A 43,460-nucleotide genomic window follows, 5' to 3' on the forward strand; every position below is an offset into this window, starting at 1 on the left:
TAGCTCCGTTGCTACAGGGACGCATTAATGATGATTTTCAGACTATAAATCCAGTAACTTCAGGTTGAATGGGTATATACTTCAATGTTAGGTATGCCCGTTGTATAAAATGCGGTACTGACATCTCCCCATGGAATGGTAGTGGCTAATTTTTCTCCCTTACCAAAATCAATAAAGCGGGTTTTCCCCATGAGCGCCAAGACGTTTTGTGCACCAGCAGGTGATTTGAAACCAATAAGGCATTTTTCGTTCCTGCATGTAGGCTGATGGGCATTTTCCACCCGATTATTAAATCCTTTATGCGACAGAGCCATCAAGCCACGGTAATCCGAGAGCATCAATTCACTATGCCCGCTATCGATTTAAGTTGCTCTAGCTGAAGCAACTGAATTTTCTTATGTTCAATAGAAATAATTTTATTATTTTTAAATTGAGTAAAAATGCGGCTAATTGTTTCTGCAGTTAATCCCAAGTAATTTCCAATATCTTGACGAGACATTGGAAAAAGAAATTCTATGCGTTGCTCACATACAGCTAATCGTTTAGACAAATCAATGAGAAAAGCGGCTAAACGCTGCTCCGCGGTTACGAAATTTAAATAAGAACCTATAGCTAATTGCTGGCTAATTAAATACAAAATTTGCTTCTGTAAACTGGAATGAGAACACAACAACTCAAGAAAATGAGTATAAGGAATCTCGCAAACCAGCGCATCGGAAAGCGCGACCGCTGAGTAAAGATAGCTTCCATGCGCAATGGCCTCAAAACCCAGGACTTCACCTGCAAAATAAAAGCCACGAAGTAATTCATTCCCTTCTTTATCAACTTCGTAGGTCTTTAAACAGCCTGATTTAATCGCATACAAACTATGGAACGTAGTGTGGGGAAAATACAAAAACTGCTTTTTTTTAAGAACATGCTGTTGGGTTACCGCGGCATTAATTTGATTTACCCATCGCGAATTAGCCTCCTCTTGCGTGCAAAAAGGCGAGAATCCACAGTACGAGCAGGATTGAGTATCTTTTGTGTACATCAGGATGCCGTAAATTTCTAATTTGTATAGTTTAGCTTGTTTTTAAGACTTTTTACATTTTTCCATGATGTATATCAGGGTATTTATAGGAATGCTGCATATAAAATGAAACAAAACTAATAAAGATCACTGAGGTGAGCAAAAGCCAAAACATAACAAAAAAAAAATTCTTTTAGCTTATAAAAATCAGAAGTGAGAACAAAATGAAGAAATTAACCAATACTTTAGTTGCTGGAGCCTTACTCTCAATCGCGATACCAGCAATGGCCGATTCACCCTGGCTCGTTCGAATACGCGGCATTGGCGTATTACCTAGTGAATCAAGCTCTACCATTAGCATCATTGGAGGTAAAGTAACTCGAATTAGTAATGAAATAGTCCCTGAGTTGGATTTTAGTTACTTCGTTACGCCTCATATTGCCGCCGAGCTTATTTTAGCAACTTCACGACATAGTGTTGAAGCGACCAATACGGTTTTAGGTAAGGTTAATTTAGGTAAAGTAAGCGTGTTACCCCCTACCTTAACGGCACAATATCATTTTGAACTTAGCCCTCATATCAAACCCTATGCAGGTGCAGGGATTAACTACACTCATTTCTTTAATGTTAATAGTGGCCCCGTAGCAAACAAAATTCATTATGGTTCGAGTGTTGGTCCAGCATTACAAGTAGGTGCTGATTTTGCAATTACTGAGCATGTGTTCATTAATGCCGATGTAAAAAAAATCTGGATCAACTCCAATGTAAAAGTATACACACCTATTGCTCAGCTGAACACCAAGGTGAACATTAACCCTTGGGTAGTTGGTTTAGGTATGGGTTATCGATTTAGTTAATTGAAGTAGCCTTGTATTTAGTAACTGATAGCCAATATTTCGGAGCACTCGTCATCAAACCGATTACACGCGATATCTCTTTGACATTAGTCATCAAATTACTACTTCTATTTTTGTTGTGGTGGGTTTGTGTTCGAACCATGCATCCTCAACTTGAAAAAGGGAGTAGTTGGTTACTCGGCTCACAAGAAAAGTCCGTTCTTATCAAGAAACAAGAGGTGTTTAAATGATTCCAGCAACAGAGGTAGTTGACCTATCTCGATTACAGTTTGCATTAACTGCATTGTACCATTTCTTATTTGTTCCTCTGACCCTAGGATTTTCGGTTCTTTTAGCAATAATGGAAACCGTTTACGTCATGACCGGTAAAGAGATTTGGCGAATGATGGTTAAATATTGGGGCGTCTTGTTCGGGATTAACTTCGTTCTAGGTGTGGCAACTGGCTTAACGATGGAGTTTGAGTTTGGCACAAACTGGTCCTACTATTCTCGATACGTGGGCGATGTATTTGGTGCTCCATTGGCTATTGAAGGCTTGATGGCGTTCTTTCTAGAAGCGACGTTTGTCGGGTTATTTTTCTTTGGATGGGAACGTTTATCCAAACTGCAACATTTGGTTTGTACTTGGCTACTGGCTTTAGGTACTAATTTATCGGCACTATGGATTTTAATCGCAAATGGCTGGATGCAAAATCCTGTAGGTGCCTATTTTGATTATCAAACAATGCGCATGGAAGTCAGCAGCTTTTTCGATATTTTATTTAATCCAGTGGCTCAAGCAAAATTTGTGCATACCATTAGTGCAGGATACGTTACCGGCTCGATGTTTGTTCTCTCAGTTAGCGCCTATTTTATGCTGAGAAATCGCAACAAAGATTTTGCAAAACGTTCCATGACGGTTGCGACCTCTTTTGGCTTGGCGGCAGCGTTATCCGTCGTTGTTCTTGGCGATGAGAGTGGCTATCTAGCCAATGATGATCAGAAAATGAAAGTTGCGGCTATGGAGTCCATGTGGGAAACGGAGAAGGCACCTGCTAGTTTAACTCTTTTTGGCATTCCTGATGAACAAACACGAACGACAAAATACGCGATTAAAATTCCGTATGCACTAGGCATTATCGCGACCCGTTCCCTCAACACACCTTTACTGGGTATTAATGAATTAATTGAAGATGGCAAAACCAGAATCAAAGATGGCTTGCTCGCCTACAAGGCATTAAACACGTTGCAAAATGATCCTGATAATAAGGATGCGAAAGAGCACTTACAAAGCCATGTTAAAAATTTAGGCTATGCCCTCTTACTTAAAAAATACGCATCCAATATCAATGAAGCAACTGAGGAACAAATAACTCAAGCCGCTAATGACTTAAAACCTAAAGTGGCGCCACTCTTTTTCTCATTCAGAATTATGGTTGCCTGTGGTTTCTATTTTATCCTGCTGTTTGCCTTAGGTTTTTATCTTGCTGCTAAAAACAAACTACACACAACACGCTGGTATCACCGGATGGCATTTTATTCTTTACCACTTCCATGGATTGCAGCGGAACTAGGTTGGGTAGTTGCTGAGTACGGACGACAACCCTGGGTGGTCCAAGGAGTTTTACCGACCTTTATGGGAGCGTCCAGTTTATCAACAGGTCAGGTCCTGACCTCATTAACTGGATTTGTATTGTTTTATACTATCCTGGCCGTAGTGGAGCTGTACCTAATGGTTAAATACATTCGGCTTGGTCCAGACAGAATGATTATTGAGTAGAACCTTACCAAACCTTATTAATGAAGACATTCATTACGGAGTGTAACATGATTTTAGATTATGAAACCTTAAGAATAATCTGGTGGCTATTACTAGGCATTTTATTAATTGGCTTTGCGATTATGGATGGTTTTGACCTAGGTGTTGCCATGTGGTTACCCTGGCTTGCTAAAACGGATATCGAGCGTCGTATTTTAATTAACGCGATAGGTCCTACTTGGGAAGGGAATCAAGTCTGGTTTATTCTAGGTGGTGGAGCAATTTTTGCAGCATGGCCCGATCTTTACGCTTTATCTTTTTCGGGATTTTATTTGGCCATGTTAGTTGTTTTATTATCTTTGATTTTAAGACCTGTTGGATTTAAATATCGCTCTAAACTGGATAATCCTACGTGGAGATCCACTTGGGATTGGCTACTTTTTATTGGCGGATTTGTGCCCGCACTAATTTTCGGAGTAGCCGTAGGCAATGTCCTCCAAGGCGTCCCCTTTAATTATGACGACAGCTTGAGAGCAATGTATACCGGTACCTTTTTACAGTTACTTAACCCTTACGCGCTCTGCTGTGGCGTACTTTCTGTGTTAATGCTTGCAATGCATGGAGCATTTTTTATCCAGATAAAAACCGAAGGAGCTTTGCAACAAAAAGCGAAAAAAAGTGCGCGTTATACCGCCTTATTGATGACTATCTTATTTATCATCATGGGTTTTTGGACTAATGCTCTCGATAGCTATGCCTTGAAAAGTGTAATGCCTCACGATGGTCCATCAAACCCCCTATATAAAGACGTTGGTATCCAAGTTGGCGCTTGGTTCGCTAATTATAAAGCGGCACCGATTACTTTATTAGTGCCTTTTTTGAGTATTGTCTGCGCATGGCTTGCTATTCTATTAACCAATAAAACATTTATCGCGTTTATATTAAGTAGTTTGAGTGTGGGCTCATTAATCGCAACCGTAGGGGTAAGTATGTTTCCATTCATTCTTCCCTCATCTACACACCCCAAACACAGCTTAACGGTGTGGGATAGTTCTTCCAGTCAACTGACTTTATTTATTATGCTGATTGCGACAGTAATTTTTCTGCCTATTATTCTGGCATACACTGCATGGGTTTATCGAGTCCTTCGAGGCAAGGTCACTGAAAAAACCGTTACAGAACAACATGCTTCATATTAACACTAAGGAGAAGATAATGTGGTATTTCTCTTGGATTCTTGGAACGGGACTCGCCTGTTCCTTTGCAATACTAAATGCAATGTGGTTGGAGTTAAGAGATCAAAAGAACTCATGACCTATAAGAATAGATGGATGAATAAATACGAACAAAAGGATTTATCATTCCCGCCTGTGCGGGGATGATAAATTCTGGCTTAACTTAATGGCAGTGCCCTCGGCACCCTTATTTCAAAGGTGATTGCATGTATTCAAATGATGTTTCTGAGCAATTAATACTAAATTATGAAGGTCAGATTCCAAGATACACGAGCTACCCAACAGCCCCTCACTTTTCTCCGGAGATTAACAGTACAATTTATTCACAATGGCTGAGAGCGCTACCATCGCAGGACACCGTGTCTCTTTACATTCATATTCCATTTTGCCGGCAATTATGTTGGTATTGCGGATGCGCTACTAAAGTTACAAATAAAGAAGCCCCTCTTGAGGCATATATTAAACTATTAAAGCAAGAAATAGCTTTAGTTGCGGCACTCTTAACTAGCAATAGAGTAACACATATTCATTTTGGTGGTGGCTCACCGACGATATTACCGCCTCAACTTTTTTTAGATTTGATGCACACCATTCACAATTTATTTAATGTATCTCCTCATGTCGAAATAGCCATGGAAGTCGACCCGCGTACTATCGATGAAGAAAAAATAAAAGCCTATGCTACTGCAAGGGTAACTCGAGTGAGTATTGGCGCACAAGATTTTAATCTTGAGGTTCAGCAAGCAATCAATCGAGTGCAATCGTTCGAATTAGTTCAATCCTGCGTTAATCTTTTTAAACAGTATGAGATTAACAACATAAACCTTGATTTGATTTATGGATTGCCCAAACAAACTATTGAAAGTATTAAAAACAATATAGATGCAGTCTTTCTGTTGAATCCAAATCGAATCGCCCTTTTTGCCTATGCCCATGTCCATTGGATGAAAAAGCACATGCAACTAATTCGAGAGGATGATCTTCCGAATAACGCCACACGAATAGAAATGTTCGTCACCGCATCTGAAAAACTAAAGCAAAGAGGGTATTTACCTATTGGTCTAGATCATTTCGCTAAACCCACTGACACGATGACCCGTGCATTAAATGCAAAAACACTAAAACGAAATTTTCAAGGGTACAGTGTTGAGAATGCCCCGCATCTCATTGGTCTTGGAGTTTCATCAATCAGTCAATTACGCAACGGATATGCACAAAATACTTCCGATCTAAAACAGTATAAAAGTGACCTCCTTAATCATCTATTACCCATTGTGCGCGGCATAGAAGTTTCCATTGAAGATCAATTAAGAAAAAAGATTATTGATGAGATTATGTGTTACTTGAAAGTCGATCTCAAAGAACAGTGTGCGTTGTTTAATTATCCGCTTAATTATTTTAATGATGAGCTTAAATTGTTAGATGGTTTAGTCCAAGATGGCCTTGTAACAGTTAACGAACATGTCATTCAAATCCACCCAAAAGCAAGGCAGATAACTCGTGTGGTAAGCAGCTATTTTGACCGTTTTTTTAAAAAAAACACCCAAAAACACTCAAGAATCGCTTAAAAAACGTCAACTTAATAACTCTATCCTTTCGTTACTCTATATGAATGGCTGAAAACATCTCAGTTGACCAAGATATGCATTGAGCACCGAAGGAGCGAATAAGCTTTGTGAAGGGAGTTGACCAGTTTACTGATTAGCTAACTTCGCTTATCTTGCCCAGCTTTTCGACGCCTATTATTGGAGTACTAACAGGTTCTTTTGGGTTTTTATATGATTTTTGTTGTTCTTTTTTGTACGGCAAATGAAATAAATCCCAATTGCGCAAATAATCAGGGTATAAAAACCTAAAGGGGCAATAAAGTTTATGTGTAGCGTAAACCGTCCTCATAGACTGGAATTCCCTTACCGGATTAATGAGCCGTTTAAGCTTTCCATAATCTGCTTCCAGACGATTATTACGATGGTATTACCCTGTTTCGAGTTTGTTTTTAAAAGAAACAACTATTAGTTAACTTTCTCAGACATTTCTGAGGTTCCTGCTTACAACTCCAACTAAGTTAGTTGAGAAAATGGTTTTATTTTAACCCTACATGTTTTTTATTTATCCAAACGTGATAAAATAAAGCAAAACCATTCCTTTGAGGCAAACTATGAGATTCTTTGAGATACGACAAGAATTAATAACAAATGTAAACGAATTTAACAAGCTTATTCTAACTAATTCTGACCTTATAAACGCGGTAACAAATTACCCGGCATTAGCAAGCGACCTGATTAAACAGGTATTAGATAGCCCAGATGAGTTTGAACGATTGATCACGAGTCATGACGAGCTCGCAAAAACAATCGAACATTTTCCTGAATATAAAGAACAGATTACAGCGTATACACTAAATAGTCCTGCTCGTTTTGAACGACTAATCCAAAAAGAAATGCTAAAATTCTTAGAAGATCCTGAAGAATTCAAGATGTTTATAAAAAACACAGATGAGTTTATATGTACAATAAATGATTATCCAAGCTTAACACAGCCACTCATGCACCTAATTCTATATCAGTTTGATGTGAAAGAATTTGAACGGATTTTTAAGAATACAAAGGATTTGGAAAAAATTAAACCATTTTTCCCCCAATATGCAGAAATATTTGGTTGTTCTAGCAGAGATGAAGCGATTGATGCTGTTAATAAGCTTAAAAAAGCTATTCAACAAGACATTAAAGAAGTTAAGACAAATGCCAGGGTAATGTATGTATTAAGAAACACCAATAACTCATTATTCTCTAGTTTACCACCGGAAATTACAGGAGAAATAATTCGCTTCATCCCAAAATCCACTGGCTTAAGTGACAAAGATATGCATGATATTATTGAAGAAGTAAATAAAACTAACACGCCTTAATAAACATAATTATCCTCCATCTTTCAGTTAGCTATCCATGAAAGATGGGATACAAATATGAAAAAACACCTTTGATAATTTATTCGAGGGCCTGGGGAAGAACTGACAAAAATGTTTGATTCAAAAAAGATAAATATTTTCATTCAGTTACAGTTTGATACTCAAATCAAAAATTAGATACAAAAGTTGCATTAAAAAATTGAATCCAGGAGACTTGCCTTCTGTTTTCGCCAGGTACAGTATAACTATACAGATTTCACAATTAAAAAATTTATAGCATATATGGCTTCGCGCCTTGGAGAGCTGAACCATGTATATCCCTATAAAAAAATATCTCAATTTAAAAAAACATTAATCATATTTTTCAATACTTATTCTCAACAGGAACTTATCTTATAATTTTTGTCCTGTGCAAAGCTCAACCTGAAATCTTTTTCCTGTTAATATTACCTTAATATTTGTTAAATATAATGGCAGAAATTCTTAAAATCAACCAACAGGTGTATATATGACGATTAGAGTCCTTTCTTTTGATTTTGATGGCTGTCTCTTCCATAGAGGATATATTAATTCAGATAATAAAGATGTTGTCAAAAGTAATGAGGCATTTTTAGAAACCATTAGAAAGGAAAATAAAGAGTTTACTACCGTTTATAGTATAGTTGGTTCCAATAGACAATCCTATAACGTTGATGTAGCTAACTCTTGGGGAAAGGGTTCTTGTTTTCCTGCAATAAAAACAGTAAGCGATCATCTCAATACAAAGCTAGATACATTCCTTCTGGCCGATATTTTTGGTGATTTGCCAATAGGAACCTCTTATAGTCGGGCAACAAGTAGCCAAAAGCATGAGATGGAACATCATGATTGGATGTTTGATGAGACTAAAGCAACGCTTATCTATGCACAAATCCATAAAATAGCTAATCAACATCCTAATGAGCCCATTATTCTGGATTTTTATGATGATCGCGGTAATAGAGCAAGAGTAAATCACGATATTCTTGAGCAATTAAGAGACTTTTATACTACGCATCATGGTTTAATACCTGCAAATGTGACCTTACGCCTAAACCACTATGCTGGAGGCGAGATTACATTGATGAACGAGATCAAGGGAACAGGATTTATTGATGAAAACTATCAACAAACTGTAAAAGAGCTATCTCATCAAGCAGCAACAGATTATAAAGATGGACACAATCACTCAATTCACGTGGCTATTGATGCAAAGCCTAAGGAACTAAAGAACCGAAAAGCTCGTTCTACTGATTCGCTTCCTCTTGCACATCAAGATAGTATTATTGAGGGCACTGTAATACCTACTGTGTCTGAGGAAGAACGGTTAGCGAGAGACAAATTTAATTACATGTTGAACGCAATTTCTAATAAAGCTAAAGCATTAGCTCAAACTGCAAATGAGCTTTATCTTTATAACGAATACGATGTATTTACTACGCAAAGCGATTCTTATCACAGTTATTCGAGTGCTGCTATGGCCTCCGGTAAATTACATAATTCTCTTTATAATGCGGCGCAAACTTATTTCCAGGATAATAATAAGGAAGCGTTTAAAGCTGCGGCAGAGAATGCAATCAGGGAAGCAAACGGATCTGAGCTTCAAAATCATCGCGGTTACTTAAAACAAATTTTAAGTTATGCTAGCCTTGCTGTACTGGCAGTACTGAGTATTGCGACAGTTGGTGCTGCTTATGTGGTTGCAGGCTCTATTAATTATGCACTTAACCGTCAATTTTTCTTCTCTACAAAAATTAATACCGACTCCATTAATAAAGTTATTGAGTTACAAGGTTCGGTAGAAGAGTTAATCGGTTCCCCATTAAATATTTAATCTATTTTTGCGAATAAAAAACCATGTCACTGGACATAGTTTTTTATTCGATTATCAAACTATCAATTGCGAAATTTTAGCTTAGCTTGAAGTAATGTACTTATGATTCTATCTTTTGCTTGCGTAAAAGATTAGTCATATTATTTATAATAAATACGGGCATCGTCATGTATGGACCCAGCGCTGGATGCAAGAAGAAATTCAATAAATTGTTAGAAAACGAGATAGAGATGCAGCCATGTATACGGCTTCTTGTTTCAGTGCCTTGTCAGCACATGAGCCCTGATAGTCTCTGCGCTCTTTCTCCTCATCAACTTATCGGTTTCTAGAACCCCTGACGATGTTAGGTTTTGAAAGAGCAGGTCTTACCTGTTTTGCTATCACTTATTGTTTTACCTTAAGCACACTCCAGACGGTAGTAACACAGTTTTTATTCTTGTTGTGTTTTATGCAGCACACGCGAGTTCCGGCTGATAACACGCACCGGTTGTCATGATAGCCCTGATGATTCGTGCATTTTTATTGGCTAAAGCGACCGCTGCTTTATTGGCCCCATGCTGAAGCTTTTTGCGAGCAACCGATTGGCTCTTCGTATCGGTTTTATTATCACAGTAGCGTGTCACAGTGCGTGCCCCATGGATTAGTAACGTTCTGAGGTAACCTAATGCCGCCTAATCGGACTCTATGCCCACTGGAATGTTGTTTTGGAGTTAACCCAAGCCATGCGGATACTTCACGGCCATTTTTAAATACCTTAGGGACGCAATTTTACGAGCTCGCAGCATAGTCTCGTCCGAAATTAGAACACCTTTCAGCCTTTCATAGTATTTTCGACAGAGCCAGCAAATTAGCCATCGTGCTAATTTTATGGATGGTTTCTCTCCTTATCGGGAATGACAGCGTGTTAAAAATTACATACCTAGCGAACGATCCTTTTAATGTCCTAGTAGATTTTTTTTTGCCTACAGGTATAATTCCCATCCTTATTTATGCATCTTATGTTTTTGGGAGAATGATTTATGCACATGACTAGGATGTTATTAATTGCATTAACAATAAACACCTCACTGTATGCTCAAGACGTTAAAATAGTAGGTACCATAGACAAATATATAACCGTAGCTAAAAACACCAAAACACTACAAAATCCTGCTGCAGCAAAGACTTATCGTTCTATCAAATTATTAAAAGTAGAATTAAGCAAGCCCGCAGAACGTGCGCTCGCTAACAGAGCACGCCGTCAGATAACTTCATCTAAAAATCGTTTTTCATCTTCATCCAGTTTACCGAAAAAAATAGAACTAGGCATGAATGATGTACCGGTATTGGATCAAGGCTCTTTTGGGACTTGCGTTACATTTTCCATTACAGCAGCAATAGATGCCGTATTGGGGAAAGGTGATTATATTAGCCAATTATGCCAATTACAATTAGGAAACTACCTTGAGAGCAATGGTTATAATCCAAGTGGTTGGAATGGTTCTAATGGGCGAAATGTATTAAACCAGATGAATGCATTTGGAGTGGTCAGCAAAACCGCTCAGGAAGCATTTGGTTGTGGTGGTTTAAACAATTATCCTAAACAATTTGGAGATGCACCTACTTCATTTATTACCCCTGAAGAATATCACAAACTTAGCGAACCAATTAATCAAGTCGTCGATTGGTTACCAATTTTAGATATAACCACGGCATTCAATAGGGTAGATACCAATATCATTTTAAACGAGGTAAAAAAAGCATTAAAAGAACAGGATAGAGTTATCTTTGGTGTTTTATTAGTGGATTTTGAGCCGAACATTATTGGTGCAGTAGGCTCTCATAATAGCCATTATGATTCATGGATATTAACACCTGAAATAGCACGTGAGCTTTATATTCATCACGAATTTGGTGCCCATGAAATGATTATCACTGGATATGATGATGACGCCGTTGCTCTGGATGATCAAGGCCACGAACATAAAGGATTACTCACATTACGTAATTCATGGGGTACATCAGAAGGTGACAAAGGCGATTTTTATATGTCTTACGATTATTTCAAAGTTTTGGTTATTGAGGCAAGGCGTATTCGTCACTTGGAAGATCAGCCTGATGCTGACGATGTAGATTCGTTCACTAGTTAACGTTATGTAAACGTTCACAGGAGTTCAAATATGTTTGGTTTTAGAGTTTTTTCTTGGAATGTTGGTTATGAAATAGCTATTTCAAATCAATTAATAGAATATTATCCATAGGGCAGCCCCGGGCATGCTGCTGCTGAATTAGTAATTCCTACTACCTAAGCGTGTAGCTACCTCGTATATGGACTCATCCGTTTTTGCAAGTAAACGCTCGTGAAAAGTGAAGTATTTGCATTCGTATATCCGGACTTGAGGCAATCCTTGAGGCAAAAACAGTCCCATTTCACGTAAATATCCCCGTATTCGATTAGATAACGCTGTTCTCTCTTGCTCTAAACTGTCTCTATAACGATGAAGCATTTGAATCTCTTGTTGCTCAACTGGTTTAATGGGCACAGTGCTCATACCATCTTGTTGAGAGGCGATTACAATCGCCCGTGCATCATTTTTATCATTCTTATTCCCTTGGACGAATGGTTTCACATGTTGAGGGCTAATTTGTGATACCTCATGACCATAGGATATAAATTTACGTGACCAGTAATTTGCACTACCACAAGCTTCCATTACAATGTTACAAACAGGTAGATTCATTCGGCACCGAAGTTTTGGATTCAGGTTTTTTATTTTAGTAAAAACGGTGATTTGGATACCGCTAAAGATCTTCGTTTTCTCAATTCTATCAGCGTTATAATGTTTTCAACAAAAAAATCATTGATCCAAATCAAATCAATTTGACCATTTTGGTATTATCCTGTGGACACTTATAACTGTAAATAGCCTTTATAGGGGAACTCAATATGCTTTATTTTAATGCTAGTAGTGGAGAAACCGTCCTCTCTGGATTGACTAATGAAAATAGCGATATGTTAATGCGCTCTATTTTTCAAATAGACAAAAACACAACGCGTCTTGACTTGGGATGGAATAATTTTGATAAAAGACCAAATTGCGAATTACAACGAGCATTGAGTCACTTGAATAACCAAATAAAATTTGTAACTTTACGTGGAAATAGTTTAGGAAAAAAATCAGGGGAAGATGCAGTGCTTGTTTTCTCCTCATTAAAGTATGCTACTCATGTAGACTTAAGTTTTAATGATCTTAATCTGCAAAACAGGCTAGATATTGGATTAAAAAGTTTTGCGTCAACTCAGGTAACTTCATTAGATCTAAGCTCTAACCATTTGGGCTTTAATGATAATAAACAGCTCAACAAAGCAGTTACTGGACTTACAGGTTTAAAATCATTAAAGATGAGTTACAACAAATTGGATAAAAAGAGCGAAGAAGAATTAGAAGCCCTATGTTCGGCTTTCCCAATAAACTTAGAGCATCTTGATATAAGCAACAATAATCTAGGCAGTAAAATTAATGCAATTAGAAAATTACCTAAAACTATTGCCTCTTTAAATATTAGCGATAATGACATCGCGCAATTGGCTATTGAAGATATTCATAATTTGAACGATTCATTAACCCACTTACAAACACTTTATATCAGTATCGATGAATTCCATAAAATGTCCTCAAAACAACAAAAAGCTTGGAAACCTATTCTTTCAGCTATCAATAAAGTGGTTTTTCTTGATTCTGCAGAAAAAGAAGTGATTCCGGAGCTATCTCTATTTTCAATCAATAGATCGGTTTTCTTTAGCCGAAATTGTGAAAAAAAAGAGCATGATATTGTTGAGCCGCTTAAAAATTTTGCAAAATCTATTGCTGATAACTTACGGTAATAAAATCAAAGGGCAGGGGCATAGAGTTTGAAGCAACGGAACCACTTCTTTTGGTACTCCCCCTTCCCTAACCCAGTGTAAATTAATACATTTCTTCTTGTTATAGACTTCATATATTCCGAAGGGAGTGGCTTTCCAAATACGTGGATTTAAGCAAAGGAGTTCCCTGCTACAGTACGTTTCGGCGTCTTTTTTCAACCATTAGTCCATCGGTATGGATTGGTGAAAAAGCAGAATAAACAGATTCGAATTTGACCAATTCAATTACTTCTACTATTCTAGAAGTATGGACATAAAAAATGTACTAAAAATATTTGATACCCTTGCTCAAGAAACACGCTTGCAAGTTTTTAGATTACTTGTTCAAGCGGGACCAGAGGGGTTATCCGCAGGCGCAATTGGCGATGAATTGGGTATCTTACACAATACTCTATCATTTCACTTAAGCCATTTATCTAATGCAGGAATTGTTAGGTCCTATCGCCAAGGGCGTTATGTTTTTTATTCTGCAAATTTTGAGTTGATGCGCGATTTTATCGCCTTTATGGTTCAGGATTGTTGTAGTAAACAACAAGTTAAAATTCTACAACCTAATACAAAAAATTGTCTTGTTATTGAGTTAGCTAATTGTTGTAATTCCAAAGAGGAGTAAATCATGAAACGTTTTCATCTTCATATTGGCGTTGATAATCTTATTGATAGCATCCGTTTCTACAACGCCCTGTTTAATGCCAAGCCGGCAAAAGTTAAATCCGATTATGCCAAGTGGATGCTTGAGGATCCGCGTATTAATTTTGCAATCTCAACTCGCGCGGGGAAACATGGCGTGGAGCACTTGGGCATTCAAGTCGACGATGCCAATGAATTGGAGGCACTGAGACAGCAATTTTCTCAAGCTAATATTTCAACCCATAGCGAGGGTGAAACAACTTGTTGTTATGCTAAATCTGAAAAGTCATGGGTGACCGATCCTAACGGAATTGCATGGGAAGCCTATCATACTATGGAGGATGCTCAGTTTTTTTCAGGAGACAAGGCAACGGAAGGCTCTTGTTCAATGCCTAATAAAAGTACCTCGACTTCTTGTTGTGAGACAAAGTCAAAAACAATAGGTTGTTGTGATTGATGATTACTGAACCACTTAAATTATTGTTTCTTTGCACAGGAAACTCTTGTCGCTCCATTATGGCTGAAGCGATAACCAATTATTACTCCAATGGCCGCTATCTGGCTTTTAGTGCGGGTAGCATCCCGACTGGAAGTGTACATCCCAAGACAATTGAAACACTTGCTTGTCATGGAATCAAATGCAACACACCACGCAGTAAATCCTGGAATGAATTTAAATCACAAGCGATTGATATAGTGATTACCGTGTGTGACCAGGCAGCCCATGAGAGCTGTCCGATTTTCCCAAGCCAACCCAAGAAACTCCATTGGAGCATCCCTGATCCAGCTAAAGTAGAAGGAACCGAAATAGAAATTAATACAGCATTTGAGGCTGTATTCAATCAACTTAAGCTACGAATAGAACAGGAATTGTTATCATGACCACTTGTAGCACACGCCGTCTTTCATTTTTTGATCGATATTTAACCCTATGGATCTTTATGGCTATGGCTTCAGGTGTCATTATTGGCTCACTATTTACCAGCACACCGCCATTTTTAAATGCACTATCAATTGGCTCCACCAATATTCCTATTGCGATTGGTCTGATTTTAATGATGTATCCTCCATTAGCCCGAGTAAAATATGAGGAATTACCACTGATATTCAAAGACTGGCGAATTCTCCTCTTGTCATTAATTCAAAACTGGCTTATCGGGCCTTTTCTCATGTTTGGCCTTGCTGTTTTATTTTTACATGAATATCCCGAATACATGACCGGACTTATTCTTATTGGTTTAGCACGTTGTATTGCCATGGTGATTGTCTGGAATCAACTGGCAGAAGGAGAAAATCAATATGTTGCAGCCTTGGTGGCATTTAACAGTATTTTTCAACTGCTTTTCTTCAGTGTCTATGCCTGGTTTTTTCTGACTGTCTTGCCACCTCTTGTTGGCATGAACGGGCAAATAGTTCACATCAATTTTATAACGATTGCAGAAAGTGTCTTTATCTACCTCGGCATTCCTTTTTTTGCAGGATTCCTGACTCGCTTTGTATTGATAAAGCGAAAAGGGTTAGTCTGGTATGAAACTAATTTTTTACCAAAAATTTCTCCCATTACCCTGATTGCCCTGTTGTTTACAATCCTGGCGATGTTTTCTTTAAAAGGCGTAATGGTGTTACAACTTCCATTAGATGTCATTCGCATTGCGATTCCACTAACTATCTATTTCATTGTTATGTTTTTTGTAAGTTTTGCAATGGGGAAATTCATTGGTGCCAGCTATGAAAAAACAACCGCCGCTTCATTTACCGCAGCCAGTAATAATTTTGAATTGGCAATTGCTGTAGCAATTGCCACCTTTGGACTTAATTCTGCCATTGCCTTTACAACGGTCATTGGACCACTTGTTGAAGTGCCGGTTCTTATTTTACTTGTGAATGTTGCATTTTGGTTGCGCCGGCGCTGGTTTTCCGGAGCAAATCTTAGACAATAGCAATAATCTAATATTGAAATCACTCAGTGATTGGTTATATTAATCGTTGAGTTTCATGGATAATATATGCATTAAAACAATGCTTCTGAAAGGCAGCTTAACTCAGAACGAACACTTTTGGGGTTCTTCCAGTGCGCTGGGAAAATCTGCACTTAGCTTGTGAGTGAAAGTCTCACTGTAGAAGGTTAGCTAGACCACTACATAGCGAGTCTTGCGTCATCTAGGTAACGAAAATGGCGCGCATAGGCGAAGGGTATAGATGGTATGACCAAGCAAGCCTATGGAGAAAAACTAGATGAGAATATTTGTAATCTAACTCACCTTACGCAGAAGCTCTCAGTAACTGTAGCTCATTGAACATGATTTGATTAGCCTTCAGTAATCGTTTTTGTTTGATAGCAAAGTGATTCAAAGAGGTTTTTACTTTCAGCAATTCAAGTTTGCAGTATGCAATGATTGATGCAAACAAATGATTGCGTTGAGTTCTGATGGTCTTGGTTGGCGATTTAGATAAGCTTGCATTTTGCTTAGATGAATCAAGGTCATGTTTGCTTTGGAGCCAAACCAATTATCCGATAGGATGTAATCAAAAAGCACCTGATTGTTAACAGCTTGCTTGAGCCGCGCCCGAAACAGTTCATTCTTGCTGATGGTGGCCTTTCACGTGTCGGCCTTTAGCATGTGAGAAATGCCAACAACGGACAAAAGATACGCATTTTTATAAATTAATCAATAACTGGTGCGTAAGGTGAGTCAGTAATATCTAAATTTAATTTCACGTGCGAGGCCATAGAGATTAATGCGGATATAATCTCTGTCATTTTTTCATCTTGGGCTGGATATGCGAGAGAATACATATATTATAAAAAATTCAGTACAATAAGTCGGAAAATTAAACTATTTCGAATAATTCTATGGACTCGCCGCATTAAATCGCCCAGAATAATCTCGTTTTGTCTTAGAATGATTTGCGACAAAACCTGCTATTTAACTCAAATTATTAGTTTCAATGGATGAATTATGACAAAGTATATAAGAAATATAAGTGTTGTGTTGCTAATGATGGCATGTCAAACCCTATTTGCCGGAAGTGGTCTTCTTTTTAATGTTTCTGCAACAGGTACGCCAGCTGATGTGGAAATTACTCTCTGCTTAAATGGAAAAGGGGCTTTATCCTGTCAAAATTATAATGTCTCTGCCTTAAGCTTAAATATATGCGCGACACCAAAACATTCTTATCCAAATGCTGGAATTAAGGTTAACACACCAGATTACAAAATAGGTAATTTAGGCATGGATTGTGTACCAATGAGTAATGGATATTGTTTATTCCCAGTAAGCAATACAGCATGTAGGAATATTTCGGTAGTTGCCAATACGCCACTGTCGATTTCTCCGACGTCCTTACCAGCGGCCTCACTTAATGTCGTTTATAGCCAAACAATTATCGCAAGCGGTGGTACTGCTCCATATACTTATGCTGTTATTTCTGGCTCCTTACCAACCGGTCTTACTTTAAATACCTCAACCGGACAAATAACCGGAACACCTACTACTGCCGGAACATCCTCTTTCACTATAGGAGCAACCGATGCCAATGCAAATACAGGTTCCAGAGGCTATTCTGTTGCCATTTCAAGCTCATTATGCATAAACAGCACAGCCTCTCTCTCTTTTGATTTAGATAATGATTTTACAGGAACGGGGGCACCAGCTTGTGGAGACGCTGGTGGCAATTCAGGCCGCTATAAACTGTTTCAATACAACAGTATTTCATGCAGCGGAGGGCAGTTAAAAGCAAGCACCTGCGGCCAAACATCTATGGACTCCCAACTTTCAATATTTCAAGCACAAGAACCTCCTTTCGGAGCCTGTATAGCAGGTAATGATGATGGTTGCAGCGGAGGAGGCTCGGAAAGCGAAGTTACCTGGAGTGCCGGAGGGGGATTTTATGATATTGTTATAAATGGGTTCGCTGGTGCTACTGGTAGTGGTTCTATAATTGTAACTTGCACTTGCTAAATTAAGGTTTGTCGCAAGAACTAATCTTTTTGCGACAAACCCAATATTATCGTATTTTCTTACCCTAGACAGATAACTAGCAACGAAAATCACTTGGATTTATTTAATCTTCATATACATCACTATTTTGTTGCCAAGGGTATGCGCAGAGAAAATAGAAGAACTTATCACGCAATTATCGATGCCACGAAACATCGTTGAACCTCCACTAATTTTTCAATAACTGTATTGATAATATCAGCGATGTTATTCATGGAGTGCGCTATCTCATAAGCGGATTGAATAGCAAACTTCATTCCGCGATGTATCAATATATTATGCACTTACTCTGCTTTGCACAGGACAATTTTTTAAATGAGCAAAATAAATAAGAGATAACTCGCCAAGGTACTGATTATGGGGAGCATGAAATGGAGATTCAAGCTAAGAAAAAACAACTAGTGCATAACCTCCAATCAGGTAACGCTGTTATTGTATTTTCTTCCAAAGAAAATTCTTGCGATATTATCACAAAAGAAGATTTTCTAAAGTTTAGTAATTTAAAGAAAGAGTATTAATTTTTTCATTAAGGCCTCATATCCTCAGACCAATCCATAGAACGACCAGCAATTACTGTAGCACATGCAAAGCTAATCGCAACTAGGCTGCCCAAAATACTTGCTTGTATAACTCCTAAACAGGATAGCTTAAGTAAAACCCTCTTTCACTTAAGCTGCTTCTGCTCCATCCAATTCACTGTCATCAGATTCAGTAGTAGACAAACGATTAAAATGCCAAGAGCAATAAAGAGCCCCGATTCCACACGCCATTAAGCCTAAAGGTAATGCATTAAGTGATCGCATGAGAAAATAAGCGCTAACAATGGTTAATAACGAAGAGCCAAACATTCTTATGGTATGAATAAAAGCCAGAGCAATTCCAGTATTTTCTTTAAAATCGGCTAGCATTAAGGACATTACTGCCGGCGCAATAACACTAATCCCTAAATTACAAATTAGAGCAAACGATAAGGCATACAAATTAAACCCATAGATAGTGGCGCTTATCAACATCGCAAAACCACCTAGGAGTATAAACCAGCTTCCGATATAAATAGTGGATGCCATACTAAAATACTTTCGTAAATGAATTCCTAAATAATTACCTACGATAATATTTAATCCATTAAAAATAAAAATAACTCCATAGGCAAAAGGTGAAAAACTAAATTGATCAATAATCAAATAAGATGAGTTAATTACCGAGAGCATTACTGCTGCAAAACTAAACATCATAATCAATGAACCACTCCACAAATAAGAAGAGGGTAAAATTTCTTGATATGATTTTATTACTTTTTTAATTGAAAAAGGTTGTTGAGGTGCGGTCCAAAAAGGCGATTCAAAAAGTCCTTTACGTGTTTGCAGCAGTAATGCTATGCCGATAAAAGCCATCAATGAAAAATTTGCTTGCCAGCCATAATAAGTAAAAATAAGAGATCCCAAAGCGGGAGCAAGAATTGGCGATATTGAGACAATCATGGAAACATAAGACAAGATTTTTGCCCGTTCTACTGCATCTTCAAAATCTCTAGATGTTGAAAAAGCTACTAAATTAGCACAACATAAAGCGAAACCTTGTAAAGCTCGTCCTAAAATCAACACCTCTATGTTAGAGGCGAAAGCACAAATTAAACTCGCAATAACAGCAAGCACTAGACTGCCTGGTAACAAACGCCGACGACCATAGTGATCAATCAATGGCCCCCAAATTAATTGAGCGCACCCAAAAACAAATAAATAAATACTTAAAGTAAGTTGGCTTAAATCATGGGTGGTGCCAAAGTAAGTCGTAATGTATGGCAATGAGGGTTGATACAAATCAAATGTTAATAAAGAAAAAGCAGAGAGTAATCCGATAAGTAAAATAGATGTTTTTGATTGCGGCATAATAATTAATTAAAAAAAGGAGGTATTTTAGTTCAATTTGATTTTATTTTCTATAATTAATTCGCTAGTCATATAATTTTAACTGTATTAGAATTTACTCGTGGGTCCTGCTATTTTTAAATATCATATCCTGATTTGAGATAGATTCAGAAGCAGCCGATAATAATGGCATCTACTTTTTAATCCCTAGTGCTGACATAATGGCTCGCGTCCAATCACGTACTAATTGACGTACCACTTGTCGAAACAACGTACTTTTAGTCACAGCTTTGAGTAGTTCCGTGGCAGATGATTCACTTTCGGTATCGGGTGCTGATGCACTTTGGTCTATCTGAGTTGTTTTTTGCGCAGCCAAAATATCTTTAGCGGAGTTTCTATGTTGCTTTTGATGGTAACGAGTATATAAACCAGAGTTGCCAACAATCTGTTGTAGTTCTTGCTCGGTTATGACCCCCATTCGCGACTCAGGGGCTCTTATCATGCATTGAATTAACGGTGTAGGCTGTCCTTTAGCATCTAATCCGCTGACGAGCGCCTCCCCTATTCCCAGTGCGGTTAATAGCTGCTCGGTTTTATAATACGTTGACAGTGGGAAATTTTGTGCCACCAGTTTCATTGCTGTCCGATCCTTAGCCGTAAATGCACGTAAGGCATGTTGTATTTTTAACCCTAATTGGCTCAAAATATTTTCCGGAATATCATTGGGGCTTTGGGTGCAAAATATAATGCCAATTCCTTTCGAGCGAATTAATTTGACTACGGTGTCCAACAAACTTAATAACGCTTTGTTCGCATTACGAAAAATTAAGTGCGCCTCATCAATAAACAGCACTAATTTGGGTTTTTCAGGGTCACCTAACTCCGGCATTACGCGATAAACATCAGATAATAGCTTCAGCATAAATGTTGAAAATAATTTAGGCTTATCTTGCATATCCAGCAAACGTAAAATAGAAATCACTCCTAAACCCTGCCCATTTATATTTAATAAATCCTGTACATTAAATGCGGGTTCGCCAAAAAAATCTCCGCCACCCTGAGCCTCTAACTCTACAATTTTACGCATAATGGTACTGGTTGATGAGGTAGCTACTGAACCGTAACTGGATTCAATTTTGGCGTTTCCTTCATTTGTTTGTACAAATTGCAATAGGCTTTTAACATCGGCCAAATCAATGAGGGGTAGTTTTTCTTGCTTAGCGTATTGGAATAATATAGCAATAACCCCTTCTTGCGTGTCATTCACATCCAGCATCCGAGAAAAAAGGATAGAACCAAAGCTTTCTACGGTAGCGCGTAATGGAACTCCAGCAGATGACTCATTCAGGGTTAAAAATTCGACCGGATAGCCTCTAGGTGTGTAGGAGAGGTTTAACGACTGACTTCTTGCTTTCAGTGTATCGCTCATTTGGCCTGGCTTTGCTAAGCCGGATACATCTCCTTTAATGTCCATCACCAAACAAGGAACCCCAGCTAAGGACAGTTGTTCACTTAAGACTTGAATGGTTTTCGTTTTTCCACTGCCCGTTGCTCCGGCAATGAGACCGTGTCGATTTAATGATTTTAAAACCAAAAATACAGGGGCATCGGGAGTTAATTTATTATCCACGACAATTCCACCTAATTGCAGTGCCGGTGTATCGGTTACTTTATAGGGAGCACGCAAGTCATCGTACATGATTTTTATCCTTCCATGAGCAATAGCTTAAGTATAATCCTTAATTATTTTTCTTGCCTCATCTGCCTTATTTTAAATAATTAGCGCAAAGGATTTGTATTCCGCAATAAAGAACTATGGCACTGTTAACAAAGTATAATGCCCCCAACAATTTAGACCACCAAAATTTTAAAATTTTGGAGATAATAGCCTCTAATTTGGAGGTTACTATGGCAAAGCACAAAAAGTGGTCATCATTAAAAAATAATTTAACTCGACCTGTTAAATTAGGGCTGACAATTTATGTTCAAGTCAAATTATTTATCCAAAAAAAGGCCGTAATCGTTTTGCGGCAGCACGTTGTTCTAATTGTTCAGAGGTTACTGGGTGATCAAACTGTTTAATAGGGTAATTGAGATGCGAGTTACAGGTACTGGGCATTAAATGCAGTACTTGCTCTGTTTCTTTTAGCAAAGTCTGGAGTTGGTAGTCAAGCAAAGGTTCTTTATTTACTTGGAGGTAAAGCTGCTTTCCCTGTTCAAGACCATGCATGATGGCTTGGTGAAAATGTGAAATGGGCCCCCTTAAGGCAGCAATATAATCAAGAATAGGCTCTCCAGCCTGTAGTTTTATCAGTTGCTCTATTTCTGAGTCAAGCTTATGCAACAGCTCTAAAAACTGATTTTGTTTGCCCAGGAGTCTGGAGAATTTTGTGGTTATAGCATGATGCTTTTGAACGCTTCTATCCCGTAATGCAAAAGAACTATGGGTATTTTTATATCGTGCAACAATTTTAGACAGCGAACCAGTTAATATAGCTAAAATATTTAAAATTTGTTTTAAATCTTCATTTCCTATTACATAGGCTAATCGATCCATATTCATTTTAGCGGACTGCTGCGGTTGAATTCCAAGATAATACAATAAATTATGATCCATTCTTAATAAAAAGCCCAAAGCATCTTCACAGCTTAAACGATATTGCAGCGTTAATTGAATTTTGAGAATTTTATCTTCATCAGAAGAGCCGTCATCGTCAGTATCAGTTGTTACTTGCAGAAGGTTACTTAATAGAGAGTGAGTCTCATTAAGGTATAACTTAGCCTCATTCATTAAATGATCAATTTTGTTCGATATACTATTCATAAAAACCTGGATTTTATAATGTGGTTGTGACCAAATAGATTGGGCCTGTTTTTTTCTCAAAATTACTTATATTTTCCAATGTGGTAGATGCAATATTCTGTATGGCTTCTTGAGTGAAGAAACCCTGATGACCAGTAATAAGTACGTTTGGAAAAGTTTGTAACCTGCAAAATACATCATCATCAATAATTTCAGAGGAATGGTCCTCAAAAAACAACGGTTCTTCTTCTTCATATACATCGATTCCAAGATAGCCTAATTTTTTACTTTTTAGTGCCACTATAACTGCTTTGGTGTCAAGGAGTTTTCCGCGACCCGTGTTAATAAGCATCGCCCCTTGTTTCATTCTTTCTAAAGCAGGGGAATCGATTATATGGAATGTATTGTCGTTTAATGGGCAATGTAGGCTCACTATATCTGAATTTTTTAATAATGAGTCTAAACTGGTATAATCTACTCCAAGTTTGATACAACATTCATTAGGTTTCGGGTCGAAAGCAAGGATTTTACAACCAAAACCATTAAGAATATTTGCTAGGGCCGTGCCTATTTGTCCTGTACCAATAATTCCTACTGTTTTTTGATGTACGTTAAATCCCATTAATCCATTGAGAGAAAAATTCCCCTCTCTCACTCTATTATAGGCTTGGTGAACTTTTCTATTGAGACATAGAATTAATGTTACTGTATGTTCTGCAATTGCTTGTGGTGAATAGGAAGGAACCCTGCATACACTTATCCCTTTCTCCTGTGCATAAGCATAATCAACGTGGTTATATCCTGCAGATCGCAAAGCTATTAGCTGAACGCCACGCTCATAAAGTCCATCAATCACTTTAACATTAATGGAATCATTCACAAAACAGCATACGGCATCTGTTGGAGCTACTGCCCCGATGCTTTCTGAATTCAGATGGAAATCATAATAATTAATTTCATGATGATGTAGTTTATTTACTTCATCGAAGATGGATCGTTCATATTTTTGTGTGCTAAAAAAAGAAATTTTCATAAATAGTTAGTAAATGAGCAATATAGTCTTCATCTTAATTCATAAGACCAATTAAAATCCAATAAGATTTTTCAGTAGTAAAATGTGGCTTCGTTGCAAAAACAGAAATTAGTTTATAATTTAGTCTATTAACTTTTGATAACATAAGAAAGAGCGATATCTCTATATGAGTCGATGATCTTGTTCCATGTCTGTGAACCTGCCCTGAAAAAAACGGGCATTGTTCACTATAAACCGTGGCTTAATGACATGCTGTAGTTTCAACTTCCTGATTAATTTCACTATATTCTTGCTACTCCAACCATCCTCCAGACAACATCAACTAAAGAAAACTTAATATTTTCTCTCTAAAATATTGTAATAACAATTCAGCCTCTGCTTCTGTTGATAAAGATTGATCAAAAACCAATCCCATCATGTGATTCAGATGACTACTACGAACCAATAAATTAAACTGTTCAGGACGATTATAATTCCATAGTCCTACCTTATTTCCGCTGAGCTTAATTAAGTTCTCAATCAAATAATCGGCACAAGAAAGTAAACCGCGTGAGGACTCCAGATTGTATTGATTAAAAATAAATTGCGGTTGTATATACTCCGAATGAGCCGCATCTTCGCTACGTAAAGGATATTGAAAACGCTCAATCAGTTGAAGCACTTGCATCTGAGTATTTTTAAGTGCTTGTGTTGAGGCACATTCCTTTTTGACTTCAAAAAGGAATGGAACACTATCCGCATAATATCCGATCATTTCTGGATCATTTAATCGACCTCGATTTGATTTCACCATACTAATATAAATCTTATTGTGCTTATTTACCTCAGCCAAAGTAAGACAAAAGACATGGAAATAAAAAGTATAAAGGGAAATACTATGTCGTCGACAAAATGCATGTACCCTTTCTGAATCTTCATGAGGTAACAGTTGATAAACTACCCCGCCAACATAATTTACTGTTTGTGGTGGCTTAATGAAATGCAGTGGTTCCATCTGCTGATTAATTTCACTATAGTAACGATGATATTCTGCTTTATTAATCTCATACAGCATCGCTTCTTGATGATAATCATGCAGATAATTGTTTTTCTGGAGATGAAATTCCGAGCTATTGTTTTTCGCAATATATGCCTCTTCCAACCTCTTAAAAAATAATTCTGCACCAACACCATCTGCAATTAGATGATGAAAACGAATTAATAAAATCGATTTCTCATGATCCTCACAATGAACCAAATAACAACGAAATAAAGGGGCCTGTGTTATGTCAATTGGATCGACTAATAATCCTCCTATAGTTTCACAAATATTTTTCGCATTGATCACGAGCACTTCGTTGCTTGCTTTTGGATTAAAATTCCATTTAAGTGCTCCATTATCCTCAATAAAAAAGACTTGTAGTGCGGGAGTATCGCTAATCACTTTATTGATTGCTTGATTAAGGCGATCGATTTCCACCCCCCCATCAACTTCTTTGAATACAGGAACATAATAAGGAGTTCTATCAGGATGCCCTTTAAATAATGACCATAAATTGCTCTGCATTACTGACGCATCATATAAAGCTAAGGGCGTCTCTTTAACAAAATGAGCATTATTTTGTTCCTGGGTTTTTAAGGTATTCACCCAAGCATCTAATAAGGTATTCGCTAATGCATCATCTATCCGATCACGTCGATATTTCAAATTTAACTCTAAGCTTTGGGCTTTTAACAAAACTTTAAATGACAATAAACGGGGTTCATCGCCCCATAAATAATTTTGGATATTGCCATTTTTTAACGCTTTTATTTGTAAGTGAGTATTAATATTTAGATCGCTACTCCGTTGAAAATCAAATGAAATCATAGGGGTAGCCAAGCCCAACTCTTTGAATACAGGAATATGGAAATATTGTTTTTCATGTAAGGAAAATATTTGTTGTTGTAATCGCTCCGCGAGACTAAAGATATTCGCATCGCGAGCACCCACTAACAGAACATCATTCGATGTGTCTCCAAAAACTGTAGCAAAGTCCCCATTTTCTCTGCCTGAGAAAAATACGATGATTCCTTGCTTGTCTTGCTTAAATTTATCGAACAACATAGTAAACAGATTTGCTAAAATGTAGTTACTCAATGAAAGTCTATTCTGTTCAATTAATGCCAAAGATGAATTTATGTCTTTAAGGGTAATATTTGCATGAATCACCCCTGATTCTTGAGGAAGCTTTGTCTCAATCGCTAACGGAACGCCTATAGAAACTCCTTGTAACTGCTGCGACCAAAAAGTTTCAATTTCGCCATCAAAACGATTTAAAACCTGATCCCATTGCCAACTGACATAATCACTGTAGTTAATTACCTCATCCTCAAATTGCTCATCTTCATAATGGGCAATTACTTCTTTGATAAAGGATGTTGCCGTATGACCATCACAAATTAAATGATGGAAAACAAGCAACCAGCGATAGTTGTCCTTTCCATCTCGGATTAAACAGGTTCTGAGCAAGGGGGCTTTATTCAGATTAAACGGCATATTCAAAAAATCAGTAACCTGTTGCTCATCATATTTATCAAATAACTCTAGAGCGAGCGAACAATCATCATGCACATGCTGATTGACCTGATGTAAAATTTCATGAAAACTGCAACGTAAAATATCATGTCGCTTCAACACAAATGACAAGGCATGCTGCAATTTATCTGCTGATAATTTACCTGTAATTGCAAGCTCCATAGGAATCTGGTAGGCCAGACTTTGGGGGGAGTTTTGGATAAAATTCCAAATTTCCTGCTGTTGTAACGATAAAGGAAACGTATGTCTGCTTTGATAAACAGGAGCATGAACTACGCTGTTATCGTACTCGTTATCTCGAGACTGCTCTCGTAATTTTAGCGCCAACTCTTGCGCAGAAGCATAGTTAAACACATCCAGTGCTGAAATATGAGTATTGGGATACCTATGATTGATTTTATAGATAAGTTGAGTCGCCATAATGGAATCCATACCAAACTCAAACCAATTATCGGTGATCGAGAGTTCTCCCGAAGACAACTTTAGAACGTCCTCGGCAATCCTCTGGATTTTTTCTGCAGTACATAACTTATTATCCAGAGCATTCGCAGAATCATCAGGCAAAGAAGCTATGGGTGCAATAATCAGTGAGGGATCCCTTGAGAAATTATTCACAATTAAATTAGGTTCATTAATTTGCTGTTGAAAAATCATTTGTAATTCTGATTTTAACAACGGAGCAATCCCCTTTTCAGCTAAATAAGAAGTTAATTGCTGTTCATTACGTTTAAATAAGCCGGTGTTTTTAACCGGACCCAAAATTAATGATTGTGCAGGTAGGTTTTTTTGGTGGCGATAGGTGCTCAACGCATGTAAAAATGCATTGGCTGTAGCATATGCCGCTTGTCCTTGATTGCCTAATACCGCACTGAGAGATGAAATGGTAATAAATGCTTTCAGTGGATGACTCAGGGTTGCTTGATGCAAATTCCAAGCACCAATGGCTTTGGCGCCCAGTATCTCTTGAATATCCTCTTTTGTAGTTTTCTGCCAAGGTTTGTCATGCGCAACCCCTGCTGCGTGAACAACCATACCTAAAGGAGGAAAATCCTCAGGAAGCGTCTCTATCAATTGCAAAAGAACGTCATAATCTGCAATATTACATGAATAGTACTTAATTTGAGTTCCTTTAATTTGTTGTTGTACTATTGCTTCACTCCAAATGGGTTCCTGCTCTTTGCGTCCAATCGCAACAATATAACGGGCTCCTAATGCAGATAATGATTCAATGAGCGCTTGCCCCACATCACCACCTGCTCCGGTAACCAAACATGAATAATCGTCACTAATTTTTCGTTCACCGTCAATATGATCTGCTTCCACAGGACTAATATCCTGACGATAAAACACTTCCTGTTCCTTACGTAAAGCCCAATAATTTGCGTCCTTACTGCCAATAAATTGCATTGGATTATTATCTACATCATTTAAGTTGAATTCTAAATAATGAACAGACCATAGTGGGTATTCTTGTTTTACTGATTTCAGTAATGCCAATAGAGAAAGAGCAACCAACGAATCATTCTCCGCAAGCAATAGAACTGGTTTTTCCGGGTGGTGCTGCACTAGGTATTGGACAAAATGGGTAAATGAAGTAGTCTCTGAGATAAGCTGTTCCGGTTTAGACTGACAAAAATAAACAATCCAGCCTGCTTGTTGTAAGAAATTCTCATGAGAATAATCCACAACATTCTTCGCAGGAAGAAAATTAATCGACTTAAATAAAAATAGAGCGTTAGGTTCGACTAAGGTCGTACCACTCAAAAGTACATGCTCATCTTTTAGGCTAATCAAAGGCAAATGAGGCTCTACTTGCAGCCATCGTTCATGATATAAATAAGTCTTCCACATCTCATCGTTTTGAGGGCTATTATTTCCATTTTTTGGAAGCCAATATTCTTTACCACCAAAGGGGTATTTAAGTAATTCTTCATGAACAAAAGATACATGCTTATTCAGCTGCTGCCATTTGATATCCACCCCTCTTAAATAGAAGGTTCCTAATGTTTCCATAATACCAGGCCAGGGATTTTCAGGTTCACTCACCGAAGGTAAAATGATAAAATCATTAACCATCTGTGCTTGAGCTACTAAAATAGGTTTGGGTCCTATTTCTTGGCATAACTCCACTTCATGGGCCACCAAAGTATGAATTCCCTGTAAAAACTCCACGGTTTGCAACATGTGCGCACACCAATATTCCGCAGTAACTTGCCCATCCTGCATTAGTTCGCCGGTCACATTAGAAACAACGGCCATTTTTGCTGGGTGATAGGTAACTTCAGCAGCAATTTTGGCGAATTCATCAACAATCGGTTTCATTAATGGTGAATGGAATGCATGGGAAGTCGCCACCTTTTTACATCGAACTCCATGTTCGTCACAATAATTTTGGCAGGCTAAAATTGCAGCGTCTGTTCCTGAAACTACCGTTTGTACTGGGCCATTTTTTAAAGAAATAACCAAATCATCAAAACGAGAAATCAGCTGCTCTACTTCAGGTCCTGAAGCATTAATAGCTAACATTCCTCCTGAAACAGGTAAGGAGGAAATTAATAGCGCACGTTTACACACCAAATATAAGGCGTCATGAAGAGATAATATCCCCGCAATACTGGCGGCAACATATTCTCCCAAACTATGTCCCAACAACAAATTAGGTTTTAACCCTAAATGTAAGTACCATTGAGCTAAACTATATTCATAAACAAACAGGGTTGGTTGAGCATATAAGGTATTATTAATATCTACATCTGACGGTGTATTTAATAACATGGCCCGTAAATCATAAGGAAGCCATTTTTGGGCAATAGCACAACATTGTTCCAAAACCGCAGCAAACTCAGGGATCGTCTGGTATAAAGACGTAGCTACATTTGGCAACAGACAACCTTGCCCAGTAAATAACCAGGCCAACTGGTTACTTTTCGCAATACTCCCCTCATTCCATTGCTCTTGCTGTAAAGCAGACAGCCAACCAGACTGATCTTTGGCACTAATAAAGGCCCGATAAGGAAAATGGGTTCTTTGAGTCAAGGATTGATGACAGAGCGAAGGAAAATGAATTGCAGAATGCTGTTCACCATAGGTACGATAATTTTGTAGATATTGCTGCAAAATTATCGGTTCTTTGGCACTAACAACCCATAAATGTTCAGGTCGATTAATCTGCTCTTTCTTAGGCTCCTCCATTGGTGTGTTACCTAAAATTATATGTGCGTTGGTGCCGCTAAAACCAAAAGCACTAATCCCTGCATAACGCTCTTCATGTCCCCAAGGTATACTATGTATTGGAATCGACATGGCATCGTGTAGATGCAATTTTGGATTCAACTGATGCAGATTTAAATGCGCAGGGATTTGTCCATATTTAATTGCCAATACCGTTTTAATGAACCCTGCCACACCAGCAGCGGCCTCAAGATGGCCAATACGTGTTTTTACCGAGCTAACATACAAAGGATTAGTACGTTCTTGAGCATAGCTGCGGCGAATTCCTTCCCATTCAATCGGATCCCCTAATTCAGTTCCAGTACCATGTGCTTCAACATGAGTGATTTGCTCAGGTTTTAAGTGAGCCAAATTTAATGCGGTATTAATCACATCCACTTGAGCCGCCAAATTAGGAGCGGTCAAACCGTTACTAGCTCCATCCTGATTCACGGCACTACCGTAAATCACTGCATGAATGCGGTTCCCATCGCTCAGTGCATCACTTAGTTTTTTCAGCACTACAATACCACATCCCTCACCCCGTACATAACCATCCGCACTAATATCAAAAGTGCTGCAAAGATTATGAGGTGAAAGCATGCCACTTTTACAAAAAATAATGCTGCTTTCAGGTGACAGAATTAAATTAACCCCACCGGCAATCGCTAATTCACAATCTCCTGCTTGTAGTGCGCGACTTGCCTGATGGATACAGACTAAAGAAGAAGAGCACGCTGTATCAATAGCCATACAAGGGCCATTAGTTCCTAAGAAATAGGCAATGCGCCCTGCAGAGGTAGCAAAACTAGTGCCTGTGGCCTGATAAGTACCTAATTCGGTTATAGGTACTTGTTTTTGAATTAATTGATCGTAATCATGAGTACTAATGCCGAGATAAATGCCGGTATGTGTACCTTTTAATTCGTTTTCGACTAAACCGGCATCTTCTAATGCATGCCAGGTGGTACTTAATGCCAAACGCTGTTGCGGATCAAGGTATTCTGCCTCACGAGGAGAAATGTTGAAAAATTTTGCGTCAAAGCGTTTTACATCATTTAAGAATCCTCCTTTAGCAGAATACATTTTACCTTTAGTATCGGGCTTGGCATCAAAATACAATCGATTATCCCAATGCGATGGAGGAATAGGTTCAATACTGCCTTCCTCTTTTAACAAACTCTGCCAAAACGCATCAATGCCATTAATATCCTGATAATTTTTCCCAGGTAGGCGGCAATCCATTCCGATAATAGCAATAGGTTCGTAGTTTTTGGATTCTAAACCGTGACTATTAGTCGCTTGATGTTGGGTTAAATGCGCACATAAACTATGGATATTGGGAAACTCCCAGGCTAACCAAGGATCAAGAGTTTGCTCAACGGCTTTTTCCAAATCACTCATCATCGTTACTAATTGGATTGACGTAAGCCCATATTCAGAAAAAGCCCCATTCACATCAATTGCCTCAAAAGGAGTATCTGTCTGAGTAGCAATCCACTCCTTCAGCCACAGTATGAGCTTGTTCTCCATTTCATCTGTATGTATTACCGGAGTATGTTCAATTTGCTCTGTATATTGTCTCATCGATGCTAGTTGTTGAAACTCATCATTCAGATAAGCTTGTTTACAGGCACTGCGTTGAATCTTTCCGCTACTGGTTTTTAATATTTTTTGCGGAGGTATTAAGACAATATCAAATAAACCAATATCCGTAGCTTCAAGAACTGCTTTCTTGATTTTTGCAATAATCTCTCGATATTTGATATCACCAAGCGCTGCTTTAGCTTCAGCGACCAATACGCAAGCTTCACCCGAATTTTGAGTTATTGAAAAAGCTGCGGCACAATGCCGCATCAGGGCGCGATCACTTTGATAGCACACAGCCTCTATATCCTGAGGATAAATATTGCGCCCATTAATAATAATTAAATCTTTTACTCGCCCACAAATTGTTAAACGGCCACCATCATCCAGAAAAGCTAAATCCCCTGTTCTTAAAAAGGGGCCCTCATGAGTACCGGCAGTAAACGCTCCGAATATTTCTTTAGTTTTTTCCTGATTTTTGTAATAACCAGAGGCAACTGAATCGCCCTGAACCCACAATTCACCAACCGTATTAGCAGGGAGCGCCTGCAATGTATTAGGATCAACAATTCGAGCCAAATATTCTTCTGGCACAGGCCCACAACTTACTAACTCGACAGAAGTACCAGGCTCACTATTTTTAGTCTGTGTTACAATACCTTTTTCTAAATCATTTTTGTCAATCTGAAATGTGCACTCCTTAGTCATCCCGACAGAAATACAAAGAGTTGTTTCTGCCATACCATAACCAGGTTTCATCGTGCCCTTTTTAAGATTATAAGGCGCAAGTTTTTGTTCAAAGTGTCGTATCGTTTCCGGTTTAATTGGTTCAGCACCATTGACCGCGCAACGCAGGTGTGAGAAATCAAGTTCTACGGATGATTTTTTGGATGTTAATGCTTTAAGAGCCAAGTCATAAGAAAAATTAGGGGCCATTGAATAAGTTCCCCGCTCCTTACTCATTGTCTCTAGCCAAAAAAATGGGCGTTTTAAAAATGTAAACGGCGCCATAAATACACAGGTTCCGCCAGTGTATAAAGGTAATAAAGTATTTCCAATTAATCCCATATCGTGAAATATAGGAAGCCATGAAACACAGATACTTACCGATTCATGTCCTAAATATTTTTCTAAAAGCTCAAGATTAGCACAAATATTTTTATGAGTTACTACCACTCCTTTAGGTGAGCCTGTAGAACCCGAGGTATATTGTAAAAACGCAATATGGTCTGAACAAACCTCTGGCAACGCGATACTTAAGTTAGATGTCCTCTGCTCTAAGCCATCCACACAAATTAATGTAGTTCCTTCGGGAAATTCAAATTGATTTTCGTCACAATAGCTTTTTACTGCACTGGTTGTAAGAATCAATTGAGCGGAAGAATCCGTAATAATTTTGAATAAGCGTTGTAAATGCCGCACTTGGCGTGGAGGATAGGCGGTGACTGCAATATTACCCGAATACAATACTGCAAGAAAGGATACGATATAATTAATACTGGAATCAAACAACAGCAATATTGGTTTTTGCGTTGTTTGATTTTCGTTAGCGCGTAAAGCCGCTAATTTTTGTGCTAAAGATGAAACTTTTTCTCTGAGTTGTTGGTAAGATAACACCTGACAGCGTTGATAATCAGACTCCAAGAATTTTAAAGCCATTTTTTGCGGTTGGGTTTGTGCGAAATGAAAAATCATACTTAGTAAATTATTTTCGGAAGTCATAATACATACTCACTTGGTGAAATATATGGAATAGAATTTGCCAATAAGGTTAATTATATACCATTAAAAATACATTGTTATTCCAGCTATACTTGATATGAGCCAACACGATTTATTTTGGATTTTTATCATGTCAAAAAAAATCATTAATAATCAAACAATTGCATTGTTTGACTTTGACGGTACGATTACTAAAAAAAGTACTACAACTCCTTTTTTAAAATTCATTAGTGGACACACTTTTTTACTAAAATTGCTTACCAAGCTCCCTTCGCTGATTAGTTATCATTGTCATTTTAGTGAGTTGGATCAATTAAATAACGTCATTGCGCACACCTTTTTTAAAGGCGTGCCTCGTGAACATTTATACCAAGCAGGTGAGCATTTTTCTAATCAAATTATTCCTTCTTTGGTCAAAGAAACTGCTTTGGAACGACTGAAATGGCATCAAGAACAAGGTCACTATTGCATCTTGGCAACTGCGGCGTTTAATGTTTATATCGATTATTGGGCTAACGTTAGTGGCTTTGACGCGATAGTCTCCACGCAAATTGATTTTAATTCGCATGATGTTGCAAGTGGTACAATTCATGGGCAAAGTTGTAACGGTGCAGAGAAATTAACTCGTGTTTTAGAGATCATTGGAAATGAACCCCGTTTAATTTATGCCTACGGTGACAGCTCTGGGGATGCAGAAATGTTAGCCTATGCAACGCATGCGCATTACAGAATATTTAAATAAGCTCGTTGGCTGGGCTTAACTATGTCTCCAGGAATGATTGCGCTTTATAATGCGGCGTTGTCGGCTACTCTAGCCTTCGGTGCTTCATGGCTTCCACACCATCGTTCCAAACGCATGCCGATTCACCAAGCTATTATTGGAGCGATGATGGTTACAGCGTTAATTTTTGCGGCCATGATTATTTTTCAACACCCTATAACAATGTTTCTATTCTTCGCCTTCATTGGTTTTAGTATCACCCGTGTTACGACGACCATGACAATCCATATATCAAACATGTCTCATACGGCCATTCAAGGAGAAGTCATGGGTACTCAAGTAAGTTTACGTACGTTAGGTGATGCTATCATCTGCATTGCAGGTAGTTTTTTAATTGTTGCGTCACTCATTTTACCAATCGTTTTTTGCTGCATTATCGCATTGTATGCTGCCATTTTATGTATGGTCTATTTAAAACCTGCGGGTGTAACTAATCATAAATATCTTAGGCTAACTAGAGTTTTACATTATTGAAACATTTCATGTACACCAGACATTAATGTAGCAAAGGAAAACTAGCGTACACCTCCGTTGATTAAAAACACGCATAGGGATATTATATGCGCATATTGTTTCATTTTTTAACCAAAGGTTTTTCATGCCACAAAACACTTTTAATGCGTCATTTATGTCTCCTCCTGGACAAAATAAAATCACTGATTATTCTGTACTTTATGGTGAGGTGCCTCTCTATTTTACCCCCACATCTGCAACAGCACTCAAAGAACAATTAGCATTTTTTCGCAAAACTTCTGATTTTAGTTTTTTTCAACGTCAATACGAGACGTTATTAGATAATCTTAAAACCTGGTGTGACCGGCATGAGTGTGGCATCTTGCTCAATGATGCACTTACAAACAATGGAGAACCATCTCCTGCCTTTGCGCTCCTCAAAAACTATTTATTTGGAGCGAATCATTATTTTGAGGAGAATGAGGCTGCATTCTTTAATGAAGGCAAAAAGAACCTGGAAGAATTATGTTTGTTATTGAAAAACGAGCACATTCCGCTTGATGGAAAACTCAAGGTACTCAGGGAGCTACAAACAGGTTTGAATGTATGTGCCGATGGAATCCAAACCAACATTCGCAATGCAACAAATGAGTTAAAAGCCCATTTGGGTATCAATGAGGCTTTGCAACAAATTAAAACAGAATTCATTCAGCAGCATGCACTTCCAACAATACAATCTCTATTTGGCGACAATCAAGATTATGAGGCTTTTGAGATTCACTATGTCAATGCCTATTACAATCACGTCGCTAAAGACTTTGGATTATCTGAGCAAGATGACAGCTACATTCCTGCCGCAGAGAGAAATATTACTCCTTTTAACCGACTGCATTTCAAAAAGAGATTACAGGAACAATTCACGCCCTATAGAATGCTGGGGCTTTTACTCGTTAAACTTCGAGATGATTGGACTAGGTTGCATGCGGAACTGAGCGACAAACTGAAAGAACTTAGAACCAACTGGAACACGATAACAAATCCTGAACTGCTCCAAATAATGGGCCAAAACGCTTTATTTTCTCAAGAACAAATCCTCTTTACCAATGCACTGGAACAATGGAACCAAAAATATGGGGCATTAATTACACTGAGCTTTTATGATTTGAGTGAAGTTGACGACAATGGTGTGATTGTTCTCCATGATTTACCCACCTTAACCACGCTCCTGGAACCCCAAATCATTAAAAAATTTAGCCAACAGTACCTAGAGGCTGGCAACCAGTTCCGTCTGCAAATTGAACCCAATCTCACCCTCTGTGCTCATCATGGCCTGCTTTGGTGTGAACGCACGCAAATACCGGAAGTCATCACGCTGGAGCACGTCAAAAAGATCAATCCAGAACACTTATCATTGGAAGAACAAGTTCAATATTGCTTTGTATTGAATCAATTATTTGAACAACTTCCAGAGGAACGAGTCGAACTGTCACACAGAGTACATGCTTTAGATAAACCACTTCTTGACCTGATCTGGGAGCAGGAATTAATTGATTGCATCTTGCATTTAGATTTCCGGCAACAAGGACGTCTTCTGAATCGCTACGCCCAGGAAAATCAACCGGGCGCACAGAAACTGATAACTCGTTATCCCGATAAACTATTAAGCTATTTATGTGCGCTACATGTATATCCAGAGCACGATAGATCCTTTGAGTCCCTATTCAACATACACTATCATTGTGAAGGTATAGGAGAAACAACCCTACTCGGATATGCCGTGCATGCGTACTATTGGGGACTTATTGAGAAGCTGGCCGAGTATGATTGGTTTACAACAAAACATCTCTTAACCCCAATCCATTATAAAACCCATCGTGAAGTTAATTTGCTCTGGATTCTCGTTCTAGAACAACGGTGGGAGCTATTGGATGAACTGATCGCCCATAATTTAATTACTGAAACACAACTTGCCTCCCGCCCTCTGAATGAGGAAAGTGGCCTGAAGGGAACTAATGTACTGCATTTATTAGGTAAATATCAGCAATGGGATACCATTGAAAAACTTTTATTGCGCGGGTGTACTGCAGAATTACTCACTCCTACAGGACTCGAAGGAGTCAATCTATTATGGATTTTAGCAACCAAACAGAAATGGAATTTAATTAAAATTCTGGTAGAGCGCGACTTAATTAGCTCCACGATGCTGGCGGCTATGCCTACGGTCAGTAATTTTCAGAGGATGAACGTACTGTCTCTATTAGGTTACTCTAAGCAATGGGAGCTGCTTAAACAATTATTCAATCGGAAGGAATTAATTACCACGGAATTACTCGAACCTACTCCACTCCAGGGAATCAATCAAGGAATTAATTTATTATGGATTTTAGTAAACAATCGGAAATGGGATTTAATTAACATTCTGGTAGAGCGCGACTTAATTAGCCCCACCATACTGGCAGCTATGCCTACGGTCGGTGATTTTCAGGGGATGAATGTGCTGTCTCTATTAGGTTGCTCGAAGCAATGGGAACTGCTTAAACAATTATTCAACCAGAACGAATTAATTACCACAGAATTACTCGAACCTAGAGCACTCCAGGGAGTCAATCAAGGAATTAATTTATTATGGATTTTAGCAAACAATCGGAAATGGGATTTAATTAGCCTTCTTGTAGAGCACGACTTAATTAGCCCCACCATGCTGGCAGCTATGCCTACGGTCGGTGATTCTATGGGACGGAATGTATTGTACCTATTCGCTCTCAATAAGCAATGGGAGCTTCTTGAACAATTATTAAACAGATACGAATTCATTACCAGGGAATTACTCACTCCCTCAGCACACAAAGGAGTTAATTTATTATGGGTTTTAACAAAAAATCAGAAATGGGATTTAATTAACATTCTTCTACAGAAAAACTTAATTAGCTCCCCCATGCTGGCGGCTACATCTATGGACGCTAATCCTTCTCAGGGGAGCAAAGCCCTGCATCGATTGGTTTATCATCAGCAATGGGAGCTGCTTAAAAAATTATTTAACCAGGAAGGATTAATTACTACGGAATTGCTCACGTCTACAGAGTCCACAGGAGTTAATGCGGGACTTAATCTATTATGGATTTTAGCAAACCATCAGCAATGGGGTTTAATTAACATTGTTGTACAGCACGACTTAATTAATCAGCCCATGCTGGCAGTTAAGCTTATGGAGGGTAATATTCAGGGGATAAACGTGCTGTATCAATTAGGCATCTATAAGCAATGGGATACACTTCAAACATTATTCAACCGGGAAGGATTAATTACTGTGGAATTACTCGAGCCTACCTCACTCGTAGGAATCACTCGAGGAACCAATCTATTATGGATTTTAGCAAAAAGAGAGAAATGGGATTTAATTAACATGCTTTTACTGAAAGGCTTAATTAAAGCCCCCATGCTGGCAGCTATGTCTTTTGAAGGAGTGCAACAAGGAATTAGTGTGCTGTATCTATGCGCTCAAGGGCAGAAATGGGATATCATCAAAGAGCTGCTATCGCAAAAGATAATTACCTCAGAATTGTTAGCCCCCCTAACACAAGGAGGGGAAAATCAAGGAACTGATGTACTCACGCTCTTAATTAATGCGCAACAATGGGCTTTAATTGACACTCTTTTGCAACAAAATTTGCTCACCGCAGAACAGAAACACCTCATTCCGGAGGAAAACAACTTATTAAGTACCAACACTCAATACACCCCAGCCTTCTTTAATGTAGTCAATAATAATGAATTCAAACGCAAAACTATGGATGAACAGGATGAAAGTTCTGATGAGCCTAACTTAAAAAAATCTAAACCTTAATGAGCAATCACACAGAGTGAGGGAAGGCTTTAACCATATTCCTAGCCACCTCACAAAAGTAGCCATCGCGCTCTGGTACAAACGTATCGGTTGCAAAGGGAGTAAAATGAATGGAGCCTCGGCATAATTTTTGTATGGGACAATCGGCACAATAAATGCTAACGTTTTTGGCGAAATTGCTTTTCATTGTTTCAATTAAAGGCTGATTTAGTTTGATTTGTCCCTCGCTAATATTACCGATAATTATTTTATCGGCTCCTTTTGCCTTTGAGGTAGCGTAAGTGATTGTCATCGCAACAAAACCATCTGGAAGCCAAACAAAAGGGATTTCCATTTTGTGTAGCAAGCCATTACGAAAGTAGGATTCGCCTTGTATTTCCAGATTGACTCCAAGCTCCTCGGACAGCTCATAAGCTTTTTGCATCGACTCCACGTACGCTTGCACATCTGCTTGGGATACCGAATTAAGTTTATTATCCCCAAAATCGCAAGTGGGTGCGCACATGAGCTTATTTATTTGTAAGGATGCACAGGTTTGCACTAATTCAGGGATGTAAGCTACATTTTCTTTATGAATGGTAGCGCGGATTTTCACTGATTCGTTTGCATCGGTTAGTCCTTTGATCGTATTGATTACTTCATCATTCACTACAGTTTTAGAATTCTTGCGAAATCTTAAGTTCCCAGAGGCTCCATCATAAGAGATCTGAAAATCAATGTTTTTAGACAGCAGATTATTAAATACATGTTGATTAAAAATGGAATTGGTCATTAAATATTGCTGGCAATCTATATCCTCATCAATAAAGAAATTCACCGCAGCAAGAAGTGCATTTTGATTGACGGTAGGCTCACCACCAAAATAAACAACCTGAAATTTTTGGCTAGCACCTAAGCCACGCGATTTTAAGTGAGCTTTAATGATATCAAGGGTCAATTCTTCTGGCATATGTTCATTATTTTTATGCACGTAATTAAAACAATATTTGCAATGGATATTGCATAAATTAGTAAGCGTCAGCCAGATGTAATTATTTTGGCTGAGCTCGCCGAAAGAAAATGGGAGCTCTGTAGTGTTCATAGCACCACCTTACGTAGATAGTTTCCGTGATAATTTAATAGCGGATAAAGAATAATAGGTTCCTGTTTGGCGTTTACATAACGGCATTGGTGATAAATATTGTAGTTATAAGCCAGACTCTTCTGAGGTTCAATGGGCACATTAATAATAAGATGGTCGATGTTAGTATGAAGCGGTTTAGGAAGTTCTTTTCTGTAATCCATTGACTCATCAAAAGAATAACTGGTGCCATGTCCCACAAAGGATTCAAGTACATCCAAGAATAAATAGGCGATACTTTCCTTTTGACCTGCGATTAAGCAAGGTTCGTTTTGATGAGCCGCTAAGAGTTGTACCCCTCGCGTTTGCAGATCATAACTAGAACCATTTTCTTGTACACTAAAAAGCCCTGCGTGGCATCGGTCATTAATTATTTTAGGCTCCAGGTTAAACGTCTCATTAAAAAACTTTTCTAATTGAGTGTAGAGCCACCAGCGTTTATAAAGACAAAAGTTCATGGAAGCAAAAATCCATTGCTTGTATTCTTCCGCCTGGTCACAGTCGTTTTTTACTCCACAAAAACCTTGATTAATCTCATCTTCACTGGCTAATTTATTGAAAAAACTATAGTCCGCAATCTCAAAGAACCAGCGGTCAAAAATAATCTTAGGAAAACATTCACTACCTGTATGAATCCATGCTAATAGGTCCACTTCTTCAGCAGAATCCTCCCAAGAATGATGCATCAGTCTTAATTCCAACGTATTGGTGATTTGTTTGATGTCTTCAACTAAATCGTCTATGGGGAGATCGATATAAAGCTTATCGAGGTCAAGCGGAAAAACCTTATTTAAAAAGCGAGCATTATTTAAAGACAGATGACTAACCCCCTGCTTAACTCCCTCAATTAAATACTCCTCTTCAGAAAAAGGAGCTTTTTCTAAGCTAAGGCAAAAGTCGAGCAACGCCTGTCCCAATTTAGGGATTTCCTTTTTCCTCACTTGATTGATTTGGAAGACTAAAAAGCCACAACCTGGGTCACGTAATACACAAGGCATCAGAATGCTGTCCTGGGACTCACTTTTGATTAAAATCCCATTCGGCATTTTATTGATTTTCATCATTGCTTCGGGAAATAAATGAACCTGATGAGTGGCACCCAAAAAATGGGCGATTTTACCCACACACTCCTGAACCACCGTGCTATAAAAATATTCATTCAAGTCCGTCCTTGAATGAATATTGATTTGCTTTTTCATTTATTGCAATGAAGGCGAATTCGGTTGCTCTGTGAGCTCGAGCACACGATCAAGGAGCTTGCCGGTTGCACTTCTAAATGAAAAACCTTTATCGTACTTAGGATTATCTTCCATAACTGTTTTAAGCGAGTTAGAGTCGTGTCCCGGCTCCCCTTGTAGTACAGATAACGCTTCATTTAACACAGCCCGCTTTTGCTCGCGCGTACCACCAGGCTGCCCTTTTCCTTCCATTGAGCGTAACTGCGCTTGAATATCTACAATTAATTGCTCTTCTGGGCTACGCTTCATTTGTTGATAGCTTTGTTTATAATTAGAGCTGTAATCCGTGGGGGGATCATCTTGAATATGGGAGGTCATGATAGTTCCCTTTAAAAGTCCATATTCTTTAATGTTAGGCCAAAAATTGTCCTCTTGCAAAAATCACACCCTCCTATTAACTTGCGTAAAAACCTAACAGAATGAAAAATTGGTTAAAATTTTTTTAAATTAATTATGCGTAGGCATCAAGATAATCTTGTAATGTCTGGCTTCAATGGGGTTAAATCAAAGTGCGCACTACGATGTTCTATTCTATTTTAAGTATAAGTCAATCCTCTGGGGTTCTTGGGGGATGGACAAAAAACGAGCCACCCATGAGGTCCAAGAGTTACTTTCTGCGGCGTTTTTGGGTACCAATTCTTCCATGTATGCCACCCGTTGGTGAGTAAAACGTCCTTGGTTCCTCATTTTGTAAAATGAATAATTCCAGTATGCGGCACATATGCGTGTCTTTAGCTCAATAAGCATACTGTCTTCACGACTGGGGCGAATGATATTAGCACATTATTGATGTATAAATAATCAATAAACGTCATAAAATCGTCAAGCTTAATCTGGAATAAAGGTCTATATTTAAATTAAAGACTTATACTTTTTAAGAGGCATTCATGGATGAGCAAATATTAGATTCACTTTTCAGCGAAAAAGCTCGCATTGAACGAGCCATTTCTGATGAACTTGGTGAAAACGAGATACGAGAAATACAAAGTGAAGAATTAGAATTATTAAATACCATTCTTCAAGAATTAAAAAAGGAAGAGTCAACCCGTGATCTTTCCTGGGAAAAAAATAACTTGTTTTATGCAATTTCTCTTCTTAATCATAACATTAGATTCTATCCTACATTATTAGGCCTTAGATCCTCGTTAACTTGGATTGATAAAGCGCTTCGCAATAAAGAAACGCTTACCTCTATCCAAAAAGCAGAAATGGAAGATGTTAAGATCGATTCATTACTTAAACACACCAATACATTAATTCATATTGTTGATGGGGAATAATTAAAATACAGCGACGCTGCCACGCGAAACTCCATAAAATTGGTTCCTATAACAGGAAAGTTCAATAGCGTAAAAAAATGCAATCACAGATAGCTTATAGGAACACAAGTCAGATAATGAATATATTTTGATAAGATTTCGCAAAGAACCAACAAATATTGTGCACTGCAAAAAATAGCGACCTATAATCTATGTGATTTTTGTACTTTGTGAGTTGTATATGAACATCAATGAGATAAAAACGTACTTCCCCGGGAAATCATACTCGACTCCCGAATTAGAAAAATTACTTGCCACTCAAGACAACGAACTTTCGGAAGTAATGGTAAAACTCGGAGGCAAACACTTTGTCGATGAAATTAAATCAACTGACAATTTCTTTGAAAATTTAGGAGTTAGCCACAGAAATATTTTATGCACGCCAGAAGCCACAATGGACTGGTGGATGGAACATTCCGGAACGGACGTTATTGCATTACAAGGAGCCATTGCCTATGATAAATTGATGATGAACCAAGAGCCTTTACGCGAAATGGATCGACTAATCTTGGTTGCTAATATAACCGATACCCCCGCCCCTCATATTGGCTATTCGGTAATTAGTCATTTACAAAAACGGCATGAGCAGTTTATCTGCCCTTCGGTAATCGCCCTCACGGGAGAAGGATGCTCCGGTTTCATCTCCGGTCTACGCGAGGCGGAGCTTTATCTCCATAAATATCCTCAGGCACGTGTCGTTGTATTAACGGTAGAAATGATGGCAACCCCACTGTTAAACCCGTGGCTGCAAAGTGAGTTAATTGCCTATAGCAAAACAGTATCTTCCGAACAAATGGCCGGTTTATCATGTAAACTACTTGGATTAGCAATACAACGTTATCTTTTTGGTGAGGGCTGTGCTGCTGCTCTATGCTCCAATGAGCAGGGAGGATTAAATTTCAGTCATTTTCATAAATGGTCTAATTTAGCTCCAGATGACATCCATCTTTTGGAGGTTATTGGTTTAGGGACTAAAACTCCACCTCATTTACCGCCTTTTGGTTTTTTCTATCAACAACCGCACAGACTGGTGGCTAGATTATTTCAAAATTATCTACCCAAAGTATTAACGGTTCTTTCTGATATCACCTTAAGTGACTTCAATATGGCAATTCATACTGGTTCAAGTAAAATATTAGATAATATCAAACATAATCTGGATCTTCCTGAGTATCAAGTCGCGCCCTCGCGCGCTGTTTTAAACAACTATGGGAATATGAACGCAACTACGGGAGCGACCATACTTGCTAATCTTATGGAGACCTCCCCTGATAAACCTACGTTGGCTTTATTTTTTGGCCTAGGTTTTGCATTACAGCTAGCCTATTGATATCAATCTTGATGTGATTAAGGCACGAAGTTTATTTCGTGCCTTTTGCTTTATGGCTAAACTTCTTAAATTATTTTATGGGGTATATGCGGGTTTATTATGTTCCAAGTCGTGTTGAACATCAAAATCTAACTTGAATCCAAGTTCTCGGCTCAAAACTTTTAATAAAAAGGGAAGTGTACTATTTTTTTCCTCTAACAAAGGTTCTGAGGAATTACCTTCAATTTTATTTTTGGCTGCAAGGTAGTTTATTGCTTCACTACTCATTAATTCTCAGCAATTCCCGCCATTAAAAAATATCCAGTAAATTAGCGGCTCATAGGTGCTCTAGGAATTAATTTTTCGTAGACTATCGCCACACTATTATTTTACTTAGGAAATCAGTTGGGATTTGTACGGAAACATTTGTCTGCAGATGGATTACACACGATAGTGAAACACAGTCTGCTTCGAGAACA

At 38.2% G+C, this 43,460-nt stretch carries 34 protein-coding genes and 2 pseudogenes; 21 read left to right on the top strand and 15 right to left on the bottom strand.

What is annotated here, in order from left to right:
* Positions 1 to 59 precede the first annotated feature (59 nt).
* Positions 60 to 338, bottom strand: a complete 279-nt coding sequence (locus tag ACQY7T_RS12190; RefSeq protein ID WP_428413782.1) for a hypothetical protein — start codon at positions 336 to 338, stop codon at positions 60 to 62.
* Positions 338 to 1,033, bottom strand: coding sequence for a helix-turn-helix domain-containing protein (locus ACQY7T_RS12195; RefSeq protein WP_428413784.1), 696 nt, complete (start codon positions 1,031 to 1,033; stop codon positions 338 to 340). The genes ACQY7T_RS12190 and ACQY7T_RS12195 overlap by 1 nt, the downstream gene beginning before the upstream one ends.
* Positions 1,034 to 1,236: 203 nt before the next feature.
* On the opposite strand from ACQY7T_RS12195, the gene ACQY7T_RS12200 reads away from it, so the two are divergent.
* The 8 genes from ACQY7T_RS12200 (at position 1,237) to ACQY7T_RS12235 (ending at position 9,602) form a co-directional block, all read left to right on the top strand.
* Positions 1,237 to 1,869 (top strand): OmpW/AlkL family protein, encoded by a 633-nt coding sequence (locus tag ACQY7T_RS12200; protein ID WP_428413786.1) that lies wholly within the window; start codon positions 1,237 to 1,239, stop codon positions 1,867 to 1,869.
* A gap of 80 nt (positions 1,870 to 1,949) precedes the next feature.
* Positions 1,950 to 2,099, top strand: a complete 150-nt coding sequence (locus ACQY7T_RS12205; RefSeq protein ID WP_428413788.1) for a cytochrome oxidase putative small subunit CydP — start codon at positions 1,950 to 1,952, stop codon at positions 2,097 to 2,099.
* Complete coding sequence (locus tag ACQY7T_RS12210; protein WP_428413789.1) at positions 2,096 to 3,628, top strand: cytochrome ubiquinol oxidase subunit I; 1,533 nt, start codon at positions 2,096 to 2,098, stop codon at positions 3,626 to 3,628. Before ACQY7T_RS12205 ends, ACQY7T_RS12210 begins: the two co-directional genes overlap by 4 nt.
* Before the next feature lie 47 nt (positions 3,629 to 3,675).
* Positions 3,676 to 4,806, top strand: a complete 1,131-nt coding sequence (gene cydB / locus ACQY7T_RS12215; protein WP_428413790.1) for a cytochrome d ubiquinol oxidase subunit II — start codon at positions 3,676 to 3,678, stop codon at positions 4,804 to 4,806.
* A gap of 16 nt (positions 4,807 to 4,822) precedes the next feature.
* Positions 4,823 to 4,921, top strand: a complete 99-nt coding sequence (cydX, locus tag ACQY7T_RS12220; protein ID WP_252582573.1) for a cytochrome bd-I oxidase subunit CydX — start codon at positions 4,823 to 4,825, stop codon at positions 4,919 to 4,921.
* Positions 4,922 to 5,048: 127 nt separating this feature from the next.
* Entirely contained in the window at positions 5,049 to 6,410 is a 1,362-nt protein-coding gene (gene hemN, locus ACQY7T_RS12225; RefSeq protein WP_428413791.1) for an oxygen-independent coproporphyrinogen III oxidase, read from the top strand.
* A gap of 590 nt (positions 6,411 to 7,000) precedes the next feature.
* A complete protein-coding gene (locus ACQY7T_RS12230) occupies positions 7,001 to 7,750 on the top strand; it encodes a hypothetical protein (RefSeq protein ID WP_428413792.1) in 750 nt (249 codons plus the stop codon).
* A 508-nt stretch (positions 7,751 to 8,258) separates the two neighbouring features.
* Positions 8,259 to 9,602 (top strand): hypothetical protein, encoded by a 1,344-nt coding sequence (locus ACQY7T_RS12235; RefSeq protein WP_428413793.1) that lies wholly within the window; start codon positions 8,259 to 8,261, stop codon positions 9,600 to 9,602.
* Between the two features lie 446 nt (positions 9,603 to 10,048).
* Here the strand turns inward: ACQY7T_RS12235 and ACQY7T_RS12240 are convergent, their stop codons facing one another.
* Together ACQY7T_RS12240 and ACQY7T_RS12245 are read right to left on the bottom strand one after the other, a co-directional pair.
* A complete protein-coding gene (locus tag ACQY7T_RS12240; RefSeq protein ID WP_428413794.1) occupies positions 10,049 to 10,225 on the bottom strand; it encodes a hypothetical protein in 177 nt (58 codons plus the stop codon).
* Positions 10,209 to 10,346: pseudogene (locus ACQY7T_RS12245) on the bottom strand (transposase); the annotation flags it as partial. The pseudogene ACQY7T_RS12245 and the gene ACQY7T_RS12240, both read right to left, overlap by 17 nt.
* A gap of 281 nt (positions 10,347 to 10,627) precedes the next feature.
* Between ACQY7T_RS12245 and ACQY7T_RS12250 the strand changes: the two are divergent.
* Positions 10,628 to 11,731: a C1 family peptidase gene (locus ACQY7T_RS12250; RefSeq protein WP_428413795.1), complete on the top strand. Its 1,104-nt coding sequence runs from the start codon at positions 10,628 to 10,630 to the stop codon at positions 11,729 to 11,731.
* A gap of 138 nt (positions 11,732 to 11,869) precedes the next feature.
* On the opposite strand, the gene ACQY7T_RS12255 is transcribed toward ACQY7T_RS12250, so the two are convergent.
* A complete protein-coding gene (locus ACQY7T_RS12255; RefSeq protein ID WP_428413796.1) occupies positions 11,870 to 12,322 on the bottom strand; it encodes an IS110 family transposase in 453 nt (150 codons plus the stop codon).
* 206 nt (positions 12,323 to 12,528) lie between these two features.
* Here ACQY7T_RS12255 and ACQY7T_RS12260 point away from each other — a divergent pair, with 206 nt between their 5' ends.
* From ACQY7T_RS12260 to arsB, 5 genes are all read left to right on the top strand, one after another.
* Positions 12,529 to 13,467, top strand: coding sequence for a hypothetical protein (locus ACQY7T_RS12260; RefSeq protein WP_428413797.1), 939 nt, complete (start codon positions 12,529 to 12,531; stop codon positions 13,465 to 13,467).
* Between the two features lie 286 nt (positions 13,468 to 13,753).
* Positions 13,754 to 14,119, top strand: coding sequence for an ArsR/SmtB family transcription factor (locus ACQY7T_RS12265; protein WP_428413799.1), 366 nt, complete (start codon positions 13,754 to 13,756; stop codon positions 14,117 to 14,119).
* 3 nt (positions 14,120 to 14,122) lie between these two features.
* The gene (locus tag ACQY7T_RS12270) at positions 14,123 to 14,593 is read left to right on the top strand and encodes an ArsI/CadI family heavy metal resistance metalloenzyme (protein WP_428413800.1); all 471 of its coding nucleotides are present in this window, start codon (positions 14,123 to 14,125) and stop codon (positions 14,591 to 14,593) included.
* Positions 14,593 to 15,018, top strand: a complete 426-nt coding sequence (locus ACQY7T_RS12275; RefSeq protein ID WP_428413819.1) for an arsenate reductase ArsC — start codon at positions 14,593 to 14,595, stop codon at positions 15,016 to 15,018. Before ACQY7T_RS12270 ends, ACQY7T_RS12275 begins: the two co-directional genes overlap by 1 nt.
* Positions 15,015 to 16,076: an ACR3 family arsenite efflux transporter gene (gene arsB, locus ACQY7T_RS12280; protein WP_428413802.1), complete on the top strand. Its 1,062-nt coding sequence runs from the start codon at positions 15,015 to 15,017 to the stop codon at positions 16,074 to 16,076. Before ACQY7T_RS12275 ends, arsB begins: the two co-directional genes overlap by 4 nt.
* Before the next feature lie 322 nt (positions 16,077 to 16,398).
* Here arsB and ACQY7T_RS12285 read toward each other — a convergent pair.
* Positions 16,399 to 16,779 (bottom strand): annotated as a pseudogene (locus tag ACQY7T_RS12285) (IS701 family transposase); the annotation flags it as partial.
* Between the two features lie 317 nt (positions 16,780 to 17,096).
* Between ACQY7T_RS12285 and ACQY7T_RS12290 the strand changes: the two are divergent.
* Positions 17,097 to 18,098: an Ig domain-containing protein gene (locus ACQY7T_RS12290; protein WP_428413803.1), complete on the top strand. Its 1,002-nt coding sequence runs from the start codon at positions 17,097 to 17,099 to the stop codon at positions 18,096 to 18,098.
* Between the two features lie 374 nt (positions 18,099 to 18,472).
* Positions 18,473 to 18,655: a YheU family protein gene (locus ACQY7T_RS12295; protein WP_428413820.1), complete on the top strand. Its 183-nt coding sequence runs from the start codon at positions 18,473 to 18,475 to the stop codon at positions 18,653 to 18,655.
* Positions 18,656 to 18,805: 150 nt separating this feature from the next.
* On the opposite strand, the gene ACQY7T_RS12300 is transcribed toward ACQY7T_RS12295, so the two are convergent.
* From ACQY7T_RS12300 to ACQY7T_RS12320, 5 genes are all read right to left on the bottom strand, one after another.
* Entirely contained in the window at positions 18,806 to 20,026 is a 1,221-nt protein-coding gene (locus ACQY7T_RS12300) for a multidrug effflux MFS transporter (RefSeq protein ID WP_428413804.1), read from the bottom strand.
* A gap of 172 nt (positions 20,027 to 20,198) precedes the next feature.
* Positions 20,199 to 21,704 (bottom strand): helicase HerA-like domain-containing protein, encoded by a 1,506-nt coding sequence (locus ACQY7T_RS12305; protein WP_428413805.1) that lies wholly within the window; start codon positions 21,702 to 21,704, stop codon positions 20,199 to 20,201.
* Positions 21,705 to 22,004: 300 nt separating this feature from the next.
* The gene (locus tag ACQY7T_RS12310) at positions 22,005 to 22,829 is read right to left on the bottom strand and encodes a hypothetical protein (protein WP_428413806.1); all 825 of its coding nucleotides are present in this window, start codon (positions 22,827 to 22,829) and stop codon (positions 22,005 to 22,007) included.
* Positions 22,830 to 22,842: 13 nt separating this feature from the next.
* Complete coding sequence (locus ACQY7T_RS12315; RefSeq protein ID WP_428413807.1) at positions 22,843 to 23,841, bottom strand: 2-hydroxyacid dehydrogenase; 999 nt, start codon at positions 23,839 to 23,841, stop codon at positions 22,843 to 22,845.
* 322 nt (positions 23,842 to 24,163) lie between these two features.
* Positions 24,164 to 32,917: an SDR family NAD(P)-dependent oxidoreductase gene (locus ACQY7T_RS12320; protein ID WP_428413809.1), complete on the bottom strand. Its 8,754-nt coding sequence runs from the start codon at positions 32,915 to 32,917 to the stop codon at positions 24,164 to 24,166.
* A gap of 130 nt (positions 32,918 to 33,047) precedes the next feature.
* On the opposite strand from ACQY7T_RS12320, the gene ACQY7T_RS12325 reads away from it, so the two are divergent.
* The 3 genes from ACQY7T_RS12325 (at position 33,048) to ACQY7T_RS12335 (ending at position 37,995) form a co-directional block, all read left to right on the top strand.
* Positions 33,048 to 33,659, top strand: coding sequence for an HAD-IB family hydrolase (locus tag ACQY7T_RS12325; RefSeq protein WP_428413810.1), 612 nt, complete (start codon positions 33,048 to 33,050; stop codon positions 33,657 to 33,659).
* A gap of 21 nt (positions 33,660 to 33,680) precedes the next feature.
* Positions 33,681 to 34,172 carry a hypothetical protein gene (locus tag ACQY7T_RS12330; RefSeq protein WP_428413811.1) on the top strand — a complete coding sequence of 164 codons (492 nt, stop codon included), beginning with the start codon at positions 33,681 to 33,683 and terminating at the stop codon, positions 34,170 to 34,172.
* A 124-nt stretch (positions 34,173 to 34,296) separates the two neighbouring features.
* Positions 34,297 to 37,995, top strand: a complete 3,699-nt coding sequence (locus ACQY7T_RS12335; RefSeq protein ID WP_428413812.1) for a hypothetical protein — start codon at positions 34,297 to 34,299, stop codon at positions 37,993 to 37,995.
* A gap of 7 nt (positions 37,996 to 38,002) precedes the next feature.
* Here ACQY7T_RS12335 and ACQY7T_RS12340 read toward each other — a convergent pair whose 3' ends face one another.
* Genes ACQY7T_RS12340 through ACQY7T_RS12350 form a run of 3 tightly spaced genes read right to left on the bottom strand, consistent with a single transcriptional unit; the run spans position 38,003 to position 40,671 of the window.
* On the bottom strand, positions 38,003 to 39,076 hold the full coding sequence (locus ACQY7T_RS12340) for a radical SAM protein (protein WP_428413813.1): 1,074 nt from the start codon (positions 39,074 to 39,076) through the stop codon (positions 38,003 to 38,005).
* On the bottom strand, positions 39,073 to 40,278 hold the full coding sequence (locus ACQY7T_RS12345) for a hypothetical protein (protein ID WP_428413814.1): 1,206 nt from the start codon (positions 40,276 to 40,278) through the stop codon (positions 39,073 to 39,075). The genes ACQY7T_RS12340 and ACQY7T_RS12345 overlap by 4 nt, the downstream gene beginning before the upstream one ends.
* A 36-nt stretch (positions 40,279 to 40,314) precedes the next feature.
* Entirely contained in the window at positions 40,315 to 40,671 is a 357-nt protein-coding gene (locus ACQY7T_RS12350) for a hypothetical protein (RefSeq protein ID WP_428413815.1), read from the bottom strand.
* Between the two features lie 569 nt (positions 40,672 to 41,240).
* Here ACQY7T_RS12350 and ACQY7T_RS12355 point away from each other — a divergent pair.
* Together ACQY7T_RS12355 and ACQY7T_RS12360 are read left to right on the top strand one after the other, a co-directional pair.
* Positions 41,241 to 41,633, top strand: coding sequence for a hypothetical protein (locus ACQY7T_RS12355; RefSeq protein ID WP_428413816.1), 393 nt, complete (start codon positions 41,241 to 41,243; stop codon positions 41,631 to 41,633).
* A 220-nt stretch (positions 41,634 to 41,853) separates the two neighbouring features.
* Complete coding sequence (locus ACQY7T_RS12360; RefSeq protein WP_428413817.1) at positions 41,854 to 43,002, top strand: hypothetical protein; 1,149 nt, start codon at positions 41,854 to 41,856, stop codon at positions 43,000 to 43,002.
* A gap of 75 nt (positions 43,003 to 43,077) precedes the next feature.
* Here the strand turns inward: ACQY7T_RS12360 and ACQY7T_RS12365 are convergent, their stop codons facing one another.
* Positions 43,078 to 43,269 carry a hypothetical protein gene (locus tag ACQY7T_RS12365; RefSeq protein ID WP_428413818.1) on the bottom strand — a complete coding sequence of 64 codons (192 nt, stop codon included), beginning with the start codon at positions 43,267 to 43,269 and terminating at the stop codon, positions 43,078 to 43,080.
* Positions 43,270 to 43,460: the final 191 nt, after the last annotated feature.

The sequence above is a fragment of the Legionella sp. genome (assembly GCF_965140895.1).
Lineage (GTDB): Bacteria > Pseudomonadota > Gammaproteobacteria > Legionellales > Legionellaceae > Legionella.

Coding starts and splice junctions, on each gene's coding strand:
- ACQY7T_RS12190 (WP_428413782.1), bottom strand. CDS start 338: ATGCTCTCGGATTACCGTGGCTTGATGGCTCTGTCGCATAAAGGATTT.
- ACQY7T_RS12195 (WP_428413784.1), bottom strand. CDS start 1,033: ATGTACACAAAAGATACTCAATCCTGCTCGTACTGTGGATTCTCGCCT.
- ACQY7T_RS12200 (WP_428413786.1), top strand. CDS start 1,237: ATGAAGAAATTAACCAATACTTTAGTTGCTGGAGCCTTACTCTCAATC.
- ACQY7T_RS12210 (WP_428413789.1), top strand. CDS start 2,096: ATGATTCCAGCAACAGAGGTAGTTGACCTATCTCGATTACAGTTTGCA.
- cydB (WP_428413790.1), top strand. CDS start 3,676: ATGATTTTAGATTATGAAACCTTAAGAATAATCTGGTGGCTATTACTA.
- cydX (WP_252582573.1), top strand. CDS start 4,823: ATGTGGTATTTCTCTTGGATTCTTGGAACGGGACTCGCCTGTTCCTTT.
- hemN (WP_428413791.1), top strand. CDS start 5,049: ATGTATTCAAATGATGTTTCTGAGCAATTAATACTAAATTATGAAGGT.
- ACQY7T_RS12230 (WP_428413792.1), top strand. CDS start 7,001: ATGAGATTCTTTGAGATACGACAAGAATTAATAACAAATGTAAACGAA.
- ACQY7T_RS12235 (WP_428413793.1), top strand. CDS start 8,259: ATGACGATTAGAGTCCTTTCTTTTGATTTTGATGGCTGTCTCTTCCAT.
- ACQY7T_RS12250 (WP_428413795.1), top strand. CDS start 10,628: ATGACTAGGATGTTATTAATTGCATTAACAATAAACACCTCACTGTAT.
- ACQY7T_RS12255 (WP_428413796.1), bottom strand. CDS start 12,322: ATGAATCTACCTGTTTGTAACATTGTAATGGAAGCTTGTGGTAGTGCA.
- ACQY7T_RS12260 (WP_428413797.1), top strand. CDS start 12,529: ATGCTTTATTTTAATGCTAGTAGTGGAGAAACCGTCCTCTCTGGATTG.
- ACQY7T_RS12265 (WP_428413799.1), top strand. CDS start 13,754: ATGGACATAAAAAATGTACTAAAAATATTTGATACCCTTGCTCAAGAA.
- ACQY7T_RS12270 (WP_428413800.1), top strand. CDS start 14,123: ATGAAACGTTTTCATCTTCATATTGGCGTTGATAATCTTATTGATAGC.
- ACQY7T_RS12275 (WP_428413819.1), top strand. CDS start 14,593: ATGATTACTGAACCACTTAAATTATTGTTTCTTTGCACAGGAAACTCT.
- arsB (WP_428413802.1), top strand. CDS start 15,015: ATGACCACTTGTAGCACACGCCGTCTTTCATTTTTTGATCGATATTTA.
- ACQY7T_RS12290 (WP_428413803.1), top strand. CDS start 17,097: ATGACAAAGTATATAAGAAATATAAGTGTTGTGTTGCTAATGATGGCA.
- ACQY7T_RS12300 (WP_428413804.1), bottom strand. CDS start 20,026: ATGCCGCAATCAAAAACATCTATTTTACTTATCGGATTACTCTCTGCT.
- ACQY7T_RS12305 (WP_428413805.1), bottom strand. CDS start 21,704: ATGTACGATGACTTGCGTGCTCCCTATAAAGTAACCGATACACCGGCA.
- ACQY7T_RS12310 (WP_428413806.1), bottom strand. CDS start 22,829: ATGAATAGTATATCGAACAAAATTGATCATTTAATGAATGAGGCTAAG.
- ACQY7T_RS12315 (WP_428413807.1), bottom strand. CDS start 23,841: ATGAAAATTTCTTTTTTTAGCACACAAAAATATGAACGATCCATCTTC.
- ACQY7T_RS12320 (WP_428413809.1), bottom strand. CDS start 32,917: ATGACTTCCGAAAATAATTTACTAAGTATGATTTTTCATTTCGCACAA.
- ACQY7T_RS12325 (WP_428413810.1), top strand. CDS start 33,048: ATGTCAAAAAAAATCATTAATAATCAAACAATTGCATTGTTTGACTTT.
- ACQY7T_RS12330 (WP_428413811.1), top strand. CDS start 33,681: ATGTCTCCAGGAATGATTGCGCTTTATAATGCGGCGTTGTCGGCTACT.
- ACQY7T_RS12335 (WP_428413812.1), top strand. CDS start 34,297: ATGCCACAAAACACTTTTAATGCGTCATTTATGTCTCCTCCTGGACAA.
- ACQY7T_RS12340 (WP_428413813.1), bottom strand. CDS start 39,076: ATGAACACTACAGAGCTCCCATTTTCTTTCGGCGAGCTCAGCCAAAAT.
- ACQY7T_RS12350 (WP_428413815.1), bottom strand. CDS start 40,671: ATGACCTCCCATATTCAAGATGATCCCCCCACGGATTACAGCTCTAAT.
- ACQY7T_RS12355 (WP_428413816.1), top strand. CDS start 41,241: ATGGATGAGCAAATATTAGATTCACTTTTCAGCGAAAAAGCTCGCATT.
- ACQY7T_RS12360 (WP_428413817.1), top strand. CDS start 41,854: ATGAACATCAATGAGATAAAAACGTACTTCCCCGGGAAATCATACTCG.
- ACQY7T_RS12365 (WP_428413818.1), bottom strand. CDS start 43,269: ATGAGTAGTGAAGCAATAAACTACCTTGCAGCCAAAAATAAAATTGAA.